Raw genomic sequence first — 57671 nt, 5'->3', positions numbered from 1 at the left:
AATTGACTACACCATGCCCACTAGCTTTGATTTTAAAATCCACACTTTTAATACCTGTTACTTTTTCCATGATTTTCTCCTACGATTTTGTTAGTTAAAATTAGGATAAATTTATTGTGCTATCCCAATCACATTAAAAAACTAATTACTCTCTTCTTCAAGCCCACTTTCTATCGATTGTGGGTTTTTCAATTTATCAATCGACATCATACCGACTGGCTGTTTTGCCGTTTTAACATAATACATCGCATATCCATGACGTTCACGTTCACCGCCAATCGGCTCTAAATCTTTGGTGGTATAACTTAGATAAATTGGAAACTCGGGTGAGCGAGCCAGTTTTAATAATTCCCAATCAAAGCGCGTGGCTTTGAAAGTCTCATTTGGATATTTGCCTGCCATGATGTTGTGATGTTTTTTGTGCATGAAAGTTACCAAGTCTTTGTTACTATCACGCATCTCAAATCGCCCGCCTTGAATACGGTTGGTACTTTCAGTCAATCCTATTGTGATTTTGCTATGGTCGGTATCTTCTGGATAGGCGTATTCATCAATAAAAGTCGGTGTTAATTGATTATCCACTTCACACACCGCCATTTGCACAAAGCGGTTATCGCCACGCAACGACACATTGGCGATTTTGGCAACGCCATCTTTTTGTTTTTTACGGCTCGGCATACTGATAGGGTCGATGATTTTGTCATTAATCAATTTGACACTTTCTTTGAGCGATTTATTCAAGTCTTCTCTAACTTTTTCTTGGCATTTTTCATCGGCATAAAAGGCTTGATAAATTTGGTATAAATCATTAATTTTGACGGTATCGCCCTTGTCTGCAATATAATCTTTGACAAAATTAAGCCATGCCACGCTACTGTGCCAAACATTCATATTTGCCAAGAATTTGGCTTTACTACTCGATTGTTTGCCTGTTTCAACTGATTTTGGTAATACAGTGGTATAAATATTTAAAGAATTATTGCTGTCAAAACGGTCAAGTCGCCCCAGACGTTGTAGCCAGTTCTCGGGACTGGTCATATCGGTAAACATTCGCTCACAGCTAATATTGAGCGATGCTTGCACAATCGGTCCGCTGCGTAATATTTGGAAGTTGCCGCTGCCATTTTGCTTAAAGCACTTATACACCCTATCAAACCATTCAGCTTTGTCCTGTTTGGTGTATTTTGAATGCAACAAAATAGCATGCTCATCATTTTGATTGAGTAAAAAGCCAAGTTGGGCTTCTTGGGCGGTATTGGTAATGACGAAGGTTACTTTATTATCAGTCACTTTATCGATAATTAAAGGACTGACTTCACCATTTTGATCATCATAATTTTTAAACTCGATTTGATAATCTGCGTTATTGAAACTATCCACTCGGACAATATCGCTCTCATCAAGTTGTAGCACATTTTTGACGTAAAAATCATGGGGTGTTGCTGAGACAAGCAGGGTATTAGCTTGGTGTTTTCGCATTTTTTTGGCTTCGATAAGTTCGGCAAAAAGCAAATTAAATGCAGCCATTGGAATTAATTCATGAAATTCATCGAAAACCACATGAGCCTGCATAAATCTCATCATGCCGTCAATTTTTTGATGGGAAATAATGTTATTCACTACTTGGTCAATCGTGGTAATCACAATATCGCCACTAAAATAATCATCAACAGCCGTTTCTTCGATATCTTCAAAACGCTGTCCATTCGTCAAAATTTTCTTGTATTCGCCTGTGAAAATTTCGATTTTGCTGTTTGGTAAATAGTCTGCTTGGGTTAAATCTTGCAAAATACCCAAACATACTTGCACGCGTGGGCATACCCACACGATTTTTTGGACATTGGTTTTGGCTGCCCATTGAAGGGCGATTTTGGTTTTACCGCAGCCAGCAGGACCTTGTAATACGGCAACATTATCGCGACCATCAAATTCAGCAATTTCGGTCAGTTCAGCCAATTGACTTGAAGCAGTATCTTGGCTTTGATTCCGTTCACTATTGGGATAACTTTGATTAAAGCCTTGAATACAACGGTCAATTTCTATTTTTAAGTTGGTATCTTGTTGCAAAATATTGTCTAAGGCATACACCAGTGAACCCTCTGCCAGATATTCGGCTAAATCTTCGCTCGGCATTTTTGACACGATTCGGTCAGCATTAATCACTGCCATTCGTACCAAATTGTGTAATGCATTGGGTTTGACATCTTTGACAAATTCCGCCACTTCATCGGATAAGTCATTATAATTCTTATACAATGGCAAATCATTTTTGGTTAATTGGTAAGGATATGACAAGGTTGGCAATAAATTGGCAAAATCAAAATCTTCTGACTGAAAATTTTTAGCAATGACTTTAAAATCTTTGAGAACGGCTACGAGTTGGTTAATTACTTTATCAATATCCGTATTCGTTAATGACTTGATAAAGAGCTTATCAATACCTTCTGCTTTACTGAAGTATTTGTCTTCTTTACGATAAGGGCGCGTATGATGCCAGTAGATACCGTGATAGATTTGGGCTAGCTGAGTGGGATTTAAATTTTTTTCATCTTTTAGCAAGGAAGCAGCCAATAACCAAGACAATTCATGATGCCTTGGATGGGTTTCAAAGGTAAATTTTCCCAAGCCTTTTACCGTGCTATCAATATGCACCCCATCATCGGGCAATTTGATATCTTCTGGCTCATCTTCGTTGGCGACTTTAAATTTTGGACTGGCAGATTTTTTGGTTATCCATTGTTGAAATTGTGGGTCAATTTTGCCCAAATCGTGCAAAATGCCAGCGATAAAAGCTGATTTTGCCAAATTTGGACTGTCTATTTTTAGTTTGTTTATAATTTGGTATGCCAAATAACCTACCGCAAATAAATGCTGACTTAGTGGCTGACCATGCGTGTTGGCTAGAATGTTTTTTGTTTCGATTGGCAAATCCATGAATACTCCCTTTGTTGTCCAGTTGACAGGCACAAAACCTAAGTTGTTGAATGCGTCTTTACGCCCCACCACCCACACCAGTTCACTGCGTTGCCGTGTCCTTACCCGATGGCAACTCACGGCGGTAGATTTGGTTGCCGATTGACGTAATAACTTTTTGACAGTGTCCAGCCCATCTTCGGTAATGGCGGTTTGCCATACGTTATCGCCAATGCGATTGGCAAAGGCATCCAAAATACGGCGGGTACGGTTTAACGCCTTTTTTTCACATTGCGAAATAAACGTCACTAGCATAAATTAATTTTTCCAATCCATTGATTTTCATAAGCTTACAATGTTTCAAAGTCTTTTTTTAATGCCAAATCTTTCACCGTATCGAACATCACATCCAAGGCTTTATAAGTGGTAAAATAATTCAGACATTCTTGGCGAAATTCCTGCTCACTGGTATTTTCTTTGGCACAAATAAAGGCAAGCGGTAGCACAATTGCATCTTTAACGATGTCCGCAATATCAAACACCAATGCCCCACGCCGTGTCTTACCGTGCATGACCGCAAAACCATGCGGAATACCCAGTACCCAAGCAGTGGTTGCCCCGAGTCCGTACGCCAAATAATTACCGTGATTCAAGAAGCTATTGGCTTTATCCATCCCGTCATGCTCACGGCTAAAGCCTGCATTATCGGTATGAATTGACGCTAACTTATACAATTCTTTAGTCATACGGGCTTCAAGCTGTAATAAGTGCATAACTTCAGTTTGCTTAGCAATATCAGCGCGATAGCGTTCAATTAAGTTCGTCACAGCGTCACTTCTACTGTCAAAACCCATTTGTCGAAAATCTTTATCGCGACTCCAAATGTTTTGCAAAAATGCCAATCGCGCAAATTGAATGTGTTTGGCGGCTTGCAAGCGTTTGCCATCCTCCCACCACCACGATAGCCAGCCTTGTACATATTCAGTCGGGCGATATTCTGACTGCGGCGTCATCCATTCGATTTCGGTTCCCATAAACAAAGGCGTACCACCGCCGCCGCAAAACCCGACCAATACCCCCGCTTGCGACAGCATCCGCATGGCAGCTTGGGTAATTGATGTCCCTGTACCCAATAATATACAAGTGGTGTTGGCAATCGGGATGTTGTAATAAAGATTCTCTTTTTCGGCTTCAGTAAGATACAACACACGCCCGTCTTTTTGCATGACGCGGCAGTATTGTAGGTAGTAGATATTGGCACGTTTGGAGTGCAGGATGGTCTTTAAGTCAGAAGACGTAAAGCTATTGTCGGTATAGGGATTGGCGTTTGACATGATAGAGATGACATAAGTTGATTTTTCTTTAGTCTGTCAAACCATGTTGATGAATGCAATAGGGTATTTATAGTTAAACGACAAGTAGTGACGTTTAGAAAAATTTAATCTCATAACTTATATTGAGGTGTTTATTTAGTCAATTGTGAACTGTCCTAGTTTTATCGGTGATAGGTTTGCTTGAGTCAAGCAGCACAGCCTGACTGAATTAATGAACAATAGTAGATATTTTCCGCATCCACTACGAGCATAGCTCTCCGTCTTGCACTCGGGCAAAGCAGTGCTTTGCTAATCCTCGTTCAGGCGACACATATTCATTAATAGAATGCCACCGTTCAAGGTTGTACCAGTGTGCCCAATCAAGGGTTGCTAGAGCAACATTATTTATACCTTCCCAGGTTTGTTTTAAATAATTAATCATATCCGCTTTGTATAGCCCATTCACATTTTCAGCTAGGGCATTGTCTGAGCGAGGAATAGCGAAGCACTGCTTCGCCGGCGCGCAAGACCAAGGCTATGCCTGAATGACTGGTTAAAAAGTACCAAACCAAGCTCACTCCCGAGACAAGTGTGCCCATAACACGGTATAATCAGGTATGGCGTACGGATATCACCTACGTTCGCCTAGCTAAGGGCTTTATATACTTAATAGCGGCAATTGATGGGTCTAGGCATTGAGGAGTACCTTAAAGTACTGCTTTGCAGCATGCACTAATAGCAAAATGTTTATTGACTATTTTTAAACGTTCGTTTAAATTACTTTTATTATGATTATTAAAGAGCTAAATGGACATCGTTAACGAGTTAATATGCTAATAGAACAACCTAACCACAAATATTGGACATATACCAGCTTAAAATGGTTGGTATGGTTTAATATTTTCACCACGATTTTGCACTATGTGGATAATATTTTGTTTTTTGCGCATTATCCCGAACCTACCTGGCTCAATCCCACGTTGGTGGATGCATTTTGGTTTGTGATGACCCCATTTGCCCTTTTGGCACTTTGGCTGATTAAACATCAGCGCTTGTATTGGGGCGTGGTGAGTATGGTGGTGTATTGCCTAATGAGTTTATTGGTATTGGGTCACTATCTCATCCCCAGTGAGCACATTAGCCTTAAGATTCATGCGTTTATTTGGCTAGAGGCACTTGCGGCGATTGGGCTATTAGCGTATGTCATGGGCTATGTACAGATGACAAAGCCCTTCACCTTAAAGAATGGAGCGTAACCAAAATGCGACCACAAAAACTCAGCCGAGAGCAGCTGTTACAGTATTGTATGCCTGTTTTTAAACAACATGGCTACCAAGGCACCAGTATGGCGATGTTGGCAAGTGCCTGTGATTTGACCAAAGGGGCGTTTTATTATGAGTACCAAGACAAAGAAAGCTTAGTGGCGGATATGCTCAGCTATGTGCACGAGCTGGTTGACCATAAATTATTTAGTTTGGTGTATGAGGCAGGCTCGGTCCAATCACGTTATCAACGGCTACATGAGCAAGCGGTCAAGTTTTTTAGCCAAGGCGGTATGGGCTGCTTGATGGCGGTGATTGGCGGTGAGGCAAGGTATTTATCGCCATCGCTACTGGGATTAACGCAGCAGTTTTTCACCCGTTGGCAACAAACCATGCAGGTGTTATTTGATGAGGTATATCCCAAAGCACAGGCGGATGCCTTAGCCAAGCAAAGTGTGGCGGATTATGAAGGGGCGATTTTACTGGGGCGAATTTATGATGACCCCAGTTATTTACAAGTCGTTTATGAACGCATCGATGCTCAATTAGCCATTAAGCCAGTTTTAGCCAACTAATACAAGGAGTCAGAGATGACATCTAATAACCAAGATAAAGCCAGTTTCCAGACCGATTATGTCCGTCTGAATGTAGAACAAAAAGATAGCGTGTTACTCATTGAGCTCAATCGCCCAGAAAAATATAACGCCTTTGATAGCTTGATGATTCAAGAGCTATCAAAGGCTCTTACTGAGTATGAGCAGCGGGATGAATTACGCTGTGCCTTATTGTATGCGCGTGGGGAGAATTTCACCACAGGGCTTGATTTGATTGAGCTGCAAGACAAGGTACTGTCAGGTATTTTTGATTATCCGAACGACTGTATAGACCCTTGGGGTGTGTCAGGTATGCAACGCACTAAACCTTATGTCGTTGCGGTACAAGGGCTTTGTTTTACGGCGGGTATTGAGCTCATGCTCAATGCCGACATTGTGATTGCCAGCGATGACAGCCGCTTTGCCCAAATGGAGGTGCAACGAGGCTTGATGCCGTTTGGTGGGGCAACCATCCGTTTTGTACAAACGGCAGGTTGGCAAAAAGCCATGCCTTATTTGCTTACTGGCGATCGCTTTGATGCCGCCACGGCAGATGCGATGGGATTGGTCAGCCAAGTAGTGCCTAAAGGTGAGCAGTTTGCCGCCGCACTTAAGATTGCCACACAGATTAGCAGCCATTCTGCCCCTCTAGCTGTCAAACGTTTATTACAATCTGCCAAACAAGGGACTGAGCAAGATCCTAAAACTGCCTTTGCCAATGTCCTTGGTTACTTACCAGATTTGTTTTTATCCCAAGACTTTGCAGAAGGTGTCGCATCCTTAAGAGAGAAACGACCAGCTCAGTTTCAAGGCAAGTAAAGAGATGACTAAGGCCAATGCTTAGTTTATCGACGCATTTTATCAACCCATTTTATCACCCAATGAATTGTGACTTATGACACCTACTTTTGAACACTTCACCCAAACAGATTTTACCATTGTAGCAACCGATGGCTTCGCATTGTCAGCCACAAGCTATGAGCCTAATGAGTATAAAGCCACGATTGTGATCGCAGGGGCAACGGGTGTGCCACAACAATTTTACCAAAGATTTTCTAGGTTTGCCGCAGACAATGGCTATCGCACAGTGACATTTGATTATAGGGGCATTGCTCGATCTAAGGTAGCGAGGCTTAAAGGCTTTAAAGCAAGTTTTCTTGATTGGGCTAGGTTAGATTTGGCGGCAGTGATTGATGAAATTGCCACAGGTGAAACCCCAACCTTTATCGTTGGACACTCATTTGGTGGTCATGCCTTTGGACTTCTACCCAACCATTATAAAATTTCGGGTATGTATGTGTTTGCTACGGGTGCAGGGTGGCGTGGATGGATGACACGCCGAGAATCGATGCGCGTTAATTTGTTGTGGAATGCTATCTTACCTACTTTAACCTTCTTTAAAGGCTATACCCCGATGTCAATGTTGGGAATGGGTGAAGATTTGCCTTATGGGGTCTATAAGCGGTGGCGACAATGGTGCAAATATCCGCATTATTTTTTTGATGACCCAAGTGTATCAGAAGAAATGCAAGAAAAATTTGCCCAAATAAAGGTGCCTATTGTGGCGGCAAACGCGGTGGATGATTTGTGGGCATTACCAAAATCTCGGGATGCCTTTATGCAAGGCTATACAAACGCAGACTTAACCTTGCTAGACATTCCCTTAACTGCATCACTGCCCAAGATTGGGCACATGGGCTATTTTAGAGCCAGCGCCCAGCCATTATGGGAAAATGTCTTATCATGGATTGAAACAACGATGACGCCATCGTTGGATGTAACTCTCCCCTAAAATAAAACAGCTCAGACATAGCCTTAATTGGCTAAGACCACATTCAGCTTTGAAGGGAAAAACACCTATGGAGAGGTATTTTGAATTAAGCGAGGAAACGCCTTTAATTTAATTCCAATGCACCAATTACCGCTTTGCCCCAACTTGGTAACTCTTGACTAATCGAATACCAAATCCAAGTGCCTTTACGCTCACTTTCTAAAATACCGATTTGCTTTAATTGGTTTAAATGCCGTGAGATAGTTGGCTGTGGTTGGTCTAACTCGCTGATAATGTCACACACGCATAACGCTTGCTTCTGATTAAGTAGTTGCACAATTTTTAATCTAGTGGGGTCGCTTAACGCCTTGAGAAAGTCTGTTTTATTCATATATTTACATATCCAAATATATAGATTATAGTATAGCTCAATTTTAACAGGTTTCTATAGGCAGTCAATGATTACCGCATTACTCATTTTTCTAGTGACTTTGATATTTGTAATATGGCAACCTAAAGGCTTGGGCATCGGTTGGACGGCCAGTATCGGGGCTGGGATAGCTTTGCTATTAGGGGTAATAACGGTTGCTGATATTCCTGTAGTGTGGAATATTGTTTGGAACGCTACCTTTGCCTTTATTGCCATTATCATCATTAGCCTGTTACTTGATGAAGCAGGCTTTTTCCGCTATATCGCCTTGCACGTTGCAAGATTAGCAAAAGGTAGCGGTAATCGGTTGTTTGCGTTTATTGTGCTACTTGGGGCGGTGGTATCGGCATTGTTTGCCAATGATGGTGTGGCTTTGATATTAACACCCATTGTGATTGCGATTTTAACTACGTTACGCTTTTCCCCTGCGACTACCCTTGCTTTTGTTATCACAGCAGGGTTTATCGCTGATACCGCCAGTATTCCGCTCGTGGTGTCTAATTTGGTAAATATTGTGTCGGCTGACTTTTTTAAAATCCCTTTTACCGATTATGCCAAAGTGATGATACCAGTAAACGTGGTAGCGGTTGTCACCTCATTATTGGTATTGTATGGGTTTTATCATAAAGACATTCCTACGGTTTATGCGTTGGATTTAATCGAAAACTCACAATCAGCTATCGTGGATAAAAATACCTTTATCATGGGTTGGGTGGTGTTGGCGTTACTTTTGTTGGGTTTTTTTGTGCTTGAGCCTATAGGTGTACCCATTAGCTTCATTGCAGGGGTTGGGGCTTTGGTGTTGCTTGTGGTAGCGAAAATGGGTAAAAAAATAAAGGTGCTACCGATTGTCAAAAATGCCCCGTGGCAAGTGGTGATATTTTCATTGGGTATGTATTTGGTGGTGTATGGTTTAAAAAATGCAGGGCTGACCGATTATTTAGCTCATGAGTTAAGCCAGCTCGCTAATCATGGCATGATGACAGCTACAGTAGGAACAGGGTTATTATCGGCAGGGCTTTCATCTGCCATGAATAATATGCCAACGGTGCTAATTCAAGCTTTAGCGATTGATGAGGCGATTATCCATGACCCCATGATAAAGCAAGCCATGATTTATGCCAATGTAATAGGCTGTGATTTAGGCACGAAAATTACCCCGATTGGCTCACTTGCTACCTTATTATGGTTGCACGTTTTAGCCAGTAAAAATATTACGGTGAGTTGGGGTTATTATATTAAAGTCGGTATTATTTTAACCTTGCCTGTATTGGTGGCTACATTGGTTGCATTGGCAATTTGGTTGCCAATAATTCAATAATTTTAAAACTTAAAAAGGAACAAGTATGCAAAATATCACAATTTACCACAACCCTAACTGTGGCACATCACGCAACACGCTTGCTCTTATCAAACATCAAGGCATTGAGCCTTCTGTTATTGAGTATTTGGATAACCCACCTGATGAAACAACCCTACGTGATTTAATTACCAAAATGGGTATTACCCCAAGACAATTACTGCGTGTAAATGTGCCGCCTTACGCTGAACATAGGCTAGATAACCTTAGTTTGACTGATGATGACCTTATTCAAGCTATGTTAGCTGACCCACTTCTAATCAATCGTCCAATCGTTGTGAGTGATAAAGGCGTTAAGCTGTGCCGTCCTTCCGAAGTTGTACTAGATTTGATTGATACGCCCTTAACCAAAACCTTTATCAAAGAAGATGGGGAAAAGATTGAGCCGACAATTTAGTCAAAACATCTGTTTTTATTGAACTTGTAAGCCGTTACTGAGAATCCCCAGTAACGGCTTTCTCATTTCAGCAATAAACTATCGTATTGAATTAAACCGTAACTTGTATATTAGGAGTTACACAAAAATTTATGCTTTTGCGTAAGTCCTATATCTAATGGATTTTGCTAACATGCAATTTAGGGTAATTTAACTTAAAGGTTTTCGTCTGTTCGAGTCAGATTATGCCTACCATATTCCAAAAGCCCCAGTCGACTGATTGAGGCTTTTTTATTGTAGTGATATCAAGGGGTTACGTGGTTTTTCGAGGGTTGAAAGGTAAACATCCGACCATTCTTTGGGCTGACACCATTACTTACTATTTTTCTCAAGTAATCGCAGTTCAGTTTTTTGAATTTTGCCAACCGCGGTTTTGGGTAATTGCTCAATAAACGTATATTGACGTGGCCGTTTATACCCGGTTAATTGCTCATGACTAAAGGCTTTAAGCTCATCTATCGTCAAACTGTCATCTGATTTGACAATATAGGCTTTAACCGATTGCCCTTGAAGCGCATCCTCAACGCCAATCACGGCACATTCTTGGACTTTCGGGTGATTTAACAGCACCGCTTCAATTTCGGTTGGATAGACATTAAAGCCACTGACAATCAGCATATCTTTTTTGCGATCCATTAATTTGATATGCCCGTTTTGCATCATCATCCCAATGTCGCCTGTCTTTAAATGGCCTTCAGGTAAGAAATAATCGGTGTTGTCAATGTTATGATAACCTATAGTCACATTATCACCTTTGATACAGATTTCACCCACTTCGCCTAACGCCACTTCATTGCCCACATCATCACAGATTTTGATATCGATACTCGGTAAAGGTAGGCCAATATCGCCAGTGTACTCATGATTGGTGAGCGGGTTACACGTGCCTGCACCGATAGTTTCGGACATGCCCCATCCTTCTATTAAGGGGCAGCCAGTGAGCTCAAGCCAAGCTTTGGCCGTGGCGGGGGTGGCTGCCATACCGCCGGCGATTGATAATTTTAGTTCACGGGTATCGACACTTTTAAAATCGGGGTGGTTAACTAATGCCTGAAACAAGGTATTCACCCCAGGAAGAATGTGAAACGGCTTAGCAGATAATATTTTGATAAAACCGGCAATGTCTTTAGGGTTGGTCACCAAGGTCATGCGCATGCCAGATTTCATGCCTAACATGGAAAAGATAAACGCAAAGATATGATATAGCGGCAACGCTAGGATACTATGGAATACTTGTTCGACAGTTTTTTGTTGGTTGAGTACCGGCAAAAACCACTGATAGTATTGTTCAACTGCTGTCAAAATATTTCGATGGGTCAGCAAGATGCCTTTGGGTCTGCCAGTGGTGCCGCCGGTGTATTGGATAAAGGCAACATCATCAAGTGATTTGGATGGCTGTTGGTAAGGCATGGATTTAGCGGTTTTCATCACTTGACCCAATCGTAATGGCTGATACTTTTGGTCAATTTGGTAAGGCTCTACCATTTTCTTGACATATTTTACAGCGATATCGACTATTTTACCCTTTAATCCTAACAAGTCCCCTAAACGGATAATCACGACTTTTTTCACTGGGGTTTTATCAATGATTTTTTGTAAAGTGTGAGCAAAATTTTCTAAAATAAAAATAACTTCGGTATTGGCATCAATCAACTGAAACTCTAATTCACGAGCTGTATGTAGCGGATTAATCGGCGTCAAAACATACCCTGAGCGAATCGCACCTATCATGACCGGTAAATACGCTTGTACGTTAGGCAGCATGATAGCGACACTGGCATTTGGGCCCAAGGATTGGGCTTGTAGCCAGCGGCTGACTAGGCGTGCGACGTTATCCGCCTGTTGATAGCTGATAGCTCGCTCCATATTGCTGGTGAATTCTCGGGAGGCAAAGGCCGTTAAACGATCATCAAAAAATTCTATTAACGATTGATCAGTTAAAGCGGGAATGTGTGCGGCGGTGGCAGGGTCATAAAATTTTGTCCAAAAATTTTCCATGTTGTTATCCTTTTTCTGTCCTTAGAAAATAGGCTAATAGGCCCTTGAAAGGTTTTTTCCATGGGCCTATTAGGGTGCGCGTATTGCCGCGCTTTTTGATGACTATCAATTACTGTGCCTTGAGTTGATAGTGACGCAAATGAATAGCCTAGTTGCAATCATTATCACACCAAGGCTTAACATTACCATACTCATCTTGATTAGCAAATAGTTCATGACAGGCGGCTTCTGCCAAGGTTAAAATAGGCGTCACGCACACATCAAATTGGGTAAAGTAGTGCTGCCAGTGGCTAAGTGGCTGCGATGCAAATTTTTGGGCGATAGCCTTGGCAGCGGCTTGGCTCTGCGGATGAGTAGGCAGTACGCCCATTTGCCAATGGCTAGCCGCATGTTCATTAACATCTAACGCTTGACACAAGCCTTGCCAAAACTTTAGCTCAAGCGAGCCGACTGCCATATAACGACCGTCTTGTGTCTGATATAGCCGGTAACATGGCAGCACGCCGCCTAAAAAATCCTGCTCAGGCGTCGGTGTTACCTGGGTTAATGCTTTGACAAATTTCCCCGTCGCTTTTGGCATCACCAAATGGTTGTATAAACTATGGGTCATGCTGATGATGATATGGCGACCTTTGCCAGTTAGCTTGGCATTGACAACGGCCGCTAATAAAGCGATGACCGCCGTATCACTCCCGCCAGCCAAGTCGGCAAATTGAACATTGGGCATGGCTTGTTCACCCGATGCGGTTTTGAGTTGGTCAAGTACGCCACTCATTGCCATAAAGTTGATATCATGCCCGGCTTTATCCGCCCAGTTGGGCGTCGTACCATAGCCAGTGATGGAAACAATCACCAGCTTTGGGTTTTCCGCAAGCAGTGCCTGTGGCGAAAGTCCCATGCCTTCTAATACGTTGGGGCGGAAACTATCAATCATCACATCAGCAGTGGCAATGTCGCTTTTAAGCTTAGCAATATCATCGGGGTGCTTAAAGTCCATTTTGTGACAAGATTTGCCATGATTTAAAGCATCAAATAAATTGCCCAACGCCCGGGCAGGGTCACCTGACTTGGGTTCATATTTGATCACATCTGCTCCCAAATCAGCGAGCAGTCGTGTGGCAAATGGACCCGGCAAGTTGCGTGATAAGTCAATAACTTTTAGCCCTGTTAAGCAGTCAGCTATACCCAGTGCGGCTATGGCGTCATTCATTAACAAACTCCTTATGCGCCTTTGCCATAGCTACTAAAACTTGGGCAGGGGCAAAGCGTTCGCCATAACGCTCGGCAAGTTGTTGACTGCGTGCGACAAAATTATCAACGCCATAGGCATTAATAAACTGCAAGGTACCCCCATGATGCGGGGCAAATCCCCAGCCAAAGATAGAGCCGATATTGGCATCTGCGATTGAATTAATCACGTTTTCTTCATAACAACGAGCGGTTTCATTGGCTTGGATAAACATAAAGCGGTCAATAAGCTCTTGCTGAGTAGGCTGCGTGTCTGCGACGGGGAATAAGTTTGATAGCCCTGACCACAGTTGTTTTTCACCTTCTTCTGGGTAGTCATAAAACCCTTTGCCGACTTTTTTACCCAAACGCCCGTGGGTTTTGCCCATCAGTTCGACCACGCTATCGGCGGGGTGATGGGGCATTTCTTTGCCTTCTTTTTGTAAGTCTTTTTTGGTTTGCTCATTAATATGCAGCATCAGACCTAAAGACACCTCGTCTTGCAGTGCCAACGGTCCGACAGGCATACCTGATTTGATACCAGCTACCTCAATCAGACGGGGATGGACGCCCTCAGAGAGCATGGCAGAGCCTTCGGTGATATAGGTGGCAAATACACGAGACGTATAAAAACCACGGCTATCATTGACCACAATCGGCGTTTTGCCAATTTGTAATACATAGTCAAAGGCTTTGGCTAACGTAGTTTCATCGGTTTGCTCGCCCATAATGATTTCCACAAGCGGCATTTTATCGACAGGTGAGAAAAAGTGTAAGCCGATAAATTGCTTAGGACGGCCACTCGCTTTGGCTAAACCGGTAATTGGCAAGGTTGAGGTATTTGACGCAAAAATCGCATCGCTAGCGGTGACTGCTTCTGTTTGCTGGGTACACTTGGCTTTAATATCACGGTCTTCAAACACCGCTTCAATCACCAAGTCACAATCCGCTAAATCTGCATAATCCGTGGTGGTTTGAATTTTGTCCAGCAAGGATTGTTTTTTGCTATCATTGCTTCGGCCTTTGGCAATTGCTTTATCCAGCAAGTTTTCTGAATACATTTTGCCTTTATCCGCATTTTCCATCGTGGTATCTAGCAATACCACGTCAATGCCTGCCTTGGCAGAGACATAGGCAATACCTGCACCCATCATCCCTGCGCCCAACACACCGACTTTTTTGGTTTGGTATTGCGGGATAGATTTTGGACGAGATTGGCCCTTGTTGATGCTGTTGAGTTGGTGCCAAAGCGTGCCAATCATGTTTTTTGACACTTGTGACATGGCACAGGCGACAAAATAGCGCGACTCAAGCGCCAGACCAGTATCGATGTCCACTAAGCTACCTTCAAACACACATGATAAAATGTGGGTAATGGCAGGGTAATTGCCATGCGATTTTTGATTTGCCATCGCAGGGGCAATGCTCAGCATTTGGGCATTTTGCGGGGTTAAGGCGTTACCTTGAGGGATTTTAAAGCCTTTGGCATCCCAAGGCTGCTGAGCGGTTGGATGCTCATGAATCCACTGTTTGGCTTGTTCAATCAGTGATGTTTTATCAGTAACTACCGCATCGATAATGCCAAGCTGATGAGCGGCTTGGGTGGTAAGCTTAGTGCCTTGGGTCATCAACTCTAACGCTTTTTGCATACCGACAAGACGCATTAAACGCTGCGTACCACCGCCCCCAGGTAATAAGCCCAATTTGACTTCAGGCAGGCCATATTTGGCATTCGGTTGGTCAACGGCAATGCGATAATGACAGCCCAACGCTACTTCAAGCCCGCCACCTAAGGCAGTGCCGGTTAATGCAGCGACGACAGGTTTACCGCAGGTTTCAAGGCTGCGTAACACCTTTTTGAAATGTTCAACAAAATCAAAAGCTTGCTTAGGGGATTGGATGTTGGCAAATTGGTCGATATCGGCACCCACGATAAAGCTATCTTTATCGCTGGTGATGATAAGCCCTTTGCTGTCTTTGTCTTGAATAAAACTTTGAGCGATTTTTTCTAAATCATTGCTAAAATGCTCATCAAGCACATTCATTTTGCGAGATTGTTGAATGGTCAAAATGACAATATTATCGTCGTCAGTGGCAGAAAAATTGGCCAATTGATTCGCCGCTTGGCTGGTAAGACTGGTCATAGAAACATCCTTTTTTCTTCAGTTTTTTAATTCAATTAAATAGGCGACTTAAACACGTTCAATAATCGTGGCAATACCCATACCGCCACCGACACATAAGGTCGCAAGTCCAGTGGTCAAATCACGACGCTCCAATTCATCTAACAAGGTGTTAATTAAAATTGCTCCTGTTGCCCCTAATGGATGTCCCATAGCAATCGCACCACCGTTGACATTCACGATATCCATATTAAGCCCTAGGTCTTTTGCCGTTTTCATTGGCACCGCTGCAAACGCTTCGTTAATTTCCCATAGGTCAATATCAGACACCTGCATATTCGCCCGGGCTAAGGCTTTTCTTGCGGCCAGTGTCGGACCTGTTAGCATTATCGTCGGTTCTGACCCCACCACTGCCGCCATCGTGACTTTGGCACGGGGTTTTAAATTCGCCGCTTGTCCCGCTGATTGACTACCAAGCAGACATAACGCGGCCCCGTCAACGATACCTGATGAGTTACCGGCATGGTGCACATGGTTAATTTTTTCAATCGTGGCATATTTATCTAAGACCACTTTATCAAAGCCCATTTTTCCTGGCATGGCAAACGAGGGCTTTAATTCTGCCAAGCGTTCAACGCTGGTATCAGCGCGAATGGTTTCATCATGGTCTAAAATCATCAGACCATTGATATCTTTAACAGGAATAATTGATTTAGCAAAATACCCTTGGTCAGAAGCCTGCTGGGCTCTGCGATGAGACTCGGTGGCATATGCATCAACATCACTGCGACTAAACCCTTCTAATGTCGCAATCGTATCAGCGCCGATGCCTTGTGGGGCAAAGCCGGTGGCGGTATTGACACGTGGGTCCATGTACCAAGCCCCGCCGTCTAACCCCATTTTGACACGGCTCATAGACTCCACGCCACCTGCCACCACCATATCTTCCATGCCCGACATGATTTTGCTTGCGGCTAAATTAATCGACTCTAACCCTGATGCACAAAACCGTGATAGGGTAACGCCCGCCACCGATTCTGCCCAACCGGCATCAATTACCGCAATTCGGGCGATATCCGAGCCTTGCTCACCAACAGGGGTGACACAACCTAGTACCACATCATCCACCAACTGTGTGTCCAACTGATTGCGCGACTGTAAATTTGTCAGTAGTTCTCTGATTAACCAAATTGGAGCGACTTGGTGCAAGCTGCCATCGGATTTGCCTTTGCCACGCGGGGTGCGGATAGCATCATAAATATAAGCGGTATTACTCATTTGATTTTCCTTAATCATGATTAAAATTTGTCAATTGCTAATGGCTAATACTAATATCTGATACTAATATCTAGGCTAGCTAAAAAGTGGCTTAGCCATATAAAACGATGAGTTACATAAAACGAGACGCCAACTCTTTCATGATTTCATTGGTACCGCCATAGATTTTTTGCACTCGGGCATCGGCGTATAATCGGGCAATCGGATACTCCAGCATATAACCATAGCCACCAAATAGCTGTAAACATTCATCCGTGACTTTGGCTTGTTTATCCGTGGTAAAGGCTTTTAATAGAGCGGCATGTTGTACGGTCAGTTTTTTGTTAAGATGGGCTTCCAGTGCCGCATCACACATCGCCCTGACGGCAAGGTAGTCCGCATTACATTCGGCAAGTTTAAATCGGGTATTTTGAAATGACCACACAGGCTTGTTAAAGGCGTGGCGTTCTTTGGTATATTCGATGGTAAGTTCAATTGATTTCTTAATCGCCCCCGCCGCCGCCAAAGCAATGATTAAGCGTTCTTGTGGCAACTCTTGCATCAACTGAATAAAGCCCATGCCTTCAACACTGCCCAATAAGTTTTTTTGTGGGACACGCACATTATTGAAGAACAACTCTGAGGTATCTTGTGACGATAAACCGATTTTCTCTAAGTTGCGACCCCGCTCAAAGCCTGCTAAACCATCGGTTTCTAACACCAAGAGAGATACCCCTTGAGCGCCTTTTTCACGGTCGGTTTTACAAGCGACGATAATTAGGTTGGCTAACTGGCCATTGGTGATAAAGGTTTTGGAACCATTTAAAATGTAGTCATCACCGTCTTTAATGGCATAGGTTTTGATAGCTTGTAAATCTGACCCTGTACCTGGCTCGGTCATCGCAATCGCACCAACCAATTCGCCCGTTGCCATTTTTGGTAACCAACGCTGTTTTTGCTGTTCACTGCCATGATGCAAGATATAAGGTGCCACAATACCTGAATGCAAAAAGCCACCAAATCCGCTCAAAGCCGCATCTGCTTGGGCATAAATCAATGCCGCTTCATGACGAAAGTCGCCACCGGCACCGCCATACTCTTCAGGCATCGACGCACATAAAAAGCCCATCGAGCCTGCTTCAAGCCATGCTTCTTTATCCATCATGCCGTTTTTTCGCCACTCGATGTCTTTATCAATCCAAGTTTGAAAAAACTTCTTGGCAGTATCTTCTAGCATGGCGACTTCTTCGTTCATCCAGCTTGATTCAAAATGGTTGATCATCCTTGATTCCTTGTTGGTTATTGAGAGATTAATTGAACCGTTATAATAGTAATATTAATTACTACCTTAAAAATTTATTTGGGTGTTTATAACCAAATATGTTAAATTAAAATTTTAATGGTAATTTATATTACCGTTAATATTTTAACTAAAAATGCTTTAAAAGCAGATAATATGGCTAATATCTGTTTTTATAATAACAAAGATAAAAAATGAGAACAATATTATCTATAGATATGGTAATATATATTACTGTTTTTTAAATATTTAAATAGAGAATGTTATGACTGCGTTGAAAAAGCCAATGACGCTTGGACGTCCTAGTAATACAGTGGGTGATTTAACCTTACTTGCGCAGATACGACCTGCAACCTTAGATAAAATCGAAAAAAGTGTGATTACACTGTATGCCAGTGATGAGAGTGAGGTCGCTGCGGATAGTGTGACTATGCAGTCAATTGCAAAACACGCGAACGTGTCACTGCAGACCTTGTATAAATATTTTGGCGATAAAAACACGCTGATTTATGTGATTTTAGATCGAGTGCTTAGTCGCCTAGCCGCTCGAATGATTGACCATTTGAGCGGTATTGATAGTGTTAAAGACCGGCTGCGTAAGACGCTATGGGTGATGTTTGATTTTGTTGACCATAATCCTGATGCGGTATTGTTTTTTTCTACAGCGATTCCTGTCTCCCACTATCAACATATTGCCATTTATGAAAACAAGGATTTGATGGAAGCTTTTTTGCAAGTGTTGTCGGATGGGCAGCAGCGTGGGGAGCTTAATCAAAATGTCTCGCTTAAAACCTTATTAGATGTGTTTATGGGGTTTATCACCCGATTGGGGCTGATGCACGTGTTAAGACACGCTGCCAAACCGATGACGGCTGACTTTGATCCTTTGTTTGATATCCTATGGCAAGCTATTTCACGGCATGACTAAGAGAATAACGCATTTTACAAATACACGAACAACAATCTAGGAATGTTTGTCCGCTATTATTACCCTGAATAAATGAACGGTCCAGCATTGGCTGTAGCGATTGCGACCTATGTTTTTCTCTACGCAGAATAGCATTTATCTGTCCACACACCCTTCCGCTATCAATAAACAATAAATTAAAGCGGTTAGCAAATTCCGCTATATTCTTATCAATTATAATTATTAATCTTTGTTATTATTCTGTGGAATAATGTCATCATTCGATGATACTTGATAGGGCTTGATAGCATTTCATCTCGAAAAAAATGAAAAATTTTGAGGATAAGGACAAATTGTCCTAAATATTGCATAAGGTGTTGTAATGAAAAAAGTTTCTGCTCTACTTATTTCGGGGTTTAGTATTAGCTTGCTATTAGCAGGTTGCCAGCAAAATACCACCAAATCTGCCAATGCGGCAACCACCAATGAAGCACAGACCAATGACATTAAGAGCGGTGATTCAAAACCACTTGAAGAAGTGCGTATCGGATTACAAAGTTCAGGGGCGTTGGTGTATTTGCGTGAAAGTAAGCTGCTTGAAAAGTCGCTCGAAAAATCAGGCATCAAAGTCAATTGGGTGCAGTTTCAATCGGGACCGCCGATGCTAGAAGCGCTAAATACCAACAATATTGACTTTGGCACCACAGGGGACACGCCACCTATTTTTGCCCAAGCCGCGGGTAGTAATCTGGTGTATGTGGCCTATGAAAAACCTTCACCACAGTCTGAAGCCGTCATTGTCCCCGCCAATTCAACCTTAAAGTCAGTGGCTGAATTAAAAGGTAAATCTGTGGCGGTGACTAAAGGCTCTAGTGCTAACTATACGTTACTAAAAGCATTGGAACGTGACAAATTGAGTTTTGCTGACATAGATGTCAAGTATTTACAGCCATCTGATGCCCGTGCTGCCTTTGAATCAGGGAAACTGGATGCTTGGACCGTTTGGGAGCCTTATCTGTCGAGTGCCAAAATTGAGCTAAAAGCGCGAGTTTTGACCGACGCTACAGGTCTTAAGCCCAATAATACATCGTTTTATTTGGCATCAACGGATTTTGCTCAAAAACACCCCGATGTGGTTAAAGACATTGTCAAAGCCATTGATGAAGCGGATAAAGCCATTACCGCTGACCCGGTAACTTTTAGCAAAATGATCCAAAAAGTCACCAATCTAAAACCTGACGTGGCGTTAGCTTCGGTGAAATCAAGAAATTACGGTGTCAACTATATCACCGATGACATCATTCAAGCGCAGCAGCAAGAAGCGGATACTTTTTATAAAAATAAATTGCTGCCAAAACAAATACAGGTAAAAGATATTGTCTGGTATCCACCCAAGTAAACCCTATGGCTAGTAAAAACATGGCTAGTAAAAACCTAGTAAAAAAGAATAGGTAACCTTTATGACGCTAGCTTGCACTTACTACTTTGAAGCGATACAGGCGACAGTTAAGCTTTTAACAGTCATTAATAAAGTTGCATTGATAAATTTGCAGTGAGAGGTTGTTTATGAAAACGTCAAGTTTTGTTGCGGATAATTCAGTGGTAGCGGCATCAAAGCCGCTACCGACGAAACCGATAAGGGTGAATGCGCCAGTCAAGACATTGTCAATCCGTAAGGTTATTAACACCCTATTTGGGCGTACAGGGGGGTGGTGGTTGCCGTTACTTATGTTGGCGGGTTGGCAACTGGTAGCAAGTTTTCAATTACTGCCTGAGGCTTACCTTAAAAATATTTCGTCACCCCATGCCGTTCTTCAAGCGGGCTATGAACTCATAAAAAGTGGTGAGCTTTGGCAGCATCTCGGCATTAGTGCGCTGCGAGCGTTTGCTGGGTTGTTGATTGGCGGGTTGTTTGGGTTGGGGTTTGGGCTATTGACCAGCACTTTGCCTGTATTTCGCACGTTATTGGATACCACCTTTCAAATGCTGAGAAACATCCCACATTTGGCATTAATTCCCCTGGTCATTGTGTGGTTTGGGATTGATGAAGCGGCAAAGGTTTTTTTGGTGGCAGTTGGCACATTTTTTCCGATTTATTTGAATACCTATCATGGTGTTCGTAATGTGGATAAACATCTGGTCGAGATGGCAAAAAGCTATGATTTAACAGGTTGGGCATTGTTTAAAGAAGTGATTTTACCTGGGGCATTGCCGAGTATTTTGGTGGGGGTGCGTTTTTCATTGGGCATTATGTGGCTGACGCTGATTGTGGCGGAAACCATTTCGGCCACCACAGGCATTGGGTATTTAGCCATGCACGCTCGCGAATTTTTTCAGATTGATATCATCATGTTTTCAATCTTGGTTTATGCGCTATTAGGATTTTTAGCCGATTTTATTGCCAAAAAGCTTGAGTTTGTTTGGCTCAAATGGCACCCCGCTTACCAACAAGGAGCACACTAATGTCAACGCAATTGTCAGCACCATTGTCAGCACCATCCAGAACGCCATTAAAAACCTCAGCAGGATTGGCTTTAATCCTAACAAATGTGGTCAAAAAATTTGACAATCGAGAAGTCATTAAAAACCTAGATTTGCACATTCAAAGTGGTGATTTTATCGCTATTGTCGGGCACAGTGGCTGTGGCAAATCAACACTCCTGCGTTTACTTGCGCAGTTAGAAACGGCGAGTAGTGGGGAGTTGACAGCCATGTCAATTGCCAACCAAGCCATGTCACCTCAGGCATGGCGACAATCCACGCGGCTGATGTTCCAAGATGACCGATTATTACCTTGGAAAACGGTACTGGAAAATGTGGGGCTTGGGCTAAAAATGCCAGATTGGAAAGCGCAAGCGTTGAAAGCGTTAGCGGAAGTCGGCTTGGCAGAGCGAGCGGATGATTGGCCATCGGCATTGTCAGGGGGGCAAAAGCAGCGAGTGGCTTTGGCCAGAGCGATTATTCATCGTCCCCAGCTGTTGCTACTTGATGAGCCATTGGGGGCGCTAGATGCGTTAACCCGTCTTGATATGCAGCAACTGTTGGTCAAATTATGGCAAGAACATCGATTTACGGTGATTTTAGTGACCCATGATGTCAGTGAAGCGGTCATCACTGCTGATAGGGTGATTTTAATTGAACAAGGCAAAATTGGACTAGACTTGCCAATCTTATTGCCACATCCCCGTAATAATATGACTAAAACTGCGCCACTTGAGCAAATTGTGCTTGATAAAATTTTAGCGGTGCATTGAGTCTGTCCATCGGTCAATGACAAGCCATTCAGACTCTTTGCCACCTTTTGGCACCCTTTATTGAGCAAAAGCCCATTAAAAAATTAATGGGCTTTTTTTATGCTCACATAATCAATCAAATGACATTCTCTTCATCACATTTCTTGCTATAGATAGCAAAATATCTTGGTTATCTTTGCGAAAAAAAATCTTTACCATGATGCCTTATTCAAGCATTTAGCCGTAAGGAATTAGCATGACGGATTTTAATCAGCCATGGTGCCAAATGACCCTGTTAATCAAGGGCGAGCGCTACTACTGCTGCAACAGGCAAAATTAATTGGGCTAAAAGACCCAAATAATTTTCTGTCTAACTTAAGCGATATCAGCAGCAATCCAAAACAATTGCAATTTGTTGAAGTCGAAGGCCCGCAGACCGCAAGAGCGGTTGATGATGCTGATTTGGTGTTTAGCTACCCGCATTATTTGCGCTTAGCCAAAACCATTGACCCCAATCAAGCTTTAGTCTTTGATGATACCACCAACAACCGCTATGCGATTTTATTTGTCACTCGGGATGATTTTGCCCAAAAAAATCCTGAACGAGCCGAACAGTTGAAAAAATTTATTCACATTTATCAAACGTCACCCAACGTAAAACAAGTGCTTGACAAAGAAATCGGGGGAAAACTTTGGTTTCCAGGTTGGACCTCGTAATGCGTTAACAAGTTTTAGCCATAACAATTACCAAGGATCATGCTATGCAGTCGTTTACTCATATTACCCAAGATGACAGTCATTCATCACCTCCCTATATCCGAATCGATAAGGTCAATAAGTTTTATCAAGGACAAGCGCAAGCGATTCATGCACTAAAAGATATCTCGCTTGAGGTGCCAACAGGCAAAATTCTGGGTATTATCGGTAAAAGCGGGGCAGGCAAATCATCTTTATTACGCATTATCAACGGCTTGGAATCGATTAGTGATGGTCATGTTTATATCGATGATAACAATGTGGCCTCACTCAACCAAGCACAGCTACGACAGCTGCGACAAGGCATTGGTATGATTTTTCAGCATTTTAATCTGCTGTCGAGCAAAACGGTACAAGACAACGTCGCCTTGCCATTAAAAGTCGCCAAGGTAAGTCAGGCTGATATCAATAAACGTGTGGCGCAAGTGCTCGAGATGGTGGGGCTCAGTGATAAAGCATTGATGTATCCTTCTCAGTTATCAGGCGGTCAAAAACAGCGGGTGGGCATTGCGCGGGCGCTCGTGAATGAACCCAAAATGTTATTGTGTGATGAAGCCACGTCGTCCCTAGACCCAGAAAGTACCCAGTTGATTTTGCAGTTACTCAAGCAAATTAATAAAAAACTCGGCATTACCATTGTGCTCATTACCCATGAAATGCAAGTCATTCGAGATATTTGCGACCAAGTGATTGTCATTAACCAGGGGCAAATCGTTGAAACAGGACCGGTGTGGAAGGTATTTGCCTCACCCATGCACACCATGACCCAAGAGTTACTAGGCTATAACCAGTCATCCATTGATTTGGGTGAGGATAAACTCACCGACAAACACAATGCCACTCATACAGCAGCGCCCCCTTTTTTGCCCGAATTGCTGAAGTGAGTCTGCGCGAAGTTGACCCAGGCTTAATAGAAGCGGCACAAGCGATTGGCTGTAACCGCACACAGATTATTCAGCATGTCTTATTGCCCGAAGCATTGCCTGGCATTATTGCAGGGTTTACCGTGACGCTTGTCACCATGATTAATTCGTCTGCCATTGCTGGGGCAATTGGAGCGGGTGGCTTGGGCGATATCGCCTATCGTTACGGCTATCAGCGCTTTGATGTACAAATGATGGTATCAGTCATTGTGGTGTTAGTGGCATTGGTAATGTTGGTGCAAGCCACAGGCGATAGTTTGGCTCAATGGGTCGATAAACGCCAATTGTAGCTCTGCAGATTTACCACTTTGATATGGCAAATTTGATATAGCAAAAAATCAGCTAAATAATGCAGATATTGTTGTTTCACAAACGGCTTAATTTTTTGTTTAATGGGGTTATCGACATGTCATCGATTCATCTGATTACACTAAATTAAGGAACAAAGATGTCTATCACTCAAAATTTCACAAATCAACCAAATCCAGCCATTCCACTCAATATCGTTGCCGTATCGGGTGGGCTCAACACACCATCAAAAACCGAAAGTCTGGTACAAAATATTGTAGATGAATTGGCACAAGCCACGCCCATCAACGTACATTTTATCAAGCTGAGTGAAATCGGGCCTTTACTCAGTGGGGCGATTTATCGTAACCAACTGCCAGAGCGAGTACAAAACGACTTGGCAGCGATTGAGGCGGCGGACGCCTTGATTGTAGGAACGCCAGTGTATCGCGCGTCTTTTACCGGATTGTTTAAACACTTATTTGACTTTGTGGAGCAAACCGCGCTCGTGGATGTGCCGGTATTATTGGCTGCCTCTGGCGGTAGCGATCGTCATGCACTGGTTCTAGAGCACCAACTTCGCCCATTGTTTAGTTTTTTCCAAGCCCAAACATTGCCAATAGGCGTGTATGCGACGGATAAAGACTTTACCCCAGAATACACCGTCTCAAGCCAACAGTTGCGTGACCGTATTGTGTTAGCGGTGGCGCGCGCGTTACCGATACTTGAGTGGGCACCCGCCAAAGGCCAACGCGCCCAAGCCATTAAAGAAAAATCGGCGCAAGCCAATCAGCAGTTAGGCATTAATAAACAAGTCGAACAAGCCGAAATATTACCCTCTGTGGCAGTGCCAGATTTATCGAGTGCCGAAGCCAGACTACACCCGCAAACTACTCAATCATCCCCTAAAAACCATCCATCCGTCGCCTAAAGGGCGCATGCCTTAGTGTGTATTAGCTGACATCACCAGCTCAGTATGAGTAAATATAACCCGAGCAACAAACTGCTTGGGTTATTCAAATTTTGTTTTTTGTGTGATTGATATATGTAATTTTGGAATATGAATTTGTTTGATAGGCGTTTGTTGTCTTAGGCCGCTCGGCTTACACTAATTTTATTCATTATCGGATTATTTGGGGCAACAGACTATGAATTTTCAACAACTTCGTATTATTCGAGAAACGGTACGCTGTGACTATAACTTGACGGAAGTAGGCAATGCATTATTTACCTCACAATCGGGTGTATCCAAACATATCAAAGACTTAGAAGATGAGCTTGGGGTAGGGCTGTTTGTGCGTAAGGGCAAACGGCTCTTAGGTTTGACCGAGCCGGGTAAAGAATTGTTGGTCATTGTAGAGCGGATGCTACATGATGCCAACAATATCAAAACCTTGGCTGAACAATATACCAGTCAAGATAAAGGCGAATTGACCATCGCAGCCACCCATACCCAGTCTCGTTATATTTTGCCGCCCGTTGTGCAAGCGTTTAAACAGCTTTTTCCTAAAGTGCATTTGCGATTGCTACAAGCCGCACCGCCAGAAATTGCGGCAATGCTACTTGATGGACGAGCGGATATTGGCATTGCCACCGAAGCCTTGTCAAGCTATAGCGAGCTTGTGACTTTTTCTTATTATCACTGGTATCATGCGATTGTGGTGCCGCCAAACCATCCGCTAACCCAGCTTGAACAGGTAACGCTTGCCGACATAGCCCATTACCCGATTATCACTTACATTAGTGGTCATACCGGGCGAACGATGATTGATGAAGCGTTCGCCAAAGCAGAATTACAGCCTGATATCGTGATGACCGCATTGGATTCTGATGTGATAAAAACCTATGTGGAATTTGGTATGGGCATTGGTATTATCGCGGATATGGCATTCAATCCCAATAAAGATACCCAGTTAACATTACTCAATTGCGAGCCGCTATTTCATCAAAATACCACTTTGCTCGCAGTGCGACAAGGGCATTTTTTACGAGGATTTGGCTATCAGTTTTTAGCCTTGTGTAACCCTACGTTAACCCAAGCAACAATGCATGATGCCATACAACCTAGCAGCTAACGCTAAATCCTGATAAGCAGGTTGGCAAAACTTAGCGTCTGTTACATCCGAGGTAATACGCATGAAACTCGCTTGCTGTCTCGCTTTCTGGGCTATTTTTAAGATTTGGGCTTGTTTATTTGGTGTTGATATCAATTCATTTGACGATAAAACGCTTTATGGTGAAAACTGTAAAGCGTTTTTTGATGTCACTGCTTTAGCGATTAAATTGATAGGGTTAGCAGCAAAATTATTAAGTATTTTTTGTGCTAACCAAAGCAGTTTTTGTTATTTTTTATTGAGCGATATTTGCTTTAAGCTTATGGCTACCGATAAACCGCCCATGACAAAAGGCGAATTATCTTAATCAATTTTTGAGCTTACAAGCAGGGGTTGCGATGAAAATTTTTTGGTTTATACCGACACATGGCGACAGTCGTTATTTAGGCACGAGTAAAGGGGCAAGAACCGTTGACCATACTTATATGAAGCAAATTGCCGTGGCAGCCGATAACCTTGGCTATGAAGGCGTGTTGATTCCGACAGGTCGCTCATGTGAAGACCCTTGGCTGGTCGCTGCTAGTCTCATTGATGCGACCACTCGCTTAAAATTTTTGGTGGCATTACGCCCTGGGGTGACGACACCCGCGCTTGCTGCTCGTATGACAGGCACCTTTGATCGATTATCAAATGGTCGATTGCTACTTAATCTGGTCACAGGCGGCGATGAACAAGAGCTTAAAGGCGATGGCATCTTTGAAGACCACGCGACGCGTTATCAGACAGCCAGTGAATACACCACGATTTGGCGAGAGATTTTAACCCGCTCGCACACAGGCGAATCCTTTACTTTTAACGGTGAACGCTTGCAAGTCGAAGATGCCAAATTGCTGTATCCCCCTCTACAACAGCCATATCCGCCCTTGTGGTTTGGCGGTTCATCTGAGGCGGCGCAAACACTGGCTGCCGAACAAGTTGACAGTTATTTGACGTGGGGTGAGCCGCCTGCTGCCGTCAAAGGGAAGATTGAGCAGCTTAAAACCAAAGCCGCTGCCAAAGGTCGCACATTAAGCTATGGGATTCGTCTGCACGTGATTGTGCGTGAAACCAATGAAGCCGCTTGGCAAGCCGCTGATGAATTATTAAGTCATGTCACTGACGACACCATTGCTGCTGCCCAAGCCAAATTCGCCCAAATGGACTCGGTGGGACAACAGCGTATGGCGGCATTGCATGGCGGTCGCCGTGATAACTTAGAAATTTCGCCCAACTTATGGGCAGGGATTGGACTGGTGCGTGGTGGCGCAGGCACGGCACTGGTGGGCGACCCACAAACCGTTGCTGCGCGTATTCAAGAGTATGCCGATTTGGGCATTGATAACTTTATTTTTTCAGGCTATCCACACTTGGAAGAAGCGTATCGGTTTGCTGAATTGGTTTTCCCATTGTTACCCATTGACACCCAAGACACCTTGGTCAAGCCAAATTTGACAGGACCGTTTGGTGAAATTGTCGCTAATAACTATGCACCACCGCAACAAACCCGTGACACGGCAGCCTCAAAAACACCCGCCACTGCCACACCCAAACACGCCATCGCCTCTTAACTTCATCTTAAAGACATATTAAAGGCGTCTTAAATGCTTGTGATAAAACGTGCTAACTAAGGCACGTTTTGCGTCTCGTCTATACCTATCTATATCTATTATCCGACAGAGTACGCGGAATCCACCCTAGCCATGATAAGCATCTTTTAACTGATAGACCTTTTAACTGATAAACACTTTTTTTAAAAGTGGTAGCCAGTTATAGGGTGAGATTAGACCAGCAAGCTACTTTGCCAAAGTTAATCATCAAAGTCCAAGGTCCCAAATTTTTTGAGGTCCCACATAGCAGGAAAAGTGATTTTTCTACACAGATTTTATATTTAAAAGTTAAATAATCTATTGATTGTAATGAGAATTTTTTAAATTAATGCTTCGGTTTTATGGTTTCTAGTATGTCATTTTTTAATCAATAGTTTAGTTTTGTAATTTTATGGGTGATAAAAGTTAATTTAGCGCTTTTTACTTTTTACGGCTTATATAATGAAAAAGATTTAAATCTTAAATAATAAAACAATGGGATAAATAAATTTAAATCATGCACGTCAATTAATGATCAACGAACTATAAGGGCAATAAAACATGACAACTCAAAACAACGAAAAACTTTCTTTATTAGACGATGTGGCATTGAAAGCACAAATGCTCATGGCAAACTTCAAAGAGGGCGCTAATGATGGCTATGACCATTCTGTCACCAGTGCCGGTGAAAAGGGCTTAAAATCAGGCAAAGTGTCTGAACTCACCGCCATCGCTCCCTTAACCAAAGATGGGGCAGCTCGTATCAAGCGAATTTTAGAAATCACCAAAGGCAATCTTGCAGGGGCGACCAATGTAGGCACCTTGCATGATTTGCGGTTGGTGTTTTTAGACAATGATACTAAGCTACTGTTTTGTACCACCTATGATGGCGATTGGGATGCTTACATCAACGACTTTGCTACCAAAATTCCAGAACTCATGGATTTGCTTTTTAGCAATGTAGAAGGTTGGCCTGGGATTAAAAGCCCGACTGTCAAGCAATTTATCCTTGACCATCAGATTACCGCTACCGGTTGGTATGTAGGTGTACCGCATCTGACGGTTCGTGATATTGCGCGTAATGACAAAATCGTGCGTGGCATCAATAAAGCCATTGAACAAGCCCAATAAGCTCGCTTAGAACCTGTATTCACTATATCACGTTTATCAGCATACTATTATAAGGGTATTAGTCTAAGCGTACTATAAATGAGCAAGCTTTATGTCAAATTTTAGATACAAAAGCCATTTGTTGCGTGATTTTTACCACAAGCCATATTTAGCGTGGTGTATGGTGAGCAGATTCTTAGCATCAAATTTTTGAAATTCTCTGCTAGGAACGACCATGAATAACGACAACCCAGCGAATGAAAGCCTACTTGGCAAATTAAAAACCAATCTACAAGATGGTATCGAGCATGGCATAGATGCCATTAAAGACAAATTTGAACACAGCGATACACCCGCTGAAAAAGGCAGTGTCAAAGAACGGGTACACGAAGCCAAACAAAAAATCGGCATGCAGCTGCGCAGCGCCATGACACGGGCAACGAACGCTATCTATCCCAATATCGCCACGATGGAGCTTGAGGATATTCAAGCTATTATTTTGCATGACCGCCCTGCGCCTTACTACGGCACGCTTGTCGCGCTAAAAGTCAATGACAGCAACGCAGGTCGTGAATTATTAAAAGCGGTATTACCAAACGTCAAAGGCTCAAAAAATTTCCGAAAAGACATGGATGCCAATTTGACCATTGTGATGACGTATGAGGGGCTAAAAGCTTTAGGCTTACCGCAAAGCTCGCTTGATTCTTTCCCAGAAAATTTCAAAGTAGGTATGGCAGGCCGCTCCGATATCTTGGGTGACAAAGGCGATAATGACCCTAGCAACTGGGTTGCGCCATTTGGTGATAAAGGCGATATTCATATTTGCGGCGCGGTGATTGCCAATAGCCAAGAAAAATGGCAAGCCAAACTTGCCGAATTTAAACAGGCGTTTGCCCCTTATCTAGATACCAGCCGTAACGCGATCGAAATCTTGGTGGAACATGATTTTGGCGTAAAAGGTGAGGTCAAAAACGTGTTTGGTTATCGCGATGGCATCAGTAACCCAGAAGTGGATGGCAGTGGTATCAGCCTTGAAAATAACACCGAACGTCCGATTGCGGCGGGTGAATTTGTGTTAGGTTATAAAGGTGAAGCGGGCGTGGTACGTCCCATGCCACAGCCTGAAGTATTGGGAAAAAATGGCTCGTTTATGGTACTGCGAAAATACCAGAGTAATGTGGCTGACTTTAACCGCTATTGCCTAGAACAAAGCGACAATGACCCAGCTAAAGCCGATAAACTGGGGGCAAAAATGTTTGGTCGCTGGCGTTCGGGTGCCCCCATCACCCTAAGCCCAGACCACGATGATGAAGCCCTCGGCAAAGACAATGTAGCAAACAATAAATTTGACTACACGGATGATCCCTATGGCAGAGGGTGCCCATTTGGTGCCCATGCTCGCCGTATGAACCCCCGCAATACCAAAGACTTTATTCTAAGCGATGTGCGTCTTCACCGTATCATCCGCCGTAGCGTTTCGTATGGCGATATCGTGCCGCCCAACGTGACCGAAGACGACGGTCAAGAGCGGGGTATGTTTTTTATCGGTATCAACGCGCATGCCATGGACACGCTGGAGTTTTTGCAAAGCCATTGGGTTAATGACGGCAACTTTATGAACCTTGGAGAAGAGCGTGACCCAATACTAGGCGTACACGCAGGTAGTGACGCTGATAGCGATGTGTTCACCGTACCCGATGAGCCAATTCGTAAGCGTCATACTAATATTTTGCAATTTAATACCCTACAAGGCGGTGAATATCTTTTTGTACCAAGCTTGTCGGCACTCAAATGGATTAGTGAGCTTAACGAAAATTAATATTAGCGTAAAACTAAATAAAAAAAGGTTAGGCGTTTTTAGTACACCTAACCTGACAAAAATAACAAAGGACAATCATCATGTTAAATAAATTATTCGGTCGTCGTTATGCCAAGTTTGACCCAGCCATCGACCAGCTTACTAGCGACGATGAAAAAGCCATCGACCAAATCACCGCGGATATTCGTGACTATATCGGCAAATCAGACACGGTTAGCAAAATCAATTATCACACCCGAGATGCCCACGCTAAAGGCTACTGTGCATTAAAAGCCAACTTTGAGATTTTACCAAAACTGCCCAAAGAATATGCCCAAGGTATCTATGCCAAACCCGCTCGTCATGAAGCGGTGATTCGTTTTTCTAACGGCTCATCTCGTGTGGCTGCCGACAACAAGTTGGGACTTTCTCAAGGGTTGGCGATTAAAGTCTTTGGTGTCAAAGGCGACAAATTACTGCCAGATGAGCCAGATAGCCCAAACTTTGACTACAATCTGATTAATTTCCCTATTTTCTTTTGTAATACTATCCAAGACTATAGTTATATTTCACGGCTATTTTTACAATTAAATGATTATTTTGCCAAAGGGGCGAAAGGTCAAGCCAAATTTGCCTTTGACTGGGTTACCCAATATGGCAAAAAACTGCCATCCAAAGAATCCCTCAAGACTTTTAGGGCTTTTAGTAAGTTTAAAACCATCAAACCGCAAAATACCTTGTTATACAGTTTTTACTCACAAGGGGCGGTGCGTCATGGCGACTATATGGCAAAAATCCGTGTCGCCCCGACCAAAGCGTCACAAGCCAAAATCAAACGCCGTGACCTAGATGTCAATGCCACCAGCGAGGCGATTCGTCCTCTGATTTTACAAGAAATCCGTGAGCACGATTATGAGTATGATGTGCAAATCCAGCTATGCCGTAATTTAAAAGACCAACCCATCAATGATTTGACCAAAGAATGGGATGAAAAAGACGCCCCGTTTGTGACAGTGGCAAAACTTACCATCCCTTGCCAAGATGTGCCGGATGACGGCAACTTTGACATTATGGAGCATTTGTCATTTACCCCGTTTCGCTGTATTGAAGCCAACCGTCCGATTGGTAATTTGCAACATGCGCGACTGCGTGCCTATCAGACCGCCTCGACCACTCGCCATCGTTTAAATCATAAAAAACGTGCCGAGCCAATCAATCTAAAACAGGCATTTGATAAAGATTTTTATAACCTTTAAATTTGGCAAAAAACCAGTAGCGGGGCGGTTAAGGGGGCATTGTTTGGGGTAAAATTTCACCCATTGAGTGAAAAACTACATCGCCCTCAATCATTCAACAACCGTTAACCTGTGACTGGGCTAACGGTTTTTTACCTTTTTACGCCATTAAACTTATTTCATTAAACTTAAGCTATTAAACATAGTGATTAGCAAATACGATAATACCAAAAATAAAGTTGCGTATTTGCCAATCAATCTAGGAGTATTGTATGTCAGAGTCGAATCCTCTTGTTAATTTTACCCATATCACAGTCGCAGGCAGTGGTGTTTTGGGCTATCAAATCGCGGTACAAGCGGCGTTTCATGGTTTTAAAGTCGTTGTGTATGATATCAATGACGAGGTGCTCAATAAAGCCAAAACCAAATTTGCCAATATCGCCAAACGTCATCAGGATGATTTAAGTGAAACAAGCGAACAAGCCAAACAGGCTGAACAAAACTTGAGCTATACATCAGATTTAACCGCCGCCTTAAAAGACGCCGACTTGTTGATTGAAGCGGTGCCTGAAGATGTCGCCATCAAAAAAGATTTTTATCAAAAAGCCTCAGCAGCCGCACCCGAAAAAACCGTATTTGTCAGTAACTCATCTACCATGTTGCCCAGTGATTTGGTCAAATTTACCGACCGTCCTGCTAAGTTTTTGATGATGCATTTTGCCAATGAGATTTGGAAGCGCAATCTTGCCGAAATTATGTCGCATGCCGATACTGACCCTAATGTATTTGATGCGGTGACCGCGTTTGCCAAACAAATCGGCATGGTGCCTATTATCGTCAACAAAGAAACCTCGGGCTATGTACTAAATTCACTACTCAATCCTTGGTTAAATGCAGGGATGCAGCTGTATATCCAAGGCATTGCTGACATTCAAACCATCGACAAAACTTGGATGCTTGGCACAGGCTCGCCGATGGGACCATTTGCTTTTTATGATATGCTGGGGCTGACTACCCCTTACAATATTTACAAGCTTGCTGTGGCCAAGGGCAAACAACAAGACCAAGCGGTCGTTGATATGCTCAAAAAAGATTACATTGAGAAAAATAAACTGGGCGTACCAACGGGCGAAGGATTTTATCAATACCCCAATCCCGCCTTTAAAAATCCTGATTTTTTAAAACCACCCAAAGCGGATTTATCCAAAGTACCCTATAAAAATATTACCGTGGCAGGCAGTGGCGTATTGGGCAACCAAATTGCGGTGCAATGTGCGTTTCATGGGTTTAACGTGACGATTTATGACATTAACGATGGCGCGATTGCTAAGGCGAAAACCCGCTTTACCGACCTTGCCACTCAGCATCAGCACGACCTAGGTAAAACCGATGCCCAAGTGGCAGCAGCTAGCAACAATTTGGCTTACACCACGGACTTGAATGAGGCGTTAAAAGATGCAGACCTATTGATTGAAGCGGTGCCAGAAAGCTTAGATATCAAACAAGATTTTTATCAAAAAGCCTCAGCCGCCGCCCCTGCCAAAACCGTGTTTGCCAGTAACTCATCGACGTTATTGCCAAGCGTGTTATCGACCTTTACTAACCGTCCAGAAAAATTCTTGATGCTGCATTTTGCCAATCATATCCATATCCGTAATACGGTGGAGTTGATGGCGGCCCCAAGCTGCGACCCACAAGTCTATGCTGACGTCATCGAATTTGCCAAAGCCATTGCTATGCTACCGATAGCGGTGAAAAAAGAACAATCGGGCTATGTGCTTAATAGCTTATTGATTCCGTTATTGGTAGCGGGGTTAAAACTGTGGGCAAACGGCGTTGCCGATGCCGCAACCATTGATAAAACGTGGATGATAGCCACGGGTTCACCCTTTGGACCGATGGCGATTTTGGATAAAAATGGCATGAAAACCAACTACAACATCTTTAATGAACTGGCAAAAACGGACCCTTCTTTGCAGCAGCCCGCTGAAAAGCTCAAAGCAGAACTGGTCGATACCAATAAACTGGGTGAAGCCACGGGTGAGGGGTTCTATCAATATCCTAACCCAGCTTATTTAGCGAAAGATTTTTTAAGCTTATCTGGCTAAACTGCGTTTGGTAGAGGAGAATAAAAAAGGGTTAATTTGCTAACTTGACGTATCTACCGTTGTCACTACCGACATGCCTGGCATCAATTCATTCAGACGACTTTGGTTGTCATCGATGTCAATGCGTACAGAAATGCGCTGTACCACTTTGGTAAAATTCCCAGTGGCATTGTCGGTTTTAATGACACTAAATTCTGACCCTGTTGCGGGGGAGATGCTTTTGACTACCCCCGTAAATTTTTGTTTGCCTAGGGCATCGACAGTAAACCACGCTTTTTGCCCGATTTTCATTTTATCAATTTGGGTTTCTTTAAAATTGGCAATGACCCACATCGATTTTGGAATGAGGTAAACCAACTGCGTGCCTTGCGTCACCAGCTGACCGGTACGGATATTGATTTGCCCTAATTTACCTGAGGTCGGGGCGGTAATTAAGCCATACTCTTGGTTGGTATTGGCTTGATTTAACTGTGCATTGGCGCTTTTAACCTGTGCCACCAAACCAATCTTTGCCACTTCCGCGGTTTTTTGACCTTCGCGGGCGACATCGACACTGGCGATTGCTTGGCTCATCAATGCTTCATTGTTTTTAACTGCTGCTTTGGCAGTATCGACTTCATTTTGTGACACGGCGCCAACACCGACCAAAGATTCAAGTCGTTTCAGCTGTTGGATAGACAATTCTAGCTGGGTTTTAACTTGTGCTACTTTTGCCTGCGCGGCTTTGACATCGGCTTTGCGCTGCTCGATGATTTGTTGCTGGTTAGCTAAATTAGTAGTCGCTTGTTCCAGCCCTGATTCGGCTTGTACCACTTGCTGTGAGTAGTTAGCACTGCTGACTTTAACTAACGGCTGACCTTGTTTGACGTCCTCAAAATCGGTGACGTAGACTTTTTCGATATAACCATTAATTTGTGCCGACAATAGGGTGATATTGCCTTTGACATAACTATTTTCAGTTTGTTGCAGTGGTGTGTTAAACGGACCCAAATGCCATGCCCATAAAATCACCCCAACACCGAGCAAAAAAATCACCAACATGATAATTAAGGTAAGCGGCCTAGGCTTAATAATCTTTTCCGGTACCTGTGTGGGTTTATTATCGCTGTCATCAGCTGGCGCATCATTTTGGGTTTTTGCTTCACTACTCATGAGTTGGGTTTTCCGTAAGCATTTTATTGATGATTAAATTTTATTTATCATTAAACAGTTATCTAATTGGGTCGCCTTGTTAGACCCTCTAGCGTATCCAGTCTATGTTTGCTTAATTGCTATTTTTTGCCGATTTTCAATGTATTTTTTGCGGGCGATATTAATCATACCCCAAGCAAATAAAAACGTGGCAATGTAACTGTTCACAGTAATGATATCGCCATACGCTTTAATCTGCGCTTCTCGCGTGACAATTTGGTTGAGGGATTGTTGGGCTTGTTGCTGCGATAAATTGTTGTCGGTGATGACGGGTTTAAACCCTGCTTGGTATTGTTGAAGCCGCTGGGTTACCGTGGCATCCGTCGATTGCATTTGCTGTAAAATACTTTGTTTATGATACTGGGTGCGCTGCTGTTGCAGGGTGCTATAAAAAGCCGAGCCTACCAGCCCGCCAAAGTTTTGGGTAGCCCCAAACAATATGATAAAGGTGATGACATGATTAACGCTTTGTCGCAGCGTCAGCCCAAATCCCATCAATACCAATGGACCCATAAACAGTGAGCCTGCAAACGCGACTGCAAATTGACTGAGATAAAAATTTTGGGGTCGTACGTCACTGGTGAGCATATTGGCATCATACACACCGGCAACCGCCACGAGCAAAGTCGCTACCACCATCGGCGGAATCAAATGATCCCGTGAAAAGGTCAGTGCGCTGACTATCAAACCTGCCAACATACCAAAAAATATGACCGTATAAAAACCCACAAACTGGTCGGACATGATGCCTTGGGATTTTAAAAAATTCACCACCGCATAACTTTGCTCAGACATAATCAAACGCAATAAAAAAGCGCCGACCACAAAACGCCATAACGCAAAACTCCCTAGCCAGCGGGTCATAATCAGGGGATTTTTGCGGTAATGCTCAAAGAAAAAGCCTGACATCAACAGCGACAACGCGCCAATGAGCATATACGCCAATAACGGTGAGTTTTCCCACCACAAAATTGACCCTTGTACCAACACCCCACACAGTAATCCAAAACCGGGCGCCAATAACAAAAAGGTGAGAATGTCTTTCTTCTCATACACTTCGATACGTAGACTTCGTGGCAACTTGACGGCGACCACCATCGCAAAACAACACAGTGCCAAACCAAACTCAAAGGTGTAAAGCCGAGTCCAGTCGTTAACATTGACCAAATAAGGGGACATTATCCAAGCCAACGGAATCGCCAGCGCACTGACCCCAAAACCAATATACAAACCTTGCAGGCGATACTGACTACTAAAGGCTTGCATCACATAATAGAGCCCGAGTGAGGATAACGGCGCCGCGACAAAGCCTCCTATTGCCCTGACCAGTAAAGCCATCGGATAGTTTTGCACAAATATATGAATAAACATCACCAGCATGAACATCAGCAGGGATATTTCAGAAAACCAGCGTAACCCAAATTGTTGACGCGCTTTAAACAGCAGCAGGTTGGCGCTGACATTTGCCATCACATACACAGCAGGTATCCAAGCCACTTGTGAGGGTGTCAGCGCATATTCGCCTTAGATTTGCGGTAAATTGGCGGTAATAATGCCGTTGCCCAAGCCACCACAAATTGCAATAAAAACGCCGATGACAAAGTACACAATGCTTTTTGATCGAGAGTGAGCAATACTCGGCGGGGAACCGGGTAACGCGGGTTTTTCATCCTCGGTCCAATTGGGTGGCGTTTCTAAGATTCTAGGTGATTTCAAAGGGTGGCTCGATTTTGATACTGTTAAGACAAGAGAGGTTGGCTATAGTGTAATCAAAAATAGGCTTAGCGTCAGCGACAAAATAGTTCGATAAATGTGACATGATACAGTTTTATCAACGTGACATATGACATGGACTAGCGCTATGCTAGTCATCATTACCCAACTCGTCATTATTCAACTGGTCACTGAAACCCATTAGGCAAGCTACGATCAAATTCATCCAGTAAATACACACAGTCGATTAAGGTCTAACATTTTTAAACAAAAAAAACGATTTTTTTTGGCACACAAGCATTTTTTAGTTGCCAAAATGCGCTAGGCTATCCATTCATTCATCACTGATTTATCACTGCTATGAACCCGCTTTATCAAACCGATTTGCCGACACTGGGGCGCAATACTGACATTGACCACCATGCTGATTTACAAGTGTTGCAGCGTATCAAACGATTTTTATTGCCCCGTGATTTTGAGGTGTCAAAGGATTTATTGCAACAGATGCAGCAGGGATATGGTATCGCAGATCAGCCTGTCGATGCGCTGTTATCCAGCGGTATCAAATTTGCCAAACCTCTGCAGCAATTGATTTTGCATGAGCAAGGGATAGCGCAAACGGGTAATGTATCGGCAGCCAAAGCGTTATTGCAACAGCCCGTGTTTGAGACGCTGTATCAGCAGTTTTGCCAATATCCAAGTTGGTATGATGCCAAGCTTGCCGAGATTGGCGCAATTGCCTATCGGCGCTATCCGTTGATGCTGATTTGGTTATTGCGTAATGTCGCGCTAATGGCAGGGTATAGTATCCCTGCGCTCTCATTGCCACTCATCAAAACAGGGGCGTTAGTGCATGATGCACTGCCTAGGCTCATGCGAACCTATGCGTATATTTTGGCAGTATCTGAGTACCCAGCGATTAGCCGCAACCAGCAACCCCCATTGGCAATCGGCACAGAAGGCTGGCGACAAAGTCTGCAAGTGCGTCAGATACACGGTCTGGTACGACAACACTTATGCAGTCATGATTGGGACAGTGGTTACTGGGGGTTGCCCATTAACCAAACCGATATGGTGGCAACCCACCTGCAGTTTTCACTACTCATTATGCGCGGACTAAAATTACTGGGGGCAAGAATCAGCGCCGAAGAATCACAAGGCATCATGCACTTATGGCAACTGGCAAGTTGGTGGATGGGGATTGAGCTGGCGCGCATTCCTGAAGATGAAACCGAGGCGTGGGCATGGCTTTATAGCTATTTGGCAACCCAGCAATTAGATTTTGAATTTGGTAAACCTCTCGCCAAAGCGCTGCATGATTTACCCTCGCAAATTATGGGTGAGGATAACAGACGCGGACAGCTGGTTGAGCGGATCAATGCCAGTGTCACACGGACTTTAGTGGGTGATGATATTGGCGATGGCTTGGGACTGCCTAGCCCAAAATGGCGCTATGGCGTGCTTGTCAGTGTGCCGATTCTATTTGGGCTTGATACCGCACGAGCGCACAATGCGGCTATTGCCAAAAGATTGGCGCAATTTCGCGCCAAACGCCAAGATAACATGAACTGGTGGCTCAAAAAGCACGACAACTATTATCAATGAGCTAGCACATACGACGTTACCAATTTACAAGAGTGACAGTAACGGTGACTTATGCAAGGTTATATAGACAATGTTATCCATACAAGGTTGTCTAGGCATTGCAATCACTAGGCTTTTAAAATCACCTTCATCATGTTCCAAAAGGTCTTGCCATACGGTGGTTGGAGCAAATGCGCGAAATTAAGGTGACTTTGTTTAAACACCGCTTTTGGATGAGAGAAGGTGTCAAAGCTATATTTGCCGTGGTAACGCCCCATCCCTGATGCCCCGACACCGCCAAACGGCAGATTTTGCTGGGCAATGTGAAAAATAGTTTCGTTAATACACGCGCCGCCACTCACCGTATGCGCGAGCACGTAGTCGGTGTCGGCTTTATCCTCGCCAAACACATACAGCGCCAGTGGGCGGTCACGCTCATTCACATACGCCACCGCTTGCGCCAAGTCTTGGTAGGACACCAGTGGCAATACGGGGGCAAAAATCTCCTCGGTCAGCAATTTAGCATCGCTTGGTAAATCGGTGACAATCATCGGTGGGAAAAATCCAGTCTCGATATTCACTGCATAATCGGTCAGTGGAAGGAGGGTGGCACCGCGCTGTTTGGCGTCATCAAGATAACCTTGCACGCGGCTGGCTTGTTTGGGGTTGATGATAAAGCTGTAGTCAGGGTTGTCTGCAAGATTGGGGTAGTGGGCGTGAAGCCATGCGGTTGATTGTTCGATAAAGGCGTGTTTTTTATCCGGTTGCATCAACACATAATCAGGCGCAATACAGGTTTGCCCTGCGTTCATGGTTTTGCCTGTCCATACGCGGTTGACAGTTTTTGCCACATCAGCGCTTGGCGTCACCACCACAGGGGATTTGCCGCCCAGCTCAAGGGTGACAGGGGTCAAATTCTGGGCAGCGGCTTTCATGATATGTTTGCCCACTGCGGTAGAGCCGGTAAAAAACAAATGGTCAAACGGTAAGCGGCTAAAGGCTTGTGCGACTTCGACACCCCCTGTAATCAAGGTCACTTCGTCTGCGGCAAAGTATTTGGGTAACGCATTAGCCAGCCACTGCTCAAAATTCGGTGAGGCTTCTGAGACTTTGAGCATCGCACGATTGCCTGCGACCAATGCGGCAGCCAGCGGCGCAATCACCAAATACAGCGGATAGTTCCAAGGTGCAATAATGCCTACGAGTCCTAACGGCTGCGGCTGGATATAGCTACGAGCGGGCAAAAACCAAATCCCAGTTTTGACCGGTTGTTTGGCAGACCAAGCTTTGCCGTGCTTTTGTGTATAACGAATCGCTTCAAGCGTTGGGAACAGTTCAAGCATGGTGGTTTCAGCCGCTGGGCGTTGTCCAAAGTCGGCATGAATAGCGGTGATAATCTCGCTTTGGTTGTCCATCACCAGCTGTTCTAGCTTTTTTAGCCGCGCACTGCGAATTGACCAATCGACATATTGGTCTTGACGGCTAGCCGTTCGCATGATGTCAAACTGCTGCTGCATGGTATTGATAGTTGCATCCGAACTAGTTGCATCCGAGTTGTCTTGAGGTGTCATGTGTATTATCCCAATCATTTAGTTAAATTTTAACTCAACATAGCAGTTAATCCGGTATCTTGCTAGCATCTTTTTGAACGAGCGTTACGTTTTGCCTGGTGGTATCCGCAGGGTACGGTGACTGGGTTGATTTTTGCGGAATATGGCTCATGGCATGCTCTGTCAACGCCGTTATGGTGAGGCTTGGGTTGACGCCCAAGTTGGTCGAGATATTGCCGCCATCGCAGACATAAAACCCTTGATAATTAAACAATCGGTGGTACTTATCAACCACGCCATCTGCTGCAGAATTGCCCAGCGAAATCCCACCCATACAATGCGCGGTGGTCGGGATATTCAAAAATACTTCCGACAACACGCCATAACCAATTCCTCCCATTTGGGTTGCCATCTGCTCGGCAAACGCGCTTGCTTCTGGGATAAAGGCGGGGATGGCAGGGCCATAGGTTTGCATCTGGTAGCGACTACCCAACCAAGCCCGCCACCACGGGCTTTTTTGATAGCGCATTTCAAGCGCATAGGGCGTGCTTTGCATACATAGCAAGATAAGGCTTTGTTTTGCCATATTATGCGGTCGAAATGCACGCCACGCCTGACGGGGCTTGAGGATAAACTGCGCTATAAAACACCATAACCAAGCCAGTAGCGACATTTTTTTGCCGTTCTTATAATTGCTTAACGTCGCCAAAAATGACGCAATATTAAAACCTTCAGGATAGCGCGTCGCCTCAATGTGTGTGCCATCGCCCAAATAAATCCCAGAGCCGATAGCCACGCCATCACTCATGGCGCCATGTTGGTCATCCAAAAATCGCACCCCTAGCAAGGACTCAGCATTGGTATAGATACGCTTGCCAAGATAAGGGGAAATATGGGGCATATTGCCCTTATGGCGCTGCTCAAACAGCAGTTTTTGGCTACCGAGGCTGGAGGCTGACAGCACAATCTGTTGGGTGGTGATTTGATACTCACCTTTATCCGCTGATTGAAGCGTCACCCGATAGCCTTGCGAACCGTTTTGATAGGCAGGGTCGCCAGGCGATTTGCTAGCATCAGCTATCGGTACTATATCCGTGACTTTGGTTTCAGCGAGCAGGGTAGCGCCATTTTTTTGGGCAAAATACAGATAGTTTTTATCTAGGGTATTTTTGGCACCATAACGGCAGCCCACCATACAGCCACCACAGCCTATACAGGGACTGCGCTTAGGACCTGCGCCGCCAAAATACGGGTCACCATTGACAGAAGGATGAGCATACTTGTCATGGTCACTAAAGTAGGCGCCCACATCGGTGAGATAAAAACTATCGCCCACGCCACTCAAGTTTGCCATTTTTTGTAGCATCAAATCGGCATTGCCGACTTTTTTGTTTTGGCTCACGCCTAGCATGCGTTTGGCGGTCTCATAATGTTGTGGCATCACCGCTTCCCAGTCGTGAAGCCCTGCCCAGCTACCTTGTTGCCAGATTTTGTCTTCTGGTTGTAATAAGGTGTTGGCATAAGTGATTGAGCCACCGCCCACCGCGTTACCATGCAACACCATGACATGCTTAAATAGCTGAAGCGAAAAAAAACCTTTGTACTTGAGCGCAGGCAACCACAAAAACTGCTTGATATCGCGCACGGTTTTGGGCATGGTCTCGGGCGATATATGCTTGCCTTGCTCCGCGATAATCACGCGATAGCCTTTTTCGGTCAGTCGCATCGCCGAGACGCTACCGCCAAAGCCTGAGCCTATAACCAAAAAATCCGTATCAAATGATTGACCTTTCATGTATCGCTTTCCCCTTATTTTCCTTAATAGTTGTCCTTATAGCTGACCTGCCGCAGGCTACTTTGCAGTGGCTTTTTGGCTGCATCTGTCTTTGTATAACAGCGGTTTAGCGCTAAACAGTTCAACCCGCTACCTAATTAGGGTATACTAATTTTTCAGCAGGCTGCAGCAACTGTGACATTTGGGTTCGTTTTGTTTTGATAAATTAAGTAAAGGCTTGAGTTGAAAGGATTAACGCGTGCCAAAGCCAACCTTCACACCGCTTCCATCGCCCACGGGTACGAGTATTGAGTCGAGCTTGAGTGATTTTGGACAGCAGGCGCATATCATGGGCAATGCCAATACCGTGGTCAGACGTTCGCTCGCCATAGCGCTGCTCAAATTCATGGAATCCACGCCATTTGCTGATATCAGCGTCACCGAGCTGACCCAAAAGGCGGGTGTGAGTCGCATGGGGTATTATCGCAATTACGATAGCAAACTTGCGTTACTCAAAGACTATTTGGCGCAGATTGAGGATGATTTTCCTTTTATCGACTTGACGGCGGCAAGCGAGGGCGAGTTTTATGCGTCTTTGCGACAAGTGTTTGATTATCTGAGCAAGTTTGAGTTGTCGACCAAGATTTTGCTCAACCAAGGCTTTGAAGGGCTGATTTTAGACACACTCCTTAATAGCAAAATTTTTGTCGAATACCGCAAAAAGCAGGCATTGACTTGCCAAGCTACGAGCGCGCCAAATCAGGATAAAAGCGGGGAGTACAATCTGGTATTTGCCTCAGGAATGCTGTATCACACCTATATTCATTGGGTGCGGCAAGGGCAAACAGAAACGCCACAGCAACTAGCAAGCTGGCTCATGGCGTCTGGGTTTTATCGGTTATTTCACCCTACTGATGACTAATGATGACTAAGCAGATTGGGTTTTATCAAACGCTATCACCATGCCCATACCCACTAGCATGGCGACAAAAAACACCACCCCTTGCCAGATGCCCATGCCCATGAGCACCACCGCAGGGGCAGGGCAGATACCAGCGATGCCCCAACCGACACCAAATATCATCGACCCAATCGCCAAGCGCTTATCAATACCGCGGCGAATCGGTGGAAACGGCGCACCCGATAGACTGGTCTTTTTTAAGCGACTTAAGTTAAAACCGATGGTGGCGACAATGAGCGCGCCAACCATCACAAACATCAATGCAGGATTCCACTCACCTGCAAGGTCAAGAAAGCTTTGCACGGTTTTTGGGTTTGCCATATCACTGACAATCAAACCCGTACCAAAAACCAACCCACAGATAGCACTAATCAATAACACAATTTCTTTTCGCATGATATATGCCCCTAACGTCTCAATTAAATCAATGACAACAAATGACGACCGATAAACACCGTCACAAACCCTGCGGACATAAAGACAATGGTTGCCACCAATGAACGGGGTGAAAAGCGCGCATTGCCACAGATACCATGACCACTGGTACATCCTGAGCCCATCCGCGTGCCCACACCGACCAATAACCCTGCGATGACATACAGCCAAGGCGATGATGATACCGTGATGGTTGGCAAGCTACAGAACATAGCAAACACCCAAGGCGATACCAACAAGCCCACAAAAAACGCCAATTGCCAAGCAAAATCGGGTGAGTTTGGCTGCCAGAGACTGGCAACAATGCCACTGATGCCAGCAATCTTGGCAATACTCCACCAAAGCATAACCGCAGAGAGCCCAATCAACATGCCACCCACCAATGGATGACTATAATCTGCAATAGAAAATAACAACATACGCCACCTAAGCATTTCACGATAATATATATTATACAATATTGTATAATATATGGCGAATTTATGGTGAATTTTTTTTAAAACGGGGGAATAATCAACGAAAAACCGTCGACCAACGCGCTTTTTGCAAAAAAAATATGCTAGATTAAGGCAAATACCTAATAATGACAGGGATGAAAAAACCAATCATGTATAAACTCACCACATACATACCGACCGATTATCTTGAGCCTGTCAAACAAGCCTTGTTTGACGCAGGGGCAGGGCAGATTGGCAATTATCAGTATTGCTGTTGGCAGGTGTTGGGTACAGGACAGTTTATGCCATTGGCAGGCAATCAAGCCTTTATTGGTACCACCAATCAATTACAAACAATCGAAGAATGGCGAGTTGAGATAGTGGTTGCAGATGCGCGCATCAAAGCGGTGGTGCAAGCCTTAAAACAGGCACACCCGTATGAGACCCCCGCTTATGATGTGCTAAAGCTTGAAGATATTTAATCATCCAGTTTATCATCCGTTGCCGTAAAACCACCGACTTTAGGCGGTGGATATAAGGCAACTTGTACACTATAACGCTTGCATAAATTTTGCTAAAATAATTTGCATGAAAACACTCAAGCTACGCATACGAGATAAACACACAGCAAAGCTTAACCGTCTAAGCGGTTTAGTGAATTTCGTATGGAACTATGTGAATGACTTGAGTTACAAGCATCTGCAAAAGACTGGCAAGTTCTTTAGTGCTTACGACCTAAACGAATACACCAAAGGTAGCGGTGAACTACTTGGCTTACACAGTCAGACTATCCAAGCCATCAATGAAACCCACGCCAAATCGCGTCGCCAATTCAAAAAAGCCAAACTAAACTGGCGAACCAATAACCCAAAATCAAAGCGTAAAAGCTTGGGTTGGCTACCGTTTAAACAATCTGCCATCAAACACATCGCCACACACCAAACAGGTAAAAAAGGCTTAAAATCCACCTTACAGCTTAGTTTAGCCAAAGGACAAAAGCTAATCATCGACCTATGGGACAGCTACAACCTTAGCCTATATCAAATTAACACCCTTGAGGTCGTCCAAGACAGCCGTAACCGTTGGTATGCCTGTATCACAGTCAAAGACTATCCCAAACAATCATGCGGAACGGGTAGCGTAGGCATTGACTTAGGGCTTAAAGACAGTGCTACCGCCTCAAACGGTGACAAGCTAACCATTAAGCAAACGCTAAAATATGCAAAACAATTAGCTATAGCCCAACGCTCAAACAACAAAAAACGTATCAAGGCTATCCATGCCAAAATCAAAAACACACGCCAAGACCTGATACACAAATTCACCACCCAATTAGTCAAAGACAATGCCCTAATCGTGGTCGGTGATATTCAGAGTAATCAATTTAACAGTAAAAAAGGCAAACTCGCCAAATCGGTTTACGATGCAGGCTGGTTTGAACTAAAACGACAACTGACCTATAAGTGCGAGAACGCAGGTTGTCGTTTTGAAATCGTGAATGAGAGATACACGACCCAGCGATGTTCGTGTTGCGGTGAAATCACCGCCAATAGTCCGAAAGGTAGAAAATCGCTTGGAATAAGAGAATGGATATGTGCTTCGTGTGGCACATGGCATGATAGAGATATCAATGCCAGTAAGAACATTCTTGCGGTCGGGCTTAACCGTCTTGTAGAAGGAATCCCCTTGCTTTAGCAAGGGGAGGAAGTCAAATGAAAAAGGCGAATATAACGAATTGGCAGTACCCAATATCTCATTCAATCACCACAAATAATTGCTCAGCAAACTGATGCAATAAACATCACAACACAACAACCCCAGTGCATGGCATTGGGGTTTTTAAATATAAAGATAGCAGCAAGTAGATCGCTACCATTGCTACCAAAACATTGCTGCCAAAAGGTGGGGACATATCAAAAAAGCCAAAACCACATTTTTTATCAACGAGCCCCTATTTTTCCTCACCCAAAGTCAAGCCAGCCAAATTTAAGATAGACGGCAAGCGTATTCAATACCCCCGAATTTTGTTAAAATAGGCAAAAATTTATTCAGCTGAGGGCCCCATGAATTCAAATAACTCAAATAACACGACAACCAACCAACTACTGTTTAAACAAGCCAAAGCCCATATCCCTGGCGGTGTAAATTCACCTGTGCGGGCATTTGCAGGCGTGGGGGGTACGCCTGTCTTTATCAGCCGTGCCCGTGGCAGCAAAATGTATGATACCGAAGGCAAACCCTACATAGATTATGTGGGCTCATGGGGACCGATGATTTTGGGTCATGCGCACCCCCATATTATCGAAGCGGTCAAAAATGCGGCAGATGACGGGTTAAGCTTTGGCGCGCCCACCACGTTTGAGACCACGGTGGCGGACAAAATCTGCGAATTGATTCCCAGTGTTGAATTAATCCGTATGACCAGCTCAGGCACTGAAGCTACCATGTCCGCCATTCGTCTAGCACGTGGCTATACAGGGCGCGACAAAATTGTCAAATTTGAAGGTTGTTATCACGGTCATAGCGACAGTCTGCTGGTCAAAGCGGGTTCAGGCATGTTAGATATCGGTGAACCAAGCTCAAAAGGCGTCCCTGCCGATTTTGCCAAACATACTATCACCATTCGTTACAATGATCCGCAAGCCATCAAAGACTGCTTTGCGCAATTTGGCAATGACATCGCTTGTGTGATTGTCGAGCCTATCGCCGGCAACATGAACATGATTGTACCCACGCAAGAATTTCACGATACCTTGCGTGCTGAGTGTACCGCGCATGGCGCTGTGCTAGTTTTCGATGAAGTGATGACTGGGTTTAGGGTTGGCTTACAGTCAGCGCAAGCCTATTTTGGTATCACACCAGATTTGACCACGTTTGGTAAAATCATCGGTGCAGGTCTGCCAGTCGGGGCATTTGGTGGTAAACGTGAGATTATGGAATGTATCGCGCCGTTAGGCGGTGTGTATCAAGCAGGCACCTTATCAGGCAATCCACTGGCGATGCGTGCCGGTATTGCCATGTTTGATTTGCTCACGGCTGAGGGTTTTTATGACGCATTAAGTGAAAAAGTCGTTTATTTGACGGATAATCTTGAACGGTTGGCGAAGGATGCGGGTATTGGCTTTAAAACCACGCGCTGTGGCGGTATGTTTGGGATGTTTTTTACTGATAGCGATACATTGCCACAAAACTTTGACGAGGTGTGCCAATGCGATGCGCAAAAATTCGCGACCTTCTTCCACGGTATGCTCGATCGCGGTGTGTATCTTGCGCCATCCGCCTTTGAGGCAGCCTTTATAAGTAGTGAGCATTCGCAAGAAGACTTGGATGCCACGTTGCAAGCGGCAAAAGAAGTCTTTGCGATAATGGCGAAAGCATAACGGTTGCACATAAAAAATTTGCCAAAGGATTTTTAATTGCGTTTGGACGCTTGACTTTGGTGAAGTTTGCCAAAGGTCAGAGCGCAAATAGTGATTTAAATACTATCAATTTTCAATCAAATAGATTTTAGAGAATAAAAACCACCCATGCGACAACTGCCCCAAGCGTTAACCCCAGCATCCATTGCACAGCGTAATCTTGAAGAAAGTCAGCAGCCGCAGTCATTCTTTGACGACTTCGCCAAATCTGTTACCTTGTATCGTGATGACGACATTTGGGTCATCGACAAACCGCACGGGCTGTTATCGGTGGATGGTAAAGAACTCAAAGTAAGCTTGCAATCGCGCCTGCTAAAAGCCGACCCCAACGTCAAACTTATTCACAGACTTGATATGGACACCTCAGGGATTATCATTTTTGCGCGCCATAGCGAGGCGCAAACCCATATCAGCAAACAATTTATCGAGCGTATTCCGAGCAAAGAATACCAAGCGCTGGTCTGGGGAACGCCGCCGCAGCAAGGCGAAATCGATGTGCCCGTGCGCTACGACCCACCACAAAAACCCAAGCATATCGTCGATATGAATTGGGATAAACGTGCCTATACGAAATATGAAACCTTGCATCACGAACTGCGTGAGGGTAAGGCAGTTAGCCGTGTCGCCTTGCATCCTGTCACAGGGCGCAGTCATCAACTACGCGTTCATATGCTGCATATCGGGCATGTGATGCTTGGCGACCCCATCTACGCGCAAGATGTATTGGGCGGTCAAGCGTTTGATTTATCGCCTAGGCTTTGCTTACATGCACACAAATTACGCTTAAAACATCCCAATACAGGTGTATGGATGGAATGGGAAAGCCCCGTGCCGTTTTAACCGCGTGGGTTATTAACAAGCTAGCTTTTAAATTGATAGGGTTTAGCGTGCTGTTTTCATCCGACTGTTAGCAGCAAACAAGGGGCATAATCACCATGCCCCTTGTTTAATTACCCATGTTGGTGTAACCAATCCAGGGTTTGCTGCCAAAGTAGCTGGTTTTGCCGGCTAAAAAATTTCATGTGCCCGATATGCTGTAAGCCATAATCTTTGGGTTTTAGCGTTTGGGTGGTCGCTTGCATGTTGGGAAACACCCGAATCATATCGGCGACATTCTTATCATTGGCAATATCATCATCGGGCGCATTCACCCACATAGCAGGCAAGTTAACCTCATTGTAATAGTGGGTTTTCACTGTTTTACCGAAGGCGGTTTTGATATAGCCTGCGCCATTGCACCAATCTCGCCACTGTTTGGCGACATTTTTGGGCAAGTCTTCGCCCATGCCAATTTTGCTTGATTGGGTATAGCCAAACACCACATTGGACACAGGAATAAATACATCCATAAACCACATGGCTTTGGCACGATACGGCATCGCCATATTACGGATTCGCCCAGACGAACAGGCAACGTTAAACACGGATGTGAACTTGTGATGATTGGGCATCAAACCAAATAATTGACCGCCCGCGCTATGACCGACCAGATGATAGGTGGTATTGGGAAACTCTTGAATCAGCCTATCAAGCACCGCAGTCATATCGTAGCGTCCCCAACTAATCAGTGACGCATTAGAGTGCTTGAGGTCGCCTTGCATCGACTCGCCAATATCTTCATTGTCATAGCTAATGACGCCATAGCCATGCTCCATCAAATACTGCGCAAAATTTTGATAAAACTGGCGTTTGATACCTGTTGCGGGCGCAATCATCACTGCTGCTTTAACCGTATCAGGACGAAACACCGTCGCCGCCAGTGTGGCAGGGTGTTTGGTGGCTATTTGAATGGTTTGCTGCGTAGGGGCTGAGGCTAATGCTGACGGTGTTTTTAGCGTTAGATTTGACATGACGGTTATCTTCCTTGGTAATCAACTTTTTATACAAGCTTATACGAGCGCTTTTTATACGAGCAGTAAGCCAAATTTTGACAAATGATGAGCAGACTCGTTTAAAAGCGACTATAGCAAACAATTTATGGGTGCAAAAAAGTTATCATGAACATAACAGTCATAAAAAAAGCAATCAGCGGCGGCCAATTGCTTGCTTAAATCGTTGACGAAAAAACTAAGGGGTTTTCACAACAACTTTTTGGTTGGTGTCGATTAAAATCTCAGAAGGTCCATCAACGGTGACGCGCACTTGGTTATTATTAGGGCGCTGTGAGCGAAAATATTGGTCTTCAGCAGGGGTACAGCCCAAGCAGCGATCGAGTGCCGCCAGTGGCTCAAGAATCAGCTTGCGTTCTACCTGATCGATTTCATCGTTATAGATGGTAAATGGCATGCTGGCAATCGCTGTCACCACGCCGCCCACCACTGCCAATGCACCCAATGGCTTACCTACAATGGTATCAGCGACCATGGAGCCATAGGTTGGACCAAAATCTTTTTCATCAATTTCGGTAGCGGCAAAGCTGCAAGTCGTCGTTGCAACCATCAAGGTTACGGCTGACGCAATCGTATTTAATAGTTTCATAGCAGGTTCCTAACTGGCAGCAAGCCACTATTAACGAGGTAACTAGCTAACTAACTAAATAAATAATTAGGCAACTAGATAACCAAATAACTGGGGTTGACTGACAGGTTGTACCTAACAAGTTGGTGGTGTTTCAAAAAGTATGCTGGCATTAAACGAATCCATTATTGATATAAAAGAACACTAAATCAAAGGCTTTGAAATGATTTTCAAGCTTTTTGGAGAAGTTGCAGCTTCTCCTAAAGCCTCGCCTGATTCGATGCCGTAATCGACAATTATTGCCTTCTATACCCACAGTGAAAAATTTACCAATCAACTGTTTGCATTCTTTAAAGGTCGTAACAAAGCTATCCCAATGGTCACTTGATATACATGTATAGCTTACACCTAACTGCTTCAATTTTAATTTAAGTCGTTTTGCAGTGGCTAAATCTCGGTTACCCCATACATAAGCAACAATTTCACCTGTTTCTCGATGATAGGCATAAATTAGCCATTGTTTATTTTGCTTATGACCAACAAAAGTCCAAAACTCATCTACTTCAAGGGTTTCATAATGACTTTGCTGTGCTCGAAGTTGATATTTTGATTGGCTAAGTGTCCGTAGAACTTTACCGATACTTACTCTTTCAATTTCTGCTATATCCCTGACACCACTGCCTCGCACCATGAGGTGTAATATTTTGGTTTTGATACCTGAGTGACAGCCTTGATAACTGAGAGCATGATCACCAATAAATTGACGTCTGCATATTTTACATTGGTAATTTTGCTTACCATCTACTTTTGTGCCATTTTTCTTTATACTGTCACTTAGGCAGGCTGGACACTTGATTTCTAGAGTTATTCGCATTTCTCTATTTTATCAAAATCCAACCTGCTTTTTTTCAGCATACTTTTTGAAACACCACCAAATAACGAACTATATCCTGCAAACCCTAAAATAAAAGAAATCGCGTTATAGGCTAAAAACCGTTTATTTTTAAATAAATGATTGGGGATCAATGGATGAGTGGCATGTTTTTGCTGCCATACAAACGCCATACTTGCCAAGATAAATAAGAAAATACTCAGCATAAACCAATGCGCTAAATGCACATGTTGTAATGCAATAATGCTATACGTTAATGTGACGATCGCTACAGCACTGTAGAGCAAACCTAGATAATCAAAAGGTACAGCCACCGATTTCTGATCCGCCTCGATACCATAATAGCCCAAGTAAATCGTTAGAACCCCAACAGGAAGATTGAGCCAGAAAATACTTTGCCAACCAAAATGATGTACCAGCAACCCACCCATCAATGGACCGACAATTAATGAAAATGCACTAAACGAACTCCAGCGACCAATTTCACGTGCTTTGTCTTGCGGTTGATGAAAATGATGCACCATGATCGCCAATGCCAAAGGGATTAAAACTGCACCAGCCACACCCTGAATCATTCGTCCAATAATCAATAAACTAAAATTGCTTGCCATTGCACAAATCAATGAACCCACAATAAAAATGATCACACCCAGCAACCATAATTTTTTACGCCCTATGCGCTGACTTAATGCCCCCACCGCTAACATTAAACTCGATAGACTTAAAGCATAGCTATCAATCACCCATTGTAGATCTGCCATGTCACTATTAAATTGGTTTTGAATACTTCCAAGTGCAAGATTGACACTGCTTAAATCCACCAAACACAGAAAGGTACTGATATAGAGCGCTAGAATAAGATAAATCGGCTGGCGAGATGCATTCATACATCACCTAGATCATTTAAATGAGAATCATTATACTATACATTGACCGACCGTCGGTCAATGTATAAAAACCCACTTAAAACCCAAAGCTTTCATTTTTTATAGACTGTCTTGAAAGCACTTTTAAAGATCACCAGTGACTGCAACTTAAGGAGAATGGTTGACTTTAAAATGCATCGTTTAGGGTTTTAATTAAAATTGATAATAAAAGAATATCAGACGAGAAGCGATTTATACGATTCAAAATAATGGTAAAAGTTAGCCATCATGATGGAGCATTTTTAAATATTGCAGCGCAATTTGCTGAGAAAAATCTGTGCTATCGTGCAGTTGATTGGCAATTGCTTCATCTGCAACCCCATGTACACCAGAATAAATCAATAACGCAGTCAATCTTGGCTGTTCTAAATGCCAAATACCCGCCTGCTGCCCTCCATTTAAGATTTGCAGCAATTGTTCCAATATCATATTTTTTTCATTATTTTTACGTTCATGGTGATGTGCACCAAAAACAATATCATGCACTGCATAACTTTCGAGGTAGGTTTGTATATTGGCCGAGACCCAAACCTTAAATTGACTGACCCAATCTTCAGCATCACATGTTGCAACTGCCGTGTCTAAGGCCGCGATAAAAAAATCGATATAACGTTTTTTTAAGGCTTCAACAATATGCTGTTTCGATTCAAAGTAATGATAAAAAGTCCCTTTAGCAACGCCCACACTGGCAATAATTTCGCTAATGGTGGTAGCTTCCACACCTTTTGCTAAAAAAAGCGTTTGTGCAGCATTCATCAGCTCATCAATTCGGACTTCTGCTGGCTTGGTTTGGCGTTTTGTCACCTGAGTAGAAGCGACTTGAGATTGTGATGACATACTTCTCTATTTTCTACACGCAAGAATTTAATTATAGAGGAGCCCTAGCTAATTCACAATTCAAGCCAATACGAGTCACTAATTACATCAATGTAGCTATAAGCATAGCGCAATATAAAATCCCCCTCATACTAAAATCGTCCACCCATACTAGCTTTATCTCAAAACGAGAAGGAATTTTTAATACCAACATGATTCGTTGCACATCATCATTTTTGCTTGATGAAACAAGAGCTTTTATTGAAATACTGATATAAAAAATGAGAGAACTAATCTATAAGTTCTCCCTTTTTATTCGACTCTATTGAATTAAGCCTAAACATTTAAGCTTCGTTATTTCCCCCTAACCATTTGGTCGAGTCACAATTGGGAAAATCGAATCTGGACGTTTAAACATGGCAAAGAATTTTCCAATTTTCAATGGATTGCCTTTGACTTTACTGTCTTTCGAAAGTAGGACTTTTACCCCTTCTATTTGACCTGTAATCATTTTTAGATATAAGGGCTTGGTTACGGTTAATGTTGGGCAATCCGATGCCAAATCTTTACTGTCATCATGACGTTTAAACTGCATGATTGAGTTTTCAACCCATAATGAAAAATTCTCTTGGGTATCCGACAAAACCAGATTGATACACTGGTTTTCATTTTTTAAATTTTCCACATCTAAATTTGTCGCCATGGCTTCAAGAAATCTTTCAGTTGGCGTGTGAATCAATAAATCACTCGGATCAGATGTATTTTCCATAGGTACATTATTTTGTAGCTCTTGAGCACCCACCAAAAAGAAATTACGCCAAGTTGAAGCCTCAGCAGCATAGCCCAATTGACGATACGTATTTGCCAATAAGTCTTTTGCTTGTTGGTTTTGAGGGTTATTCAACACAATATGTTTTAAAATCTCGGCAGCCCATCTATAGTCAGCTTGAGCATAGGCATCCCGCGCATTTTTTAATGCATTATTCTCCCCACCTGCCAACTCAATATATTTTTTTGCAACAGCTTTAGGCGGTAATGGATCTAAATTGGAAGGATGAGCATCGAACCATCCCATATAGTATTGGTATATCGCTTTTACATTATGCTTTAAGGTTCCATAATAGCCATGCGCATATAGCTTTTGATCAAGTGCCGCTGGAAGCTGAATTTTCTCGGCAATTTCAGCACCATTAAAACCAGAGTTCATATATCTCACCGTCTGATCATGTGTGAACTTATAAACATCTCGCTGGGTTTTAATAAAATCTTGAATATTGTCATTGCCCCAGACAGGCCAATGATGTTGTGCAATCAATACATCGGATGCTTTGGCATGCTGCATTGCTTGGTCTAAATAGCCTACCCATTTTAAGGCATCACGGACTTTGGCACCGCGGAGGGTATAAAGATTATGCATGGTATGCGAAAGAATTTCTGCGCCATTATAAAGTTTCAGTGATGGGATAGAGAAGGTTAACTCTGCTGGCGCTTCTGAACCCGGCACGTTATAAAACACAAAATCCAAGCCATCAATGCTCATTTTCTGTTCTGCTTGGGTGATCAGTTGTGTAGGCTCAAGGATTCCCATTTTCCCAACAGCAACAGCCTTACCTAAACCTGTATCCACCAATCCTTCAGCATTCTTTGGTAAAAAGGTTCCATACATATAGGTCGCACGACGTATCATGGCTGAACCTGCCATCAAATTTTCACTGGTCGCTTCTTCCATAAAGCCTTGTGGCGCAATAATTGGGGTTTTTCTAGCGTTAATTTCTTCTGTAGAAAGAACGCCTAATGCACCACCAAAATGATCGATATGGCTATGGGTAAAGATAATGGCTGAAATTTTTTGCTCACCTAAATGCTGCCTAGCAAATTTAAGTGCTGCTTCAGCCGTTTCTTTAGAGGTTAATGTATCCACAATAATCCAGCCAGTATCACCCTGAATAATGGTCATATTTGCCAAATCAAAACCACGAATTTGCCAAACTCGATCTGTCACTTTAAATAGACCAACATTATTGTTGAGCTTTGCTTGTCGCCATAGTGCAGGATTAACAGTATTTGGTGCTGGATCATTTAAAAAATTAAACGCATCAAAATCCCAGATCACATTGCCTTTTTCACTTTTAATTTGACCTGTTGGCTTGGCAATAAAGCCTTTTTGCGCATAATTAAACTCTGTCATATCGTCTAAATTATATTTGGTTTTATACGCATTATTTGATTCAATGACCGCTTTTTCGACTTGTCCATTTGCTGCAAAAACAGAAAATGGCAAAATAAACATCAATGAAACCGTTAAAAATTTAACTTTCATTGTCTTTCCTTCTTCAAAATATCCATAATTTTTGATTTTCTGATCTGTACTGTTCTTTTCATTCGACATCTAATACGATGACTTAATCTCGCTATAAAGTCCTTTACCCTCCATAAGTTCATTCATGATCGTTAATTAATTCATGCTCGTCCTTAGCTCGCATCATTTTTGACTTACATCGTTTTTAGTAGCAACATTTTTAATCAATGATCAGTTTAGACTAATCATAACGTTGATTTACTGAACCGTACCGGGTTTGTCGGAGACTTTTTTATTTAAGTTAGGCCACCTGACCTAACGGGTTAATCTTATCATAGTACATAGGACTTACGCACTATTATTTATAGATTCTCTGTGGTAGCAGATGATTTTTATCGAGAATAAAGTCATCAATGAAGTTTTTGATAACTGGTCTAAATAATTTCTTCTGCCAACGATATACATTTTCAAAGATCCGCTCAAACTGGTTCTTTTGTATCTCGACGTAGGCCATCAAGGCTGAAAAAATATGATTCAAAATCAGTTTAGATCGTCTTACTTGAAACTTTTCAATATGACAAACCTGTTTAATCACCCGGTGATATTGCTCTATTTTCCAATGACTTGAATGTAATTCATGAAAACCCTCAAAGGACAATAAATCATCTTCATCTTGATGCACAATATAAAACCTCTGCTGTTCTTTTAACTGAGTCTTAAATAATTGTACAAAGCCAAAATCTTTGAGCCAGACCACTTGACCCTGATGGAAATTTGGCAATAAACGCAGTTGAAACCATTGTCCTTTTTCTGGGGAAACCTTACGGTTACAGTCGATACCAAACATAAATCGAATACCATATTTTCTTATGGTTTTTAGATTTCCAGTCGATGAATACCAACTATCACCTGTAATAAATTGAATCTTTGCACCCCAACTGAGTACTTCACTTAACATATCCATAAAGTAATCATTCTTGGTTTTACTTTCAGATTTGTCATAAATTCGGAAATTAATTGGAATATTTTGACCATTCTGATCTGTCGCATACAAGGTAATGAGATTAATACCCTTGACGGATCGGTGGTGTTTGCCTGACCAAAAATAGCTAACCAAGTCCATATGTTGACTATAGGGTTTATCTAAAACAGTATCATCAATACTGACTATAAGTTTATTATTATCAATATGTTGAATTGCTTCTTGATATAGGTCGTGAGGTGTGTAGTCTTCACGTTCTAGAAAGCGATTTACACTATCATGCGAGATGTTATAAGTCTCGGCAAGTTGTGTGCAGCTAATAGAGTTCGGTTCTGTCATGAGAAAGCCCATATAAATGGGTAATGTACAAGTTGCTGTAGAAGCATGTTTAATTCGTCTGATCACAGATACTTTATAAAGTATTTTAATACTTTTTTGAATCCGTCAATGCGTAAGTCCTAAACTATTAAAGTTGTTATGATTTTATGTGCTTAAAAAAATAAAAATGAAATGATTAGATGACTCCAAGGCTAGTTAGAGACACATTCTTAATGTAATTTACACTGTTATTCCTTTAAAGAAAAAATACAGTTGATCAAAATAGTTTTTTATAGAAAAAAGGGTGGATAATTTAATTATTAAACTTATTGGTATATTTATTAGATAGAAGGTAAAGAAGATTATTTTTAATATTAGGGTTTATAATCCAAATTTCAGAGTAAGGAATCTACTACTTATATAATAGAGATTCCATCTCCAAAACAGTACTACTGTATGAATGAGTTGTATTCAATGCAGGGAAGAATGTAGATCCTTAATACTAACGGAAAATTATTTTACTGAATTTTCATGTAAAGACTCATTTAATTGATCAATCACTGTCGTCCATTCACCATCAGAGTGTAGTTTTTCTTCTAAAAAATGACGTTGAGCATCAGTCCAAAAAATTGCTTGTGTTAAAAAAACATCTCCAGCTAGCTGATGGCTCTCTATGAATTTTGCAATTGCTTCTTCAGTAGAAGCTAAACCAAGCTGTTCAAATAATTTGGTCATTCTTGGACGTGTTTGAGTCATGTGCTTAGCCCACAAATTTATATTAGATCAAATTAAACATAACATGTTTATATTTAAACTAAAATATAAAAAATTAAATAGCTACGGCTTTGTTGCATAAATATGTAAGCATCTGATTTAAATAAATTTAATTTTGGATCAAAAAATAATCAAAACTTTTAAAATCATATAGTTATGAAATCTTTGTGCAACAAAGCCCCTCCAATAACCACATTTGCTAGTGGGCACTTTACTTTTTTCTCCAATTCCAATGCCTCCCTAACTAATTAGAGAGTTTTAAGCATTATTACATGAATCTTTCCAGTACTATTGTTGCAAATATACTAAGTTGCATATTTATTCCTGCCTATGTATAGGAGCATATGTAACCCTAAAGTTTAAAATAGTCTTTTCGGATTATTTAAAAATTTGAAAATGGTAAAGAATAAATTAAAAACAATAAATATATTTATCATTCGATTTAAAAAAATTAATTAATCTTAGTTACACCATACTAAAAATAACTAATTTTTAGTTTTCCTAGTTATATGTGCTTCATTATAATTTTGAATTAATTCTCTTCACACCCTTTGCTTTTTTCATTGTTAATTATTTCTAAATTTTTCTCTAAGAAACGAAGTCCCCCATCAGCAAAACTACTGGTTGAAAAAACTATAGTAAAAATAACTAAAACAATCTTCATATATATATTATTGAATCTAATCATATCTTGGACCAAAAAATAATTTCTTCATATACTAATTCCTAGATATATACACCTAAATGACAACCAAATTACAAATTTGTAATTTTGTTAAGGTTTGTCCTAAAAAAAATAAATTAATAGGACTTACGCATTGACGGATTCAAAAAAGTATTAAAATACTTGGTGGTGTTTCAAAAAGTATGCTGAAAAAAAGCAGGTTGGATTTTGATAAAATAGAGAAATGCGAATAACTCTAGAAATCAAGTGTCCAGCCTGCCTAAGTGACAGTATAAAGAAAAATGGCACAAAAGTAGATGGTAAGCAAAATTACCAATGTAAAATATGCAGACGTCAATTTATTGGTGATCATGCTCTCAGTTATCAAGGCTGTCACTCAGGTATCAAAACCAAAATATTACACCTCATGGTGCGAGGCAGTGGTGTCAGGGATATAGC

General features: G+C 42.9%; 46 protein-coding genes and 6 pseudogenes (2 of these 52 cut by a window edge). 28 read left to right on the top strand and 24 right to left on the bottom strand.

What is annotated here, in order from left to right; all coding sequences use genetic code 11:
• The 4 genes and pseudogenes from cas7fv to AXE82_RS12085 all read right to left on the bottom strand — a co-directional run.
• Positions 1–70, bottom strand: the 5' portion of a protein-coding gene (cas7fv, locus tag AXE82_RS04845) for a type I-Fv CRISPR-associated protein Cas7fv (RefSeq protein WP_062332051.1). The gene continues 941 nt to the left of window position 1, outside the view; only the first 70 of its 1011 coding nucleotides appear in the window; its start codon is at positions 68–70; its stop codon lies beyond the left edge, outside the window.
• 71 nt (positions 71–141) lie between these two features.
• A complete protein-coding gene (locus AXE82_RS04840; RefSeq protein WP_062332048.1) occupies positions 142–3228 on the bottom strand; it encodes a CRISPR-associated endonuclease Cas3'' in 3087 nt (1028 codons plus the stop codon).
• A 35-nt stretch (positions 3229–3263) separates the two neighbouring features.
• Positions 3264–4247 carry a type I-F CRISPR-associated endonuclease Cas1f gene (cas1f, locus tag AXE82_RS04835; protein ID WP_062332046.1) on the bottom strand — a complete coding sequence of 328 codons (984 nt, stop codon included), beginning with the start codon at positions 4245–4247 and terminating at the stop codon, positions 3264–3266.
• A gap of 241 nt (positions 4248–4488) precedes the next feature.
• Positions 4489–4713: pseudogene (locus tag AXE82_RS12085) on the bottom strand (integrase core domain-containing protein); the annotation flags it as partial.
• Positions 4714–5056: 343 nt separating this feature from the next.
• On the opposite strand from AXE82_RS12085, the gene AXE82_RS04830 reads away from it, so the two are divergent.
• From AXE82_RS04830 to AXE82_RS04815, 4 genes are all read left to right on the top strand, one after another.
• Positions 5057–5482: a hypothetical protein gene (locus AXE82_RS04830; protein WP_062332043.1), complete on the top strand. Its 426-nt coding sequence runs from the start codon at positions 5057–5059 to the stop codon at positions 5480–5482.
• A 5-nt stretch (positions 5483–5487) separates the two neighbouring features.
• Entirely contained in the window at positions 5488–6063 is a 576-nt protein-coding gene (locus tag AXE82_RS04825; protein ID WP_062332040.1) for a TetR/AcrR family transcriptional regulator, read from the top strand.
• Between the two features lie 15 nt (positions 6064–6078).
• Positions 6079–6900: a crotonase/enoyl-CoA hydratase family protein gene (locus AXE82_RS04820; protein ID WP_062332037.1), complete on the top strand. Its 822-nt coding sequence runs from the start codon at positions 6079–6081 to the stop codon at positions 6898–6900.
• 76 nt (positions 6901–6976) lie between these two features.
• Positions 6977–7873, top strand: coding sequence for an alpha/beta hydrolase family protein (locus AXE82_RS04815; protein ID WP_062332034.1), 897 nt, complete (start codon positions 6977–6979; stop codon positions 7871–7873).
• Between the two features lie 103 nt (positions 7874–7976).
• Here AXE82_RS04815 and AXE82_RS04810 read toward each other — a convergent pair whose 3' ends face one another.
• Complete coding sequence (locus AXE82_RS04810; protein WP_007117092.1) at positions 7977–8243, bottom strand: ArsR/SmtB family transcription factor; 267 nt, start codon at positions 8241–8243, stop codon at positions 7977–7979.
• A gap of 67 nt (positions 8244–8310) precedes the next feature.
• Here AXE82_RS04810 and AXE82_RS04805 point away from each other — a divergent pair, with 67 nt between their 5' ends.
• A complete protein-coding gene (locus AXE82_RS04805; protein ID WP_062332031.1) occupies positions 8311–9603 on the top strand; it encodes an arsenic transporter in 1293 nt (430 codons plus the stop codon).
• Between the two features lie 25 nt (positions 9604–9628).
• Positions 9629–10039 carry an arsenate reductase (glutaredoxin) gene (arsC, locus tag AXE82_RS04800; protein ID WP_062332028.1) on the top strand — a complete coding sequence of 137 codons (411 nt, stop codon included), beginning with the start codon at positions 9629–9631 and terminating at the stop codon, positions 10037–10039.
• 351 nt (positions 10040–10390) lie between these two features.
• On the opposite strand, the gene AXE82_RS04795 is transcribed toward arsC, so the two are convergent.
• From AXE82_RS04795 to AXE82_RS04775, 5 genes are all read right to left on the bottom strand, one after another.
• Positions 10391–12076: an AMP-binding protein gene (locus tag AXE82_RS04795; protein ID WP_062332025.1), complete on the bottom strand. Its 1686-nt coding sequence runs from the start codon at positions 12074–12076 to the stop codon at positions 10391–10393.
• A 148-nt stretch (positions 12077–12224) separates the two neighbouring features.
• Positions 12225–13286, bottom strand: coding sequence for a CaiB/BaiF CoA transferase family protein (locus tag AXE82_RS04790; RefSeq protein WP_062332023.1), 1062 nt, complete (start codon positions 13284–13286; stop codon positions 12225–12227).
• Positions 13279–15447, bottom strand: coding sequence for a 3-hydroxyacyl-CoA dehydrogenase NAD-binding domain-containing protein (locus AXE82_RS04785; protein ID WP_062332020.1), 2169 nt, complete (start codon positions 15445–15447; stop codon positions 13279–13281). The genes AXE82_RS04790 and AXE82_RS04785 overlap by 8 nt, the downstream gene beginning before the upstream one ends.
• A 48-nt stretch (positions 15448–15495) precedes the next feature.
• Positions 15496–16704 carry an acetyl-CoA C-acetyltransferase gene (locus AXE82_RS04780; protein ID WP_062332018.1) on the bottom strand — a complete coding sequence of 403 codons (1209 nt, stop codon included), beginning with the start codon at positions 16702–16704 and terminating at the stop codon, positions 15496–15498.
• Positions 16705–16816: 112 nt separating this feature from the next.
• On the bottom strand, positions 16817–17965 hold the full coding sequence (locus tag AXE82_RS04775) for an acyl-CoA dehydrogenase family protein (protein WP_062332015.1): 1149 nt from the start codon (positions 17963–17965) through the stop codon (positions 16817–16819).
• Between the two features lie 283 nt (positions 17966–18248).
• Here AXE82_RS04775 and AXE82_RS04770 point away from each other — a divergent pair, with 283 nt between their 5' ends.
• From AXE82_RS04770 to AXE82_RS04700, 15 genes and pseudogenes are all read left to right on the top strand, one after another.
• Positions 18249–18911, top strand: coding sequence for a TetR/AcrR family transcriptional regulator (locus tag AXE82_RS04770; protein ID WP_227713380.1), 663 nt, complete (start codon positions 18249–18251; stop codon positions 18909–18911).
• Between the two features lie 361 nt (positions 18912–19272).
• Positions 19273–20289, top strand: a complete 1017-nt coding sequence (locus AXE82_RS04765; protein WP_062332012.1) for an aliphatic sulfonate ABC transporter substrate-binding protein — start codon at positions 19273–19275, stop codon at positions 20287–20289.
• Positions 20290–20456: 167 nt separating this feature from the next.
• Positions 20457–21353, top strand: a complete 897-nt coding sequence (locus AXE82_RS04760) for an ABC transporter permease subunit (protein WP_228140545.1) — start codon at positions 20457–20459, stop codon at positions 21351–21353.
• The gene (locus AXE82_RS04755; protein ID WP_167541436.1) at positions 21353–22144 is read left to right on the top strand and encodes an ATP-binding cassette domain-containing protein; all 792 of its coding nucleotides are present in this window, start codon (positions 21353–21355) and stop codon (positions 22142–22144) included. The genes AXE82_RS04760 and AXE82_RS04755 overlap by 1 nt, the downstream gene beginning before the upstream one ends.
• 255 nt (positions 22145–22399) lie before the next feature.
• A pseudogene (locus AXE82_RS04750) lies at positions 22400–22840 on the top strand (MetQ/NlpA family ABC transporter substrate-binding protein); the annotation flags it as partial.
• A gap of 44 nt (positions 22841–22884) precedes the next feature.
• Positions 22885–23724: pseudogene (locus AXE82_RS04745) on the top strand (methionine ABC transporter ATP-binding protein); the annotation flags it as partial.
• Positions 23725–23726: 2 nt separating this feature from the next.
• Positions 23727–24092: pseudogene (locus tag AXE82_RS04740) on the top strand (ABC transporter permease subunit); the annotation flags it as partial.
• Positions 24093–24250: 158 nt separating this feature from the next.
• On the top strand, positions 24251–25021 hold the full coding sequence (gene msuE / locus AXE82_RS04735) for an FMN reductase (RefSeq protein ID WP_062332009.1): 771 nt from the start codon (positions 24251–24253) through the stop codon (positions 25019–25021).
• A 217-nt stretch (positions 25022–25238) separates the two neighbouring features.
• On the top strand, positions 25239–26165 hold the full coding sequence (locus AXE82_RS04730) for a CysB family HTH-type transcriptional regulator (RefSeq protein WP_062332006.1): 927 nt from the start codon (positions 25239–25241) through the stop codon (positions 26163–26165).
• A 61-nt stretch (positions 26166–26226) separates the two neighbouring features.
• Positions 26227–26511, top strand: coding sequence for a hypothetical protein (locus tag AXE82_RS04725; protein WP_062332003.1), 285 nt, complete (start codon positions 26227–26229; stop codon positions 26509–26511).
• Positions 26512–26542: 31 nt separating this feature from the next.
• Positions 26543–27751, top strand: coding sequence for an FMNH2-dependent alkanesulfonate monooxygenase (gene ssuD / locus AXE82_RS04720; RefSeq protein WP_062332000.1), 1209 nt, complete (start codon positions 26543–26545; stop codon positions 27749–27751).
• Between the two features lie 579 nt (positions 27752–28330).
• Entirely contained in the window at positions 28331–28900 is a 570-nt protein-coding gene (locus tag AXE82_RS04715) for a hypothetical protein (RefSeq protein ID WP_062331997.1), read from the top strand.
• A gap of 214 nt (positions 28901–29114) precedes the next feature.
• Positions 29115–30698 (top strand): Dyp-type peroxidase, encoded by a 1584-nt coding sequence (locus tag AXE82_RS04710; RefSeq protein WP_062331994.1) that lies wholly within the window; start codon positions 29115–29117, stop codon positions 30696–30698.
• Positions 30699–30778: 80 nt separating this feature from the next.
• Entirely contained in the window at positions 30779–31933 is a 1155-nt protein-coding gene (locus AXE82_RS04705; RefSeq protein WP_062331990.1) for a catalase family protein, read from the top strand.
• Between the two features lie 251 nt (positions 31934–32184).
• Positions 32185–34020, top strand: a complete 1836-nt coding sequence (locus AXE82_RS04700) for a 3-hydroxyacyl-CoA dehydrogenase (protein ID WP_062331987.1) — start codon at positions 32185–32187, stop codon at positions 34018–34020.
• A 39-nt stretch (positions 34021–34059) separates the two neighbouring features.
• Here the strand turns inward: AXE82_RS04700 and AXE82_RS04695 are convergent, their stop codons facing one another.
• Entirely contained in the window at positions 34060–35172 is a 1113-nt protein-coding gene (locus tag AXE82_RS04695; RefSeq protein WP_062331984.1) for an HlyD family secretion protein, read from the bottom strand.
• Positions 35173–35274: 102 nt separating this feature from the next.
• Positions 35275–36927: pseudogene (locus tag AXE82_RS04690) on the bottom strand (MFS transporter).
• 357 nt (positions 36928–37284) lie between these two features.
• Between AXE82_RS04690 and AXE82_RS04685 the strand changes: the two are divergent.
• The gene (locus tag AXE82_RS04685; protein WP_062331981.1) at positions 37285–38529 is read left to right on the top strand and encodes an oxygenase MpaB family protein; all 1245 of its coding nucleotides are present in this window, start codon (positions 37285–37287) and stop codon (positions 38527–38529) included.
• A 107-nt stretch (positions 38530–38636) separates the two neighbouring features.
• Here the strand turns inward: AXE82_RS04685 and AXE82_RS04680 are convergent, their stop codons facing one another.
• Together AXE82_RS04680 and AXE82_RS04675 are read right to left on the bottom strand one after the other, a co-directional pair.
• Positions 38637–40079 (bottom strand): coniferyl aldehyde dehydrogenase, encoded by a 1443-nt coding sequence (locus tag AXE82_RS04680; RefSeq protein ID WP_082741412.1) that lies wholly within the window; start codon positions 40077–40079, stop codon positions 38637–38639.
• A gap of 46 nt (positions 40080–40125) precedes the next feature.
• Entirely contained in the window at positions 40126–41853 is a 1728-nt protein-coding gene (locus AXE82_RS04675; RefSeq protein ID WP_065252126.1) for a GMC oxidoreductase, read from the bottom strand.
• 238 nt (positions 41854–42091) lie between these two features.
• On the opposite strand from AXE82_RS04675, the gene AXE82_RS04670 reads away from it, so the two are divergent.
• Positions 42092–42754, top strand: coding sequence for a TetR/AcrR family transcriptional regulator (locus tag AXE82_RS04670; RefSeq protein WP_062331979.1), 663 nt, complete (start codon positions 42092–42094; stop codon positions 42752–42754).
• A 6-nt stretch (positions 42755–42760) separates the two neighbouring features.
• Here the strand turns inward: AXE82_RS04670 and AXE82_RS04665 are convergent, their stop codons facing one another.
• Both AXE82_RS04665 and AXE82_RS04660 read right to left on the bottom strand, forming a co-directional pair.
• Positions 42761–43189 (bottom strand): DUF6691 family protein, encoded by a 429-nt coding sequence (locus tag AXE82_RS04665; protein ID WP_007117056.1) that lies wholly within the window; start codon positions 43187–43189, stop codon positions 42761–42763.
• A gap of 23 nt (positions 43190–43212) precedes the next feature.
• Positions 43213–43647: a YeeE/YedE family protein gene (locus AXE82_RS04660; protein ID WP_007117055.1), complete on the bottom strand. Its 435-nt coding sequence runs from the start codon at positions 43645–43647 to the stop codon at positions 43213–43215.
• A gap of 188 nt (positions 43648–43835) precedes the next feature.
• On the opposite strand from AXE82_RS04660, the gene AXE82_RS04655 reads away from it, so the two are divergent.
• The 4 genes from AXE82_RS04655 (at position 43836) to AXE82_RS04640 (ending at position 47924) form a co-directional block, all read left to right on the top strand.
• Entirely contained in the window at positions 43836–44147 is a 312-nt protein-coding gene (locus AXE82_RS04655) for a YqfO family protein (RefSeq protein ID WP_040404148.1), read from the top strand.
• A 106-nt stretch (positions 44148–44253) separates the two neighbouring features.
• Positions 44254–45360 carry an RNA-guided endonuclease InsQ/TnpB family protein gene (locus AXE82_RS04650; RefSeq protein ID WP_062331976.1) on the top strand — a complete coding sequence of 369 codons (1107 nt, stop codon included), beginning with the start codon at positions 44254–44256 and terminating at the stop codon, positions 45358–45360.
• A gap of 368 nt (positions 45361–45728) precedes the next feature.
• Entirely contained in the window at positions 45729–47045 is a 1317-nt protein-coding gene (gene hemL / locus AXE82_RS04645) for a glutamate-1-semialdehyde 2,1-aminomutase (RefSeq protein ID WP_062331972.1), read from the top strand.
• Positions 47046–47192: 147 nt separating this feature from the next.
• Positions 47193–47924, top strand: coding sequence for an RluA family pseudouridine synthase (locus AXE82_RS04640; RefSeq protein ID WP_062331970.1), 732 nt, complete (start codon positions 47193–47195; stop codon positions 47922–47924).
• A 110-nt stretch (positions 47925–48034) separates the two neighbouring features.
• On the opposite strand, the gene AXE82_RS04635 is transcribed toward AXE82_RS04640, so the two are convergent.
• The 8 genes and pseudogenes from AXE82_RS04635 to AXE82_RS04600 all read right to left on the bottom strand — a co-directional run bounded on the left by AXE82_RS04635 (position 48035) and on the right by AXE82_RS04600 (position 56530).
• Positions 48035–48934: an alpha/beta hydrolase family protein gene (locus AXE82_RS04635; protein WP_082741411.1), complete on the bottom strand. Its 900-nt coding sequence runs from the start codon at positions 48932–48934 to the stop codon at positions 48035–48037.
• 217 nt (positions 48935–49151) lie between these two features.
• Positions 49152–49562, bottom strand: a complete 411-nt coding sequence (locus AXE82_RS04630; RefSeq protein ID WP_062331967.1) for a hypothetical protein — start codon at positions 49560–49562, stop codon at positions 49152–49154.
• Between the two features lie 151 nt (positions 49563–49713).
• A complete protein-coding gene (locus tag AXE82_RS04625) occupies positions 49714–50415 on the bottom strand; it encodes an IS1 family transposase (RefSeq protein WP_004282341.1) in 702 nt (233 codons plus the stop codon).
• Positions 50416–50474: 59 nt separating this feature from the next.
• Positions 50475–51320 (bottom strand): annotated as a pseudogene (locus AXE82_RS04620) (MFS transporter); the annotation flags it as partial.
• 258 nt (positions 51321–51578) lie between these two features.
• Positions 51579–52163, bottom strand: coding sequence for a TetR/AcrR family transcriptional regulator (locus tag AXE82_RS04615; RefSeq protein WP_227713381.1), 585 nt, complete (start codon positions 52161–52163; stop codon positions 51579–51581).
• Between the two features lie 376 nt (positions 52164–52539).
• The gene (locus AXE82_RS04610) at positions 52540–54495 is read right to left on the bottom strand and encodes an alkyl/aryl-sulfatase (protein WP_062331964.1); all 1956 of its coding nucleotides are present in this window, start codon (positions 54493–54495) and stop codon (positions 52540–52542) included.
• A gap of 337 nt (positions 54496–54832) precedes the next feature.
• Positions 54833–55861 (bottom strand): IS701 family transposase, encoded by a 1029-nt coding sequence (locus tag AXE82_RS04605; RefSeq protein WP_007116247.1) that lies wholly within the window; start codon positions 55859–55861, stop codon positions 54833–54835.
• Positions 55862–56287: 426 nt separating this feature from the next.
• On the bottom strand, positions 56288–56530 hold the full coding sequence (locus tag AXE82_RS04600; protein WP_004281876.1) for a DUF2789 family protein: 243 nt from the start codon (positions 56528–56530) through the stop codon (positions 56288–56290).
• A gap of 926 nt (positions 56531–57456) precedes the next feature.
• Between AXE82_RS04600 and AXE82_RS04595 the strand changes: the two genes are divergently transcribed.
• Positions 57457–57671 carry the 5' end (the start) of an IS1 family transposase gene (locus tag AXE82_RS04595; RefSeq protein ID WP_004282341.1) on the top strand. The gene runs 487 nt beyond the window's last position, so 215 of the gene's 702 nt are visible here — the first part of the coding sequence; the start codon lies at positions 57457–57459; its stop codon lies beyond the right edge, outside the window.

It is taken from the genome of Moraxella osloensis (assembly GCF_001553955.1).
GTDB lineage: Bacteria > Pseudomonadota > Gammaproteobacteria > Pseudomonadales > Moraxellaceae > Faucicola > Faucicola osloensis.
This window is presented reverse-complemented; position numbering and strand designations above follow the sequence as displayed.

Coding starts and splice junctions, on each gene's coding strand:
- AXE82_RS04840 (WP_062332048.1), bottom strand. CDS start 3,228: ATGCTAGTGACGTTTATTTCGCAATGTGAAAAAAAGGCGTTAAACCGT.
- cas1f (WP_062332046.1), bottom strand. CDS start 4,247: ATGTCAAACGCCAATCCCTATACCGACAATAGCTTTACGTCTTCTGAC.
- AXE82_RS04830 (WP_062332043.1), top strand. CDS start 5,057: ATGCTAATAGAACAACCTAACCACAAATATTGGACATATACCAGCTTA.
- AXE82_RS04825 (WP_062332040.1), top strand. CDS start 5,488: ATGCGACCACAAAAACTCAGCCGAGAGCAGCTGTTACAGTATTGTATG.
- AXE82_RS04820 (WP_062332037.1), top strand. CDS start 6,079: ATGACATCTAATAACCAAGATAAAGCCAGTTTCCAGACCGATTATGTC.
- AXE82_RS04815 (WP_062332034.1), top strand. CDS start 6,977: ATGACACCTACTTTTGAACACTTCACCCAAACAGATTTTACCATTGTA.
- AXE82_RS04810 (WP_007117092.1), bottom strand. CDS start 8,243: ATGAATAAAACAGACTTTCTCAAGGCGTTAAGCGACCCCACTAGATTA.
- AXE82_RS04805 (WP_062332031.1), top strand. CDS start 8,311: ATGATTACCGCATTACTCATTTTTCTAGTGACTTTGATATTTGTAATA.
- arsC (WP_062332028.1), top strand. CDS start 9,629: ATGCAAAATATCACAATTTACCACAACCCTAACTGTGGCACATCACGC.
- AXE82_RS04795 (WP_062332025.1), bottom strand. CDS start 12,076: ATGGAAAATTTTTGGACAAAATTTTATGACCCTGCCACCGCCGCACAC.
- AXE82_RS04790 (WP_062332023.1), bottom strand. CDS start 13,286: ATGAATGACGCCATAGCCGCACTGGGTATAGCTGACTGCTTAACAGGG.
- AXE82_RS04785 (WP_062332020.1), bottom strand. CDS start 15,447: ATGACCAGTCTTACCAGCCAAGCGGCGAATCAATTGGCCAATTTTTCT.
- AXE82_RS04780 (WP_062332018.1), bottom strand. CDS start 16,704: ATGAGTAATACCGCTTATATTTATGATGCTATCCGCACCCCGCGTGGC.
- AXE82_RS04775 (WP_062332015.1), bottom strand. CDS start 17,965: ATGATCAACCATTTTGAATCAAGCTGGATGAACGAAGAAGTCGCCATG.
- AXE82_RS04770 (WP_227713380.1), top strand. CDS start 18,249: ATGACTGCGTTGAAAAAGCCAATGACGCTTGGACGTCCTAGTAATACA.
- AXE82_RS04765 (WP_062332012.1), top strand. CDS start 19,273: ATGAAAAAAGTTTCTGCTCTACTTATTTCGGGGTTTAGTATTAGCTTG.
- AXE82_RS04760 (WP_228140545.1), top strand. CDS start 20,457: ATGAAAACGTCAAGTTTTGTTGCGGATAATTCAGTGGTAGCGGCATCA.
- AXE82_RS04755 (WP_167541436.1), top strand. CDS start 21,353: ATGTCAACGCAATTGTCAGCACCATTGTCAGCACCATCCAGAACGCCA.
- msuE (WP_062332009.1), top strand. CDS start 24,251: ATGTCTATCACTCAAAATTTCACAAATCAACCAAATCCAGCCATTCCA.
- AXE82_RS04730 (WP_062332006.1), top strand. CDS start 25,239: ATGAATTTTCAACAACTTCGTATTATTCGAGAAACGGTACGCTGTGAC.
- AXE82_RS04725 (WP_062332003.1), top strand. CDS start 26,227: ATGAAACTCGCTTGCTGTCTCGCTTTCTGGGCTATTTTTAAGATTTGG.
- ssuD (WP_062332000.1), top strand. CDS start 26,543: ATGAAAATTTTTTGGTTTATACCGACACATGGCGACAGTCGTTATTTA.
- AXE82_RS04715 (WP_062331997.1), top strand. CDS start 28,331: ATGACAACTCAAAACAACGAAAAACTTTCTTTATTAGACGATGTGGCA.
- AXE82_RS04710 (WP_062331994.1), top strand. CDS start 29,115: ATGAATAACGACAACCCAGCGAATGAAAGCCTACTTGGCAAATTAAAA.
- AXE82_RS04705 (WP_062331990.1), top strand. CDS start 30,779: ATGTTAAATAAATTATTCGGTCGTCGTTATGCCAAGTTTGACCCAGCC.
- AXE82_RS04700 (WP_062331987.1), top strand. CDS start 32,185: ATGTCAGAGTCGAATCCTCTTGTTAATTTTACCCATATCACAGTCGCA.
- AXE82_RS04695 (WP_062331984.1), bottom strand. CDS start 35,172: ATGAGTAGTGAAGCAAAAACCCAAAATGATGCGCCAGCTGATGACAGC.
- AXE82_RS04685 (WP_062331981.1), top strand. CDS start 37,285: ATGAACCCGCTTTATCAAACCGATTTGCCGACACTGGGGCGCAATACT.
- AXE82_RS04680 (WP_082741412.1), bottom strand. CDS start 40,079: ATGACACCTCAAGACAACTCGGATGCAACTAGTTCGGATGCAACTATC.
- AXE82_RS04675 (WP_065252126.1), bottom strand. CDS start 41,853: ATGAAAGGTCAATCATTTGATACGGATTTTTTGGTTATAGGCTCAGGC.
- AXE82_RS04665 (WP_007117056.1), bottom strand. CDS start 43,189: ATGCGAAAAGAAATTGTGTTATTGATTAGTGCTATCTGTGGGTTGGTT.
- AXE82_RS04660 (WP_007117055.1), bottom strand. CDS start 43,647: ATGTTGTTATTTTCTATTGCAGATTATAGTCATCCATTGGTGGGTGGC.
- AXE82_RS04655 (WP_040404148.1), top strand. CDS start 43,836: ATGTATAAACTCACCACATACATACCGACCGATTATCTTGAGCCTGTC.
- AXE82_RS04650 (WP_062331976.1), top strand. CDS start 44,254: ATGAAAACACTCAAGCTACGCATACGAGATAAACACACAGCAAAGCTT.
- hemL (WP_062331972.1), top strand. CDS start 45,729: ATGAATTCAAATAACTCAAATAACACGACAACCAACCAACTACTGTTT.
- AXE82_RS04640 (WP_062331970.1), top strand. CDS start 47,193: ATGCGACAACTGCCCCAAGCGTTAACCCCAGCATCCATTGCACAGCGT.
- AXE82_RS04635 (WP_082741411.1), bottom strand. CDS start 48,934: ATGTCAAATCTAACGCTAAAAACACCGTCAGCATTAGCCTCAGCCCCT.
- AXE82_RS04630 (WP_062331967.1), bottom strand. CDS start 49,562: ATGAAACTATTAAATACGATTGCGTCAGCCGTAACCTTGATGGTTGCA.
- AXE82_RS04625 (WP_004282341.1), bottom strand. CDS start 50,415: ATGCGAATAACTCTAGAAATCAAGTGTCCAGCCTGCCTAAGTGACAGT.
- AXE82_RS04610 (WP_062331964.1), bottom strand. CDS start 54,495: ATGAAAGTTAAATTTTTAACGGTTTCATTGATGTTTATTTTGCCATTT.
- AXE82_RS04600 (WP_004281876.1), bottom strand. CDS start 56,530: ATGACTCAAACACGTCCAAGAATGACCAAATTATTTGAACAGCTTGGT.